The 57,671-nt window shown below is 44.0% G+C and carries 50 protein-coding genes and 4 tRNA genes (1 of these 54 running past the window's edge); 24 read left to right on the forward strand and 30 right to left on the reverse strand.

All coding sequences use genetic code 11. The features are described 5' to 3' along the window. Position 1: 1 nt before the first annotated feature. From tuf to queA, 9 genes are all read right to left on the reverse strand, one after another. Complete coding sequence (gene tuf, locus C3B73_RS12245; protein ID WP_103664402.1) at positions 2-1,189, reverse strand: elongation factor Tu; 1,188 nt, start codon at positions 1,187-1,189, stop codon at positions 2-4. A 55-nt stretch (positions 1,190-1,244) separates the two neighbouring features. After that, positions 1,245-1,316, reverse strand: a tRNA-Thr gene (locus C3B73_RS12250). A gap of 7 nt (positions 1,317-1,323) precedes the next feature. Continuing rightward, a tRNA-Gly gene (locus C3B73_RS12255) sits at positions 1,324-1,396 on the reverse strand. Positions 1,397-1,403: 7 nt separating this feature from the next. Continuing rightward, positions 1,404-1,486: transfer RNA gene (locus C3B73_RS12260), tRNA-Tyr, on the reverse strand. Between the two features lie 25 nt (positions 1,487-1,511). Beyond that, a tRNA-Thr gene (locus C3B73_RS12265) sits at positions 1,512-1,584 on the reverse strand. A gap of 66 nt (positions 1,585-1,650) precedes the next feature. After that, positions 1,651-2,298 (reverse strand): DedA family protein, encoded by a 648-nt coding sequence (locus tag C3B73_RS12270; RefSeq protein WP_103665903.1) that lies wholly within the window; start codon positions 2,296-2,298, stop codon positions 1,651-1,653. Positions 2,299-2,303: 5 nt separating this feature from the next. Beyond that, complete coding sequence (gene ispF, locus C3B73_RS12275; RefSeq protein WP_103665904.1) at positions 2,304-2,786, reverse strand: 2-C-methyl-D-erythritol 2,4-cyclodiphosphate synthase; 483 nt, start codon at positions 2,784-2,786, stop codon at positions 2,304-2,306. Continuing rightward, positions 2,783-3,475: a 2-C-methyl-D-erythritol 4-phosphate cytidylyltransferase gene (ispD, locus tag C3B73_RS12280; protein ID WP_103665905.1), complete on the reverse strand. Its 693-nt coding sequence runs from the start codon at positions 3,473-3,475 to the stop codon at positions 2,783-2,785. Before ispD ends, ispF begins: the two co-directional genes overlap by 4 nt. After that, on the reverse strand, positions 3,476-4,531 hold the full coding sequence (queA, locus tag C3B73_RS12285) for a tRNA preQ1(34) S-adenosylmethionine ribosyltransferase-isomerase QueA (protein ID WP_103665906.1): 1,056 nt from the start codon (positions 4,529-4,531) through the stop codon (positions 3,476-3,478). Between the two features lie 170 nt (positions 4,532-4,701). Here queA and C3B73_RS12295 point away from each other — a divergent pair, with 170 nt between their 5' ends. The 9 genes from C3B73_RS12295 to C3B73_RS12335 all read left to right on the forward strand — a co-directional run bounded on the left by C3B73_RS12295 (position 4,702) and on the right by C3B73_RS12335 (position 15,453). Next, positions 4,702-5,229 carry a hypothetical protein gene (locus tag C3B73_RS12295; protein ID WP_198597357.1) on the forward strand — a complete coding sequence of 176 codons (528 nt, stop codon included), beginning with the start codon at positions 4,702-4,704 and terminating at the stop codon, positions 5,227-5,229. A gap of 14 nt (positions 5,230-5,243) precedes the next feature. Continuing rightward, on the forward strand, positions 5,244-5,708 hold the full coding sequence (locus C3B73_RS12300; RefSeq protein WP_103665908.1) for a LytR C-terminal domain-containing protein: 465 nt from the start codon (positions 5,244-5,246) through the stop codon (positions 5,706-5,708). Between the two features lie 6 nt (positions 5,709-5,714). Further along, positions 5,715-6,134 (forward strand): ribosome silencing factor, encoded by a 420-nt coding sequence (gene rsfS / locus C3B73_RS12305; RefSeq protein ID WP_103665909.1) that lies wholly within the window; start codon positions 5,715-5,717, stop codon positions 6,132-6,134. 1 nt (position 6,135) lies between these two features. Then, a complete protein-coding gene (locus C3B73_RS12310) occupies positions 6,136-7,119 on the forward strand; it encodes a 2-hydroxyacid dehydrogenase (protein WP_103665910.1) in 984 nt (327 codons plus the stop codon). Between the two features lie 19 nt (positions 7,120-7,138). Then, complete coding sequence (locus tag C3B73_RS12315) at positions 7,139-11,029, forward strand: ATP-binding protein (RefSeq protein WP_103665911.1); 3,891 nt, start codon at positions 7,139-7,141, stop codon at positions 11,027-11,029. Positions 11,030-11,084: 55 nt separating this feature from the next. Then, on the forward strand, positions 11,085-12,446 hold the full coding sequence (locus C3B73_RS12320; protein WP_103665912.1) for an MATE family efflux transporter: 1,362 nt from the start codon (positions 11,085-11,087) through the stop codon (positions 12,444-12,446). A gap of 69 nt (positions 12,447-12,515) precedes the next feature. Beyond that, the gene (locus tag C3B73_RS12325; protein ID WP_103665913.1) at positions 12,516-13,616 is read left to right on the forward strand and encodes a type III polyketide synthase; all 1,101 of its coding nucleotides are present in this window, start codon (positions 12,516-12,518) and stop codon (positions 13,614-13,616) included. A gap of 6 nt (positions 13,617-13,622) precedes the next feature. Next, positions 13,623-14,309, forward strand: coding sequence for a methyltransferase domain-containing protein (locus tag C3B73_RS12330; protein WP_103665914.1), 687 nt, complete (start codon positions 13,623-13,625; stop codon positions 14,307-14,309). Beyond that, positions 14,299-15,453 (forward strand): FAD-dependent oxidoreductase, encoded by a 1,155-nt coding sequence (locus C3B73_RS12335; RefSeq protein ID WP_103665915.1) that lies wholly within the window; start codon positions 14,299-14,301, stop codon positions 15,451-15,453. Before C3B73_RS12330 ends, C3B73_RS12335 begins: the two co-directional genes overlap by 11 nt. A gap of 2 nt (positions 15,454-15,455) precedes the next feature. Here the strand turns inward: C3B73_RS12335 and C3B73_RS12340 are convergent, their stop codons facing one another. Both C3B73_RS12340 and acnA read right to left on the reverse strand, forming a co-directional pair. Next, positions 15,456-16,607: a GAF domain-containing protein gene (locus tag C3B73_RS12340; protein ID WP_103665916.1), complete on the reverse strand. Its 1,152-nt coding sequence runs from the start codon at positions 16,605-16,607 to the stop codon at positions 15,456-15,458. Positions 16,608-16,753: 146 nt separating this feature from the next. After that, positions 16,754-19,465: an aconitate hydratase AcnA gene (gene acnA / locus C3B73_RS12345; protein ID WP_103665917.1), complete on the reverse strand. Its 2,712-nt coding sequence runs from the start codon at positions 19,463-19,465 to the stop codon at positions 16,754-16,756. A 373-nt stretch (positions 19,466-19,838) separates the two neighbouring features. Between acnA and C3B73_RS12350 the strand changes: the two genes are divergently transcribed. From C3B73_RS12350 to C3B73_RS12385, 8 genes are all read left to right on the forward strand, one after another. Continuing rightward, complete coding sequence (locus C3B73_RS12350; RefSeq protein ID WP_103665918.1) at positions 19,839-20,492, forward strand: hypothetical protein; 654 nt, start codon at positions 19,839-19,841, stop codon at positions 20,490-20,492. A gap of 27 nt (positions 20,493-20,519) precedes the next feature. Next, positions 20,520-23,789: a S8 family serine peptidase gene (locus C3B73_RS12355; protein WP_103665919.1), complete on the forward strand. Its 3,270-nt coding sequence runs from the start codon at positions 20,520-20,522 to the stop codon at positions 23,787-23,789. 181 nt (positions 23,790-23,970) lie between these two features. Beyond that, entirely contained in the window at positions 23,971-24,414 is a 444-nt protein-coding gene (gene rplM, locus C3B73_RS12360) for a 50S ribosomal protein L13 (RefSeq protein WP_103665920.1), read from the forward strand. A 19-nt stretch (positions 24,415-24,433) separates the two neighbouring features. Continuing rightward, positions 24,434-24,820 carry a 30S ribosomal protein S9 gene (gene rpsI / locus C3B73_RS12365; RefSeq protein ID WP_103665921.1) on the forward strand — a complete coding sequence of 129 codons (387 nt, stop codon included), beginning with the start codon at positions 24,434-24,436 and terminating at the stop codon, positions 24,818-24,820. Positions 24,821-25,026: 206 nt separating this feature from the next. Then, positions 25,027-25,914: a 30S ribosomal protein S2 gene (rpsB, locus tag C3B73_RS12370; protein ID WP_103665922.1), complete on the forward strand. Its 888-nt coding sequence runs from the start codon at positions 25,027-25,029 to the stop codon at positions 25,912-25,914. A 27-nt stretch (positions 25,915-25,941) separates the two neighbouring features. Continuing rightward, complete coding sequence (gene tsf, locus C3B73_RS12375) at positions 25,942-26,775, forward strand: translation elongation factor Ts (protein ID WP_103665923.1); 834 nt, start codon at positions 25,942-25,944, stop codon at positions 26,773-26,775. A 30-nt stretch (positions 26,776-26,805) separates the two neighbouring features. Continuing rightward, positions 26,806-27,570, forward strand: coding sequence for a UMP kinase (gene pyrH / locus C3B73_RS12380; protein ID WP_103665924.1), 765 nt, complete (start codon positions 26,806-26,808; stop codon positions 27,568-27,570). 179 nt (positions 27,571-27,749) lie between these two features. After that, positions 27,750-29,090, forward strand: coding sequence for a cellulase family glycosylhydrolase (locus tag C3B73_RS12385; protein WP_103665925.1), 1,341 nt, complete (start codon positions 27,750-27,752; stop codon positions 29,088-29,090). Between the two features lie 6 nt (positions 29,091-29,096). Here the strand turns inward: C3B73_RS12385 and C3B73_RS12390 are convergent, their stop codons facing one another. The 6 genes from C3B73_RS12390 to C3B73_RS12415 all read right to left on the reverse strand — a co-directional run bounded on the left by C3B73_RS12390 (position 29,097) and on the right by C3B73_RS12415 (position 35,172). Continuing rightward, the gene (locus C3B73_RS12390) at positions 29,097-30,083 is read right to left on the reverse strand and encodes a formimidoylglutamase (protein ID WP_103665926.1); all 987 of its coding nucleotides are present in this window, start codon (positions 30,081-30,083) and stop codon (positions 29,097-29,099) included. Continuing rightward, positions 30,065-31,294: an imidazolonepropionase gene (gene hutI, locus C3B73_RS12395; RefSeq protein WP_103665927.1), complete on the reverse strand. Its 1,230-nt coding sequence runs from the start codon at positions 31,292-31,294 to the stop codon at positions 30,065-30,067. The genes C3B73_RS12390 and hutI overlap by 19 nt, the downstream gene beginning before the upstream one ends. Positions 31,295-31,366: 72 nt before the next feature. After that, on the reverse strand, positions 31,367-33,016 hold the full coding sequence (hutU, locus tag C3B73_RS12400; RefSeq protein ID WP_103665928.1) for a urocanate hydratase: 1,650 nt from the start codon (positions 33,014-33,016) through the stop codon (positions 31,367-31,369). Between the two features lie 76 nt (positions 33,017-33,092). Beyond that, positions 33,093-33,479, reverse strand: a complete 387-nt coding sequence (locus C3B73_RS12405) for a hypothetical protein (protein ID WP_103665929.1) — start codon at positions 33,477-33,479, stop codon at positions 33,093-33,095. Further along, positions 33,480-33,968 carry a thioredoxin family protein gene (locus C3B73_RS12410; protein ID WP_157939502.1) on the reverse strand — a complete coding sequence of 163 codons (489 nt, stop codon included), beginning with the start codon at positions 33,966-33,968 and terminating at the stop codon, positions 33,480-33,482. A gap of 82 nt (positions 33,969-34,050) precedes the next feature. Continuing rightward, complete coding sequence (locus C3B73_RS12415) at positions 34,051-35,172, reverse strand: trans-sulfuration enzyme family protein (protein WP_103665931.1); 1,122 nt, start codon at positions 35,170-35,172, stop codon at positions 34,051-34,053. A gap of 189 nt (positions 35,173-35,361) precedes the next feature. Here C3B73_RS12415 and C3B73_RS12420 point away from each other — a divergent pair, with 189 nt between their 5' ends. Next, positions 35,362-36,657, forward strand: coding sequence for a sensor histidine kinase (locus tag C3B73_RS12420; RefSeq protein WP_103665932.1), 1,296 nt, complete (start codon positions 35,362-35,364; stop codon positions 36,655-36,657). A gap of 12 nt (positions 36,658-36,669) precedes the next feature. Here C3B73_RS12420 and C3B73_RS12425 read toward each other — a convergent pair whose 3' ends face one another. Beyond that, positions 36,670-37,905 (reverse strand): M48 family metallopeptidase, encoded by a 1,236-nt coding sequence (locus C3B73_RS12425; RefSeq protein ID WP_103666195.1) that lies wholly within the window; start codon positions 37,903-37,905, stop codon positions 36,670-36,672. Between the two features lie 170 nt (positions 37,906-38,075). On the opposite strand from C3B73_RS12425, the gene C3B73_RS12430 reads away from it, so the two are divergent. Then, complete coding sequence (locus C3B73_RS12430; protein ID WP_103665933.1) at positions 38,076-39,017, forward strand: VOC family protein; 942 nt, start codon at positions 38,076-38,078, stop codon at positions 39,015-39,017. Positions 39,018-39,064: 47 nt separating this feature from the next. After that, complete coding sequence (locus tag C3B73_RS12435; protein ID WP_103665934.1) at positions 39,065-39,736, forward strand: alpha/beta hydrolase; 672 nt, start codon at positions 39,065-39,067, stop codon at positions 39,734-39,736. Between the two features lie 48 nt (positions 39,737-39,784). Here the strand turns inward: C3B73_RS12435 and C3B73_RS12440 are convergent, their stop codons facing one another. Together C3B73_RS12440 and C3B73_RS12445 are read right to left on the reverse strand one after the other, a co-directional pair. After that, positions 39,785-41,629, reverse strand: a complete 1,845-nt coding sequence (locus tag C3B73_RS12440; RefSeq protein WP_103665935.1) for a TIGR03545 family protein — start codon at positions 41,627-41,629, stop codon at positions 39,785-39,787. A gap of 4 nt (positions 41,630-41,633) precedes the next feature. Then, complete coding sequence (locus tag C3B73_RS12445; protein ID WP_103665936.1) at positions 41,634-42,158, reverse strand: DUF2062 domain-containing protein; 525 nt, start codon at positions 42,156-42,158, stop codon at positions 41,634-41,636. A 157-nt stretch (positions 42,159-42,315) separates the two neighbouring features. On the opposite strand from C3B73_RS12445, the gene C3B73_RS12450 reads away from it, so the two are divergent. Next, a complete protein-coding gene (locus C3B73_RS12450; protein ID WP_103665937.1) occupies positions 42,316-43,707 on the forward strand; it encodes a choice-of-anchor B family protein in 1,392 nt (463 codons plus the stop codon). 201 nt (positions 43,708-43,908) lie between these two features. After that, positions 43,909-45,135, forward strand: coding sequence for an aminotransferase class I/II-fold pyridoxal phosphate-dependent enzyme (locus C3B73_RS12455; RefSeq protein ID WP_103665938.1), 1,227 nt, complete (start codon positions 43,909-43,911; stop codon positions 45,133-45,135). Between the two features lie 62 nt (positions 45,136-45,197). Here C3B73_RS12455 and C3B73_RS12460 read toward each other — a convergent pair whose 3' ends face one another. Both C3B73_RS12460 and C3B73_RS12465 read right to left on the reverse strand, forming a co-directional pair. Beyond that, positions 45,198-45,980 (reverse strand): biotin--[acetyl-CoA-carboxylase] ligase, encoded by a 783-nt coding sequence (locus tag C3B73_RS12460; protein ID WP_103665939.1) that lies wholly within the window; start codon positions 45,978-45,980, stop codon positions 45,198-45,200. 82 nt (positions 45,981-46,062) lie between these two features. Then, positions 46,063-46,362, reverse strand: coding sequence for an isoamylase early set domain-containing protein (locus tag C3B73_RS12465; RefSeq protein ID WP_103665940.1), 300 nt, complete (start codon positions 46,360-46,362; stop codon positions 46,063-46,065). Positions 46,363-46,739: 377 nt separating this feature from the next. Between C3B73_RS12465 and secA the strand changes: the two genes are divergently transcribed. Both secA and ppgK read left to right on the forward strand, forming a co-directional pair. After that, a complete protein-coding gene (gene secA / locus C3B73_RS12470) occupies positions 46,740-50,114 on the forward strand; it encodes a preprotein translocase subunit SecA (RefSeq protein WP_408609862.1) in 3,375 nt (1,124 codons plus the stop codon). Positions 50,115-50,213: 99 nt separating this feature from the next. Then, positions 50,214-50,975, forward strand: a complete 762-nt coding sequence (ppgK, locus tag C3B73_RS12475) for a polyphosphate--glucose phosphotransferase (RefSeq protein WP_103665942.1) — start codon at positions 50,214-50,216, stop codon at positions 50,973-50,975. Here the strand turns inward: ppgK and C3B73_RS12480 are convergent, their stop codons facing one another. From C3B73_RS12480 to C3B73_RS12515, 8 genes are all read right to left on the reverse strand, one after another. Beyond that, positions 50,976-51,353, reverse strand: a complete 378-nt coding sequence (locus C3B73_RS12480; RefSeq protein WP_103665943.1) for a VOC family protein — start codon at positions 51,351-51,353, stop codon at positions 50,976-50,978. It lies immediately after the preceding gene. 41 nt (positions 51,354-51,394) lie between these two features. Beyond that, positions 51,395-51,838, reverse strand: coding sequence for a MarR family winged helix-turn-helix transcriptional regulator (locus C3B73_RS12485; RefSeq protein WP_103665944.1), 444 nt, complete (start codon positions 51,836-51,838; stop codon positions 51,395-51,397). Positions 51,839-51,938: 100 nt separating this feature from the next. Then, on the reverse strand, positions 51,939-52,271 hold the full coding sequence (locus C3B73_RS12490; RefSeq protein WP_103665945.1) for a TraR/DksA family transcriptional regulator: 333 nt from the start codon (positions 52,269-52,271) through the stop codon (positions 51,939-51,941). Between the two features lie 61 nt (positions 52,272-52,332). Next, positions 52,333-53,661, reverse strand: coding sequence for a glycosyltransferase family 2 protein (locus C3B73_RS12495; RefSeq protein WP_103665946.1), 1,329 nt, complete (start codon positions 53,659-53,661; stop codon positions 52,333-52,335). 5 nt (positions 53,662-53,666) lie between these two features. Further along, on the reverse strand, positions 53,667-55,118 hold the full coding sequence (locus tag C3B73_RS12500) for a TackOD1 domain-containing metal-binding protein (RefSeq protein ID WP_103665947.1): 1,452 nt from the start codon (positions 55,116-55,118) through the stop codon (positions 53,667-53,669). Between the two features lie 26 nt (positions 55,119-55,144). Then, positions 55,145-55,504, reverse strand: a complete 360-nt coding sequence (locus C3B73_RS12505) for a hypothetical protein (protein ID WP_103665948.1) — start codon at positions 55,502-55,504, stop codon at positions 55,145-55,147. Beyond that, the gene (locus C3B73_RS12510; RefSeq protein WP_103665949.1) at positions 55,504-56,550 is read right to left on the reverse strand and encodes an HlyD family secretion protein; all 1,047 of its coding nucleotides are present in this window, start codon (positions 56,548-56,550) and stop codon (positions 55,504-55,506) included. Before C3B73_RS12510 ends, C3B73_RS12505 begins: the two co-directional genes overlap by 1 nt. Before the next feature lie 17 nt (positions 56,551-56,567). Then, on the reverse strand, positions 56,568-57,671 hold the 3' portion of the coding sequence (locus tag C3B73_RS12515) for a TolC family protein (RefSeq protein WP_103665950.1). The gene runs 972 nt beyond the window's last position; 1,104 of the gene's 2,076 nt are visible here — the last part of the coding sequence; its start codon lies beyond the right edge, outside the window; the stop codon is at positions 56,568-56,570.

Genomic DNA, 57,671 nt, shown 5'->3' on the forward strand with positions numbered 1-57,671 from the left:
CTTAGTCTAAGATTTTAGTTACCACTCCGGCGCCCACTGTACGGCCACCTTCGCGTATCGCAAATCGCAATCCTTCTTCCATCGCCACCGGCTGGATCAGGGTTACGTTTAATTTCACATTGTCGCCTGGCATTACCATCTCAACGCCGTCTGGCAGCTCACAAGAGCCGGTCACATCGGTGGTTCTGAAGTAAAACTGCGGGCGATAGCCTTTGAAGAATGGCGTGTGACGACCACCCTCATCTTTACTCAATACATACACCTCACACTCAAACTTCTTATGCGGGGTGATCGAGCCCGGCTTACACAGTACCATACCGCGCTGCAGCTGCTCCTTGTTAATACCACGCAGCAGAATACCGGCGTTGTCTCCGGCCTGACCCTGGTCAAGCATACGGCGGAACATCTCAATACCGGTTACTACCGTCTTCATTGGCTCTTCAACGATACCAACGATCTCAATCTCATCATTCAGCTTCAGCACGCCACGCTCAATACGTCCGGTAGCCACGGTTCCACGACCGGTGATAGAGAATACATCCTCTACCGGCATCAGGAACGGCTTGTCTACGTCACGCTCTGGCGTTGGAATCGTCTCGTCAACGGCTTTCATCAGCTCAACGATCTTCTCTTCCCACTCAGCTTCACCGTTCAGCGCGCCAAGGGCAGATCCCTGGATCACAGGAATGTTGTCGCCATCAAATTCATACGAGGACAGAAGCTCACGCACTTCCAGCTCTACCAGCTCCAGCAGCTCTTCATCGTCTACCAGATCCACCTTGTTCATAAAGACCACGATCTGTGGCACTCCAACCTGGCGGGCAAGCAGAATGTGCTCGCGCGTCTGTGGCATCGGACCATCCGTGGCAGCTACCACCAAAATAGCTCCGTCCATCTGAGCCGCTCCCGTTACCATGTTCTTCACATAGTCGGCGTGACCCGGACAGTCAACGTGGGCATAGTGACGCTCGTCGGTTTCGTACTCTACGTGGGCCGTCGCAATCGTAATACCGCGCTCACGCTCTTCCGGCGCATTGTCAATATCCGCAAATTGCTTCGCTACTCCACCATAGGTCTTCGCCATTACCGTCGTAATCGCTGCCGTCAGTGTCGTTTTTCCGTGATCTACGTGGCCTATCGTGCCTACGTTTACGTGGGGCTTATTCCGTTGAAAGGTCTCTTTTGCCATGATTAAGCTATTTTGTTAAGTATTGTTTAAAAAATGTCCAAAAATTTATGCCCTGAGCCGATAGTCGGAATTGAACCGACGACCCCTTCCTTACCATGGAAGTGCTCTACCCCTGAGCTATATCGGCGTGGTTGAGCGAGCGACCGGAATCGAACCGGCAACATTCACCTTGGAAGGGTGACGCTCTACCAATTGAGCTACGCTCGCTTACACGTGGGGGGAGCAGGATTCGAACCTGCGAAGTCTCACGACAACAGATTTACAGTCTGCCCCAGTTGGCCGCTTTGGTATCCCCCCAGGTCAATATGTCAAAATCGCTGTGAGCCAGTGACCGGATTCGAACCGATGACCGACGGTTTACAAAACCGTTGCTCTACCAACTGAGCTACACTGGCTTTTCGCGAAAGACTTAAAAATTAAGCATGATTGAATTGATTGTCAATACAGTTTGTCAAAAACTTTTAACTCTTTTCTGAACCCTTCGTCTTTCTTTTATAGTAGAACTCAAAATAAAGCTTAACAGAAACTACAACAACAATTAAAAGCAAAATCACTTTACCATAATTGGATAAATATTCACCAATGACCTTCCAGTTATCACGGATTACCCACCCCATACCTATCAGTAACGCATTCCATAGCATGGAACTCACAAATGAACTGAGAACGGTCCTCGTAATATGAAGGTGAGACATCCCGGCAGTAAGAGAGATCACCGAACGGGTTCCGGCAAGAAATCTGTTAGCTAAAATCACACCCTGACCCCACCGACTCATCCACTTCTTACCTCGTTTAAAATATTTATAATCGATAAACCTGAGCAGCAAATGACTCTCTCTGTTTTCTTCAATTTGAACTCCCCACCTATATCCCAGCCAATACATCGTCATAAATCCTAACACTGATGCCACAACAGTCGCACTCCACAGCGGCATCAGCCCGATGATACTTTCTGCAGCAAGATACCCTCCAAAAGCAACGATCACATCACCCGGCATTGGTGGTATCAGGTTTTCGATATAGGCAATACCAAACAATATGAGGTATATACCTATTGGCGGAACCATACTGATCCATTCTACTATACTTTGTACGATCTGATCTGCCATTCTTTTTAATACATTTTAAGCAGGACAGTGCATTGCGCAATGATCCCTTCTTCCCTACCTGCAAACCCCATTTTTTCTGATGTGGTTGCCTTAACTGAGATATTACCGACCTCTGTTTCAAAGATCTTCGCGACCTGTTCCCTCATACTGTTAATATAGGGCTGAAGTTTCGGCCTTTCAGCTATCACCGTTGCATCCATGTTCCCGATCACATACCCTTTTTCTTTTACCAGTCTATAACAATGTTTGAGCAGCTCAACACTTTCGGCTCCTTCATACTTAGGGTCGTCATCAGGAAAATGAGATCCAATATCCCCTAAAGCCAATGCTCCCAAAATGGCATCCGTGATTGCATGTAACAGAACATCGGCATCGGAATGCCCCAAAAGCCCCTTTTCAAAAGGGATCTCAATCCCTCCCAATACTAATTTTCTGTCTTCAGAAAATTTATGGACATCATATCCATAGCCAATTCGGATATTATTCATAATTCCCCCCCCACCTTTAGTTCAGCAAGTTTAAGGTCGATGGGGTAGGTGATCTTAAAATTTTCATAACTGCTTTTAACCACATGAACCTTTATACCAAGATTCTCAACTAATGAACTGTCATCAGTTCCTGTAAAGCCTGCGTTTTTTGCATGATCATAAGCATCAAACAAAATTTGTCTTTTGAAAATCTGTGGAGTCTGAATTTGCCAAAGAGAAGATCGATCAGGCGTGGACTCTACGAGTTGCTCATCATTAAGCACTTTTACAGTATCCTTAACGGGAATACCCGGAATAGCCGCACCATATTTCATCGCTTTACTAATACACTCCTCTACCACGTTCTTTTCAATAAAAGGTCTTACAGCATCATGAATGGCAACAAGGTCACACCTCTTATCTACAAATTTCAGAGCGTTGCTGATGGAATCCTGCCTCTCATCACCACCTTCAACGACTGAAATATCTACATCAGATCGATCATGATCTGAGACCAGGCTTTTTACCCGATCTATATTCTGAGCTGAGGCTACGATCAACAATTGCCCCAACTCAGGTATATCAATGAACTTGTCAATGGTATGCTGTAAAATCGTTCTGCCACCTAACTCAATAAATGGCTTAGGGGTTTTCATCCCCAGGCGCACACCCGAGCCTGCCGCCGGTATTATGAGCGACAGCCTGATCATTTACAGGATCAGCATAGCGTCACCGAACGCAAACATTCGGTAGTTCTCTTTCTTAGCCTCTTCGTAAGCCTCCATCAGAAAATCGTAGCCCGCGAAGGCCGCTGCCAGCATTAACCGCGTGGATTCCGGCTGATGAAAGTTGATGATCAAGCCTTCTGTGATCTTAAAGTTATAAGGTGGATAGATAAACTTATCCGTCCAACCGGTTCCCGGTTTAGACATTCCGCTCGCCATCACGCTTGTTTCGATCGTTCTACAAGAGCTTGAACCGATCGCGATCACACGATTCTTTTTCTTTTTAAGCGTCTCGTTGATCTTATCGGATGTTTCTTTGGATATAAAATAGTTGTCGGAATCCATTCTGTGCTTGGTAAGATCCTCAACCTCTACATTGCGGAAAATACCCCAACCGATGTGCAAGGTGGTTGGCAGGAATTCCACCCCTTTCTTTTTGATCTTTTCTACCAGCTCCGGGGTAAAGTGCATGCCGGCAGCAGGGGCTGCAACAGCTCCGCGCTCTGTAGCAAAAATGGTTTGATATCTTTCCTTATCTGCTTCTACAGGCTCTCTCTCGATATACGGAGGAAGCGGCATCTTGCCAAGTTCATCCAGCCGATCATACAGCTCCTGATTTGGCCCTTCGTATAAGAAACGTATGGTTCGGCCACGAGAAGTGGTATTATCTACCACTTCGGCCATCAATTCTTCGTCTTCCTCACCGAAATAAAGTTTATTACCGATACGGATCTTACGCGCCGGCTCAACCAGAACATCCCAAAGCATATTTTCCGGCATTAATTCTCTTAAAAGGAAGACCTCTATATCTGCTTCTGTCTTTTCCTTTTTACCGTGCAGTCTGGCCGGAAATACCTTGGTATTGTTATACACCATCACATCATCTTTATTGATGTGCTTATGGATCTCCGAAAAGGTGGTGTGTTCTATGGTTTTTTCCTCTCTGTTCAGAACCATCAGTCGGGCTGAGTCTCTTTTCTCAAGTGGTTCTTCAGGAATATTTAAATCGTCAGTCTCAAATTTAAAATCGGTGAGCTTCATCTAGATTTTTATCTGTTTTCAGTACTGTTGCAAAGTTAGATAAGATATACTTTTTTTCAGGCGATTTCAATTCATGAGCTTTTACGGGAATGTTTATTATTAAAACCCAATTCGTTATACTTATACAATAAACATCTGCTCTAACGTTGATCATTAAATTTGTGAGCATTATGAAGAAATTATTATTGGCATCCTTTGTTTTTGGAATACTATTCAGCACCCAATTGTCGGCACAATTACGACAGGACCTTTCGCGGTCTTATGAGTTTTCAGGGCCGATCATCAACTCAAAAGCCCCTACTGTTCAGACCTGGCTGAACAACTTTTTTCAGAACAAAGTGAGTATGAGCCACTCTTACTCCATGAATTTTGGATCAGTAGGTGGTAGTTATCAGAACGTGAACTCTTACACCAATACTGTGAACATCATGTTCTCTGACAACCTCACCGGCCGGGTTGATGTTTCATTTTTACACTCTCCGTTTGGCGGATCAAACCTTGTGAATACCAACAACAATTTAAACGGAGAGATCCTGATCCGAAATGCGGAACTCAATTACAAGATCAGTGATAACGCGCACGTCAGATTACAATATCAGCAACTTCCACGAGGATACGGTTATTTCAATAGCGGGTACGGAATGTTCAACAGAGGTTTCGGCATGTATGGCTACGACCGTTATAATCCATGGTATTAGTACTGCTCTAATTAATGGCTGAACCTGACGAGAAGCGAACAAACGGACCTAACGACCTTTATCTGAATGCTGCAATAGGATTTCTAAGTATCCTGCTGTTGGTATTGGTAATTTCCTTATTTTCACGGATCATTTATCCACGGATCTTTAATGAAAGGTCGGAAGCCGGAGCCGAACTCATTAGTGAGATCATTCAGATGGAAGTTTTGAATGGCTGTGGTGTTCCCGGTATCGCCAATGCTTACACCAGTTTATTACGTTCAAATGGTTTCGATGTGGTTGAAACCGGAAATTTTGAGACTTTCGACTTACCGGAAACGATCGTGATTTCGAGAAGCGGTGTAATGGATAATGCCTATCGCGTTGCTAACGCCCTGGGGATCTCAGAGGAAAATGTGATCAGAGAATCATCTCCTGATTTCTACCTGGATGTAACAGTTGTAATTGGCCACGACTACGAAAAATTAAATACCGAATAAATCTATATGACAGATATCAAACAACAAAGTAAACAACAATTTGAAAACGCTTATACGGATGAGGTTCCTGATTCACAGGAGATGGTTGAGATCATCACAGAAGCCTTACTGAGCCGTAAAGGGAAAGACATTACTCTGCTCGATGTTTCTGAACTAACCACACTGACCGATTATTTTGTAGTTTGCCATGGTACCTCAGACGTGCAGATCAAAGCATTAGCTGATGCCGTCGAAGAGGATATGCGTGAAAAAACAGGTGAAAAAGCCTGGAAAAAAGAAGGGCTGCAGGGGCGTTCGTGGGTGATCCTGGATTTTGTGAATATTGTGGTCCACATTATGAGTAAAGAGAAGAGAGATTTTTATGGTATTGAGCGCATGTGGAATGACGCCAAAGTAACGCACATCAAAGATACCGACGAGCAATAATTTGAATTCCGGCAAGCCTAACATACTGATCACTGAACCCATCCCAGCTAAAGTGATCGATCATTTAAGAGACTTTGCCAACGTCACGGTTGGCGAAAAAGGGTACTTCCAGTCTGAGGAAAACCTGATCAATGAGATACAACCCTATGACGCTCTCCTTTGTATGTTATCGGTACCGGTGACTGAGGCTGTGATGAAGGCCGGTTCAAACCTGAAGATTGTGGCTAACTTTGCCGTCGGGTACGATAATATTGATGTTGAGACAGCCGGCTCTTTAGGAATTCGTGTTGCCAATACTCCGGATGTGCTTACCGAGGCTTGTGGCGATTATGCCATGGGACTATTGCTCGCCCTATCACGAAAACTAAAGGAAGCTGAACAATACCTCAGAGACGGAAATTTTAAAGGATGGGAACCGCTCGGTTTTCTGGGCATGGAATTGCGCAATAGAAATTTGGGGATCATTGGCATGGGGCGTATCGGACAAGCCTTTGCTCATCGTGCCAGGGCCTTTGGAATGAATATCTTATATCACAATAGAAGCAAATTAGACCCTGACTCAGAAAAAGCACTGGATGCTACTTACATAGAAGATTCCGGTGAACTCGCTGAAAAGAGTGACGTGGTCAGCCTCAATTGCCCTTTAACGGATAACACCCATCATCTTGTGGATTCCGATTTCCTAAACCGTATGCCGGTTCACGCTTTATTGATCAATATTTCGAGAGGTGCCGTTATTGATGAAGTGGCACTTGCAGAGGCATTGCACAATAAGGCCATTGCCGGAGCCGCACTGGATGTTTTTGAGAAAGAACCGGAAGTCCACCCAAAATTACTGACGGCTCCAAACACCTTACTCCTTCCTCATATTGCCAGTGCCACTCATCGCACCCGCCAAGATATTGGTATGCTGGCGGCCGATGCCATCATTTCTGTATTGAATGGCAAAGATGACCGTGAGATCCCTAACTTGATTACACCTTAATTTACGCTCATATTGATTTATGGGCATCAAGCGATTCACATATTCACCGGCTCAAAAGGTAAAGATCCTGTCAATACTGCTGATCCTTACCACGATAGCATATGGACTGTTTGAGTTTTGGGCACAACCAGAAACTGACCGTGAAACTAACGACAGGCTGACCCGGCAATCCATTGAGGAAGTCGCAAACAACTTCAATGCCTTTGAAAATCAATTCAAAGCCGAAAGCCAACAGTTCACTCAAAAAGTCGTTAATGCACTTAGCACTTCGGGCCTTACAGAACTTTTTGCAGGGTTTGAGGAAGATGACCCTTTTTGGGGCATTTCTGTTTTCAGGGATACCACCCTGGTTGCGTGGACTGAGTTTGGCGCTGAGGAATTCTCTTCAGTTTTCGCCCAGAATTCAACCTTTCCCCACGTACGGTTAAACCGAGACAATAACGTAACCTACCTTGAATTTTTTAATAGAATCCCAATAACTGAGCAGGATACTGTAGTCCGCTACCACCTTGTCACAAGAAGTAAGATCCAGCAATCAAATCTGTTATCTATTGGCAACAGTTCTGAAGTTGATCCTTACGATCTTTTTGGACCAAAAAACGGCTACCCGGTTCGTATCAATTTTTTTGAATCCCCTCCTTCAAATATCAGCTACAGTCAGCCCCTTGTACTCGCTAATTCTGATTCGGTTGGATTGGCATACACCCTACCCAACGACAACACGACATTTGCTGCCGATCAAGATCAAGGGCATTTTTTATACAGGGTTGGTTTCTGGACCCTTATCATTTTGTTGACCGCGTTATTCCTGACGGCAATTTCTGAAAATCTCAGTTTCTGGCGCTCTTTCTTCCTCAAGCTGTTAGCCGTGGTTATTGCCTGGTTGTTTTTCATCAATTTAGATGTAGAAGCCAGCTGGGTAGAGTTACTAACCCGATCACCCGGCCTGGAAAGTGACAGTATCATACGGCTTTTTCAGTATTCCATACACTCCATCTTTCTGTTACTGTTATCCGTTGTTACTTTTAAGGCCTTGGCCATAGGCTCAACAGAAGTACATCTTTCTTCTTCGATCCTGCATATTTTCACCGGTATTCTAACCGGTTTGATCACCGTTATTCTTCTCGCCTTCAGTTATAACGAAGTTTATGAGGTCATTCTGTTCACAAATATACCTGTGTTAGACCTTGAGGTGTTCCCGGAAGTCTCAACCATGATCTTTTACCTGGCCACCGGGTTACTTGGCTTTTCATCCATCATACTTACGGGTTTAATGGGTTGGTTTGTCTTCAGGTTAAATTCAACACGATTGCCCCTTGTTTTACTATCACTGGCAGCCGGGTATGCAGCCGGTACTTTGATAATTTCATTCTATCCATTTTTTATTCTGGATGAACAAGCCCTGATCATTATTCTGGTTTTTATTTTAGGAACGGTTCTCGCCTTCTTGTATCAAGCATCAAAAGAACCGCTTTTACTGATCCGATCATCCCATCTCAGACTTTATCTTCTCATTAGTTTTATTGTGGTTGGGGTCAGCTACATTGCCGTTTACCGGGGTTATGCAGAGAGATTGATCCGAGAAATGGAAACGGCCGCTGAACAATTTATTACTGAAGAGGCCACAGAGGCTGAACGCATTGCAAGCACTTTACTTATAGACCTTCAACAACAGCTTGCCACACTCGATGCCGAAGACCTGCGAACCGATCAACCGCTGGTTGATAATATATTCAGGCAAAATACCGAAAATCTTATTCAGGATGACTGGGAGACATTTTCCATTTCAACACAACTGATCAATAATGCTGGGGAGATCATCAGTGATTATTCTTCAGACTTGAATTCACCTGCATGGACCCGGGCATTCAATATGTTCTCACTTATTGTTCCTTTTGAAGCAGAACAGATCCGGTTTGAAAATTTGAGACCTATTATCCGGGAAACACCCCTCAATGAAGTCGCTTCACAGTATTCCTCCTTCCGTAGAGCCTGGATACCTATTTACGATACCGATAGCACCGAAACCCGTATTGGATGGATCTTATGTTCGGTTTACAGAGAACGTCCCCAATTTGAAAAACCATTGCGTGCGGTCATGGCTATGCAAAATAACGCGAAGTGGAGTTCTACCATAAACGTTACAGAGTACCTTAATGGAGTCAGTGCCCGTAAAAATATTCTGGGTCCCCCCCTTGAACTGCCAGGATACCTGAGTTTACCGGATGAGCTCAACAATAGGATCCGGGAGTCCAAGGTTTTGTACAGAGATCAGATGCTGGCAGGGCAAAATATTCAGGAATACTTCATAGCCAATTCCTCCGATCAGATCATTCGTTCTGCCACTAAAAAAGCAGGCTTTAATAATCATTTCTTCTCCATACTCAGATTCTATTTCGTCGTATTAAGTGCCGGATCGGTCATCATTGGCTTCATCTATTTAAAGAATGATTCCATATTCATTTCAGCTAACAAAAGATTCAGGGATCGCCTGATCGATCGGTTCATTCTGGCTTCTCTGGCCTGTTTGCTGGCGCTGATCATCACCACCTATTACACGGTGAAAAATCAAAATCAATCATCAGTTCAAAACGAACTCCTTTTAAAGATTGAGAACCTGACTGAAGCGATCTCCAACTCAGAACTTGAGAACAGCGACCAACCCATTCCACTATTTACACTTGCTTCAACACTGGATGCCGACGCCTCCCTTTACAGAAACAAGGTGATAGATATTTCCACAACCGGTCAGATCTATAATCAGCATCTTTTACCGAATCTGTTACCCTGGGATGTTTATGATTCCATTTATAACCGTGGGAACAGTCAGGTCACGCGGCGCTTGACCCTTGGTGATCAGGAATTATTGATCGGCTATCAGCCCTGGCTGGATGAATCCGGAAACATTGCGGGCGTTGTTTCAATCCCAACATTCCTGGAAGCCCCGATCTTCAACGAGCAACTGCTAACCACCACCAGCTATCTGATCGGGTTATTCGTACTTATCTTTAGTTTTTTCATATTAGGTGCTTCCCTGATCTCCACACAACTGACCTCCCCGCTCGAAGCATTAAGAAAAGGACTGAAAAAGATCTCCGGGGGTGACCTTGAAACTACCCTGCCTGTTAAAAGTCAGGATGAGATCGGTGCTCTGATCAACGCCTACAACATTATGGTTTATCGCCTTAAGGATCTACAAACCGATCTGGCTGAGGCCGAGAGAGAAGCCGCATGGAAAGAAATGGCCCAACAGGTGGCTCATGAGATCAAAAATCCTTTGACTCCGATGAAGCTCAACCTTCAGCATCTTGAACGTCAGATCAGTCACTCAAACGGTGACCTTTCAGAGATACAACCCAAGATCAAAGCATTGACCAACAATATCATTGAGCAAATTGAATCCTTGAATAAGATCGCGTCAGATTTTTCTAAATTCGCCAAGCCTGTGGAGCAGGGTTTTGAACCGGTGGAGGTGAACAAGCTGGTGGCTCAGGTGGCCGATCTATATGGAACTGAGAGCGATATTCAGGTTCAAACCGAATTACATGCAAATGATCTTTTGGTTAGCGGGGTTAAAGATGAGCTTCGAAGGGTACTCATCAACCTGGTAAAGAATGGACTGGAGGCTATGCCAAATGGAGGTCGCATCCAGTTAAGCACCCTGCATGATACGAAACAAGGTATGGTTACGATCTCCGTAACAGATTCGGGTGAAGGCATAGCTGAAGAAAGTCGGGATAAGATCTTTGTTCCAAATTTCTCAACCAAATCAAGTGGCACCGGATTGGGGCTGGCGATCGCCAAGAAAATCATAGCCGAACATGGCGGGCAAATTACCTTTCAAAGCACCGTAAGCGAAGGCTCCACATTTTCAATTATTCTTCCGGTAATAAATCATTCTGATAGATAATTACTTTGCTTTTTTGATCTCATTAGTCCTTACCTTTGTGGCCTTCCGATAGATTATGAGATACTCCAAAAAAGACATAAAAAAAGAAGGCAAAAAACTCCTTCAGATAGGCAGCCCCATCATAGCCACACAATTGATCAGCATGGGACTGAATTTCACCGATACCGTAATGGCAGGGAATCTCTCTGCCCTGGATCTGGCGGCTGTAGCCATTGGAAATGCCATTTTTATGCCTGTCGGAATATTTTGCATGGCTACTTTGATCGCTATCAATCCTGTGGTATCCCAATTTCTGGGAGCCCGAAAATTCGAGGAGATCGGCAAAAGTGCCCGTCAGCTTTTTTGGTTGATCCTGATGCTATCAATTCCCGCTTTTTTCCTCATCCGTAATATGGATATCGTGATGTATTGGATCAATGTGACCCCTGAGATCATCCCCATTGCCGATGGTTATCTTAAGGCGGTTTCATGGGGCATCCCTCCATTACTTGTTTATGCGGGCATCAGATATTTCAGCGAAGGATTATCAGTCACCAAACCCGCCATGTACATTGCGATCGGGGCACTTTTTGTGAATGTAGGAGCCAATTATGTTTTAATGTATGGTAAGCTTGGATTTCCTGAACTGGGAGCTGTTGGCACCGGTTATGCCACCGCTATAGTTTGCCTGTTTGAAGCCATTATTTTTGTCGCCTTTACTGCATCATTCAAACCTTTTAAGCGCTTCAATATATTTGCACGAACCAAAGGACCGGAATGGAAATACATCAGTGAACTGATCAAGATCGGTATTCCAAATGGTGTAAGTTCTTCCATGGAAGTCCTACTGTTTGCCACCGTTAGTTTATTGATGGGTTCATTAAGTGTAAAAGCTGCGGCAGCTCACCAGATAGCGATCAATGTGGCATCAGCTATGTTCATGATCCCATTTGGCCTGTCTATGGCAATATCGCAACGGGTTGGTTTTTCGATCGGACAGGGCTCCGTTGAAAAGGCCCGGTTCAGAGGATTTGTCGGTATCGTAATTTGCGCCGGAGTGATGACCCTCACCGCCATCCTTCTGTTTTTAGCTCCGGATCTTATCATCAGTATTTACACCCGGGACCCTGAAGTTGCTACTGTTGCAGTATCCTTACTTTTTATGGCTGCAGTTTTTCAGATCTCTGATGGTCTTCAAGTCGGTGGATTTGGAGCCTTAAGAGGACTTAAAGATACCCGCATCCCCATGGTAGTAAACTTCTTTTCCTACTGGCTGATCGGCTTCCCTGTTGGATACTACCTGGGGATCATCAAAAATATTGGCCCTGAAGGCCTTTGGATCGGGTTGATCAGTGGACTGACTGTTGCGGCGGTTCTCCATAATTACCGGTTTAATAAACTCACCAAGCAAAACCTGAAAGATCTGGGGTCTTTTTAAAGATCGCTTTTGAATGAACCTGACAGCGTAAGGGTTTTTTAATCAAACCATAAACTCTTATTCTGATCAATGGCCGTATTTATTCACGATATTGCAACTTCAGTACCGTCTTTCTGCAGTGACCAACAGCACATCCGGGAAGTCATGAAGAAATATGTTGGCACTGATCGTAAGACCGAAGCCATTATTCATCGTATTTACACCCAATCAGGCATTGAAAAGCGCCATTCGGTCATAGAGGATTTCACGCCCGATGAAAAAGGTGAGCTGTTTTTTAATGGTGCCCCAAAAACTGAGCCGGGAACAGCCGCTCGTAATGAGATCTATGCAAGAGAATCCAGGAAATTATTTGTTGATGTTGGCCGAAAACTACTTGCCGATAACCCGGACATTTCATCCGATGACATAACCCATGTCATCACCGTTTCATGTACGGGTTTTTACGCCCCCGGGCCCGATTATGAGATCGTAAAAGCACTAAACCTTAAGCCTTCCACTGAGCGTTTTCATGTTGGCTTCATGGGCTGTTTTGGAGCTTTTCCGGCTATGAAGATGGCCAAATCATTTTGTGAATCAGATCCAAATGCTACCGTACTAATGGTAAGTGCTGAGTTGTGCACTCTTCACTTTCAGATGAAGAATGATATCGACAGTTTACTATCGGGGAGTGTTTTTGGGGACGGAGCTGCCGGCATGCTGATCTCATCAAAAGAACCGGACAAAAACGCGTTTAAAATAACAGGATTTGCATCTGCCCTGGCCACCGAGGGTGAACAGGATATGGCCTGGACGATAGGAGATACAGGCTTTGATATGGTGTTGTCAAAATACGTCCCTGATATCATCAAAAGTAACCTGAAAAACGCACTTTCACCTATTTACGACCAATATCAATTGAGTGAAAAAAATATTGACCGCTGGGCTATCCATCCGGGCGGAAGATCGATCGTGGATAAAATACAGGAGAGTCTTCAACTCAGGGAAGAACAGATACATTCATCCCGAAAAGTACTGGCGAAATACGGTAATATGAGTAGTGCAACTGTGCTTTTTGTATTGAAGGATATTTTAAATTCTGTTCTTAAACCGGACGAGAACATTCTGTCTATGGCATTTGGTCCCGGCCTCACCATTGAAAGTGGTTTATTTAAAACCCATCATCCCGATTAAAAAATTATGTTTTTAGCAGAAAGAGAACCGGGGTTGATCGAAGAAATGGACAAGGAGGATTGCAACCTTCAAAAACTTCATAATACCTATCGGCAATTTCGCTACATCAACAGACTGATCTCTAAATGGAGACACCTGTATAAAAATGAAATTCGACCTATGCTGACCAAACAGACCTCAACCACTTTGCTCGATATCGGTTCAGGAGGAGGAGATATTACATGCAGCATTGAAAATTGGGCTCTAAAAGATGGATACGATCTGAAAATTACGGCAGCGGATCCGGATGACAGAGCTTTTCACTACTGCCGGGAAAATCACTCTGATTGTGATATTGAATGGGTAAAAAACACCTCCACAGAACTTTTAGCAAACGGATCAAAGTTCGATATTGTGATCTCCAATCACCTCCTCCATCACCTTACCGATGATGAAATACAGAACCTATTAAGTGAATGTGAACAGCTCGCAACACAAAAGGTCCTGTTTAATGACATTGAGAGAAGTGCCATTGGATACTCCTTCTTTAACGTTATATCAAGACTATTTTTCAGAAACTCTTTTATCACAAAAGACGGGTTGACTTCTATCCGGCGAAGTTTCAAAAAAAGTGAACTTGAAAAGATCATTCCTGATACCTGGGTTGTCAGAAGATCATTCCCTTTCAGACTTATTCTGATCCATGAAAAATAGCACCACTGACATACCGGTCGTTATTGTAGGAGGTGGTCCTGTGGGGCTCTTCCTTGCTATCTGCCTGCTAAAAAAAGGAATTCATTGTAAAATACTAGAAAAGAGAGATGAACCGGTTCCTGACTCACGTTCCCTTGGTATTCATCCGGTATCACTTGAGCTGTTTGATAAGATAGATCTCACACAACCTTTTCTGGATCAGGGACTGAAGATCCAAAAAGGATTTGCCTTAAGTTCTGACAAGGTTTTAGGTGAGATCAATTTTGAGGGCTGCCCGAAACCGCATAACTACATTTTGGCTTGTCCACAGTTTACAACCGAAGCGATCCTGAGGAAGGAACTGAACCGGTTGGATGATTCGGTCCTGGTCACAAAAGCTGAATTCAAAGATCTGAAACAGAAAGAAGATCAGGTTGAAATTTACTTCACGGATGAACAAGGTAATAATAGATCCATAACGGCTGATTTTGTTATCGGATGTGATGGGAAGAACAGCCCGGTTCGTCAGCGTTCATACATTCATTATTCCGGTAAGCGGTATGATGATACCTATATCATGGGAGATTTTGGGGATAACACAGATTTCGGTTCAGATGCCGCTGTTTACTTACTGCCGGATGGACTGATCGAATGCTTCCCTCTGCCAAATGGCAGGAGGCGATGGGTCGTTAAAACGGATTCTTACGTTGAGAAACCTGACAGTACCATCATTGTTGAGTTGGTCAGAAAACGGATCAACCATGATCTAAAGGACATCCAGAACGTTATGATCAGTAGTTTTGGCGGTCAGCATTTTATAGCAGAAACGTTTGCCAAAGGCCGTGTGATATTGGCCGGTGATGCAGCTCATGTTGTCAGCCCCATTGGCGGTCAGGGGATGAACCTCGGATGGCTTGATGCCTGGCGTGTGGCTGAGGTTTTTGCAGGTGATGATATCGAGCTCAATTTAAAAGAGTACTCTGAGTCCCAAAAAAAGATCACCCGAAAAGTAGCAAGGCGAGCTGAGTTAAATATGGCTTTAGGCAGAAAAACCGCGATTCCCTCGATCAGAAATCTTCTCATTAAATCCTTTTTGAAAAAACCCCTGAAAAATAAGATCGCCCAATTGTTTACTATGCGTGGACTTGAAAGCTGGTGGATCTGATCTTATAACGTGAAGCTGATCTCGGTTTTACTTCCCTGCCCCGGTACTGAATGCTCAATATTACCATCCAATTTATTGATCAGCGATTTCACAATGAACCGGCTGTTTGGTTTTCCATTCTTAACTCCGGGCATTTCTTCATCAGATGATCCGGATGATTCGATCACAAGCGAAACCTTGTTTTCATCTGACAAACTAAGTGAAACCTTTATCTCAGACACGGTATCGCCTTCCAGCAACCGAGACAGCTCATTCAACAATAATTCGTTCACACTTAACCCGCAAAGTATTGACCGGTTCAGATCCAAATTCAGAGGTTGCAGATCTGAGGATATGGTGATCTGCTGATCGAAATCACCGAAGGTCTTTCCGGCATTTTTTACGATATCCCTGATATACTCATCCAGCTGAATGTGGTCTTCTGTCTTTCCATCAGATTGTGCAGAATGAGCCTTTGCCAGTGTCCTGATCCGACTATTCGTGAAGGTTAGTAAGTAGCGTGCTTTTTCATCCTGAACATCATCAATTTCAAACTCGATCAATCCACTGATCACTGAAAGGCTATTTTTTAATCGATGATGAAGTTCCGATATGTATTCTCTTTTGCGGTCTAACTGCTTCTCTTGCTCCTCATAGATCTTGGAACGCTCAATAGCAGTCGACACCTGCATTGACAGCGATTGAAATATCTTCAACTCCTCCTTTTTGAAAGACAGTCCTTCATTTTTATTGATGGCCTGTAATACACCAAATGGATCACCGGTAGCATCTTTTAATGGTACACAAATGATATTTCGTGTGGTAAAAGAAGGACTCAGGTCCTTATAGAAAAGTTCATCCTCCTTTACATCATTAGAGATATAAGGCTCATTATTATCCAGTACCCAACCCGCAATACCCATGCCTTTTGGTATGGTTGCTCCAAGAATCTCATCCTTCACAGGACCGGTGGCCATACTGACCTTTAGGTTTTTCTTCTCATTATCAAGCAACATGAGTGAGCTTGCTTCCGAATCTAACCCGATCTTAACGGCTTCCAGACATTTTAAAAGTACCTCGTTAAGATCCAAGGTACGGTTAAGGCTTGCTATAACTTTGGAAAGAGCCTCGTTGCCAACTATGAACTGGTCTTCCCTGACATCTTTAGTGTTCACGTTCTACCCTATGTTATTCCCGATTTCTAATTCCTTTCACAGAATATATAGAAATCTTTCAGAAAAGTTGATGAACACTTTTTAATATAAAAAAGCGCAGCCTTTGTCAGACTGCGCTTTTCAAATTCGGGCAAAATTTAAGAGATCTAGTTCTCAGTTTTGCTCTTCTTCAGGTAATCAAGCAGTACCGTGTGCAGAATACCTCCATTTCTGTAGTAATCTACCTCAACGGGAGTATCGATTCGGCAATCAGTCATAAACTCGACAACCTCTCCATTATCTTTGGTTGCTGTCACTTTGATCTCATCCTGAGCCTGTACTGAATCATCAACATGAATGTCGAAAGTTTCAGAACCGTCAAGACCAAGACTGTCTGCTGTGTCACCTTCCTTGAACTGCAATGGAAGTACACCCATCTGTATTAGGTTTGAACGGTGAATACGCTCATACGATGTCGCGATCACGCATTTAACACCCAACAGGTTGGTTCCTTTGGCCGCCCAGTCACGGGATGAACCGGTTCCGTATTGCGTACCGGCCAGCGCAACCAATGGGGTTCCTGATTCTTTGTATTTCAGAGAAGCCTCATAAATGGTTGTGATCTCATCTTCAGGGAAGTACTTGGTGTAACCACCTTCCTTACCCGGTGCCAGCTGATTCTTGAATCTCACATTCGCGAAAGTACCACGGGTCATAACGCGGTCATTACCACGGCGTGAACCGTAAGAGTTAAAGTCTTCTTTTTTGACTCCACGCTCTTTCAGGTATTTACCGGCCGGTGAATCTTCTGCAATATTACCGGCAGGAGAGATGTGGTCTGTTGTGATAGAATCACCTACTTTAACCAGTGCTCTCGCCCCTTTGATCGGTTTGATCGGCTCAGGCTCCTCGCTCATTCCCATAAAGAATGGTGGCTCCTGAATGTATGTAGATTCATCGCTCCAGTTAAATAGCTCTCCGCCTGAAACCGGAATTTCTTCCCAGGTTGGAGATTCAAAGATATCACTGTACATCTTGTCAAACAGTTCCGGACGAATTGCAGCATCTAAATGCTCGGCAATTTCCTCGGTAGTTGGCCAGATCTCTTTCAGATATACATCGTTTCCGTCCGCATCTTTTCCGATCGGCTCTTTAGCCAGATCTATATCAACGGTTCCGGCCAATGCATAAGCAACAACCAGTGGCGGTGAAGCCAGATAGTTCGCTTTCACCCAAGGGTGAATTCGGCCTTCAAAGTTACGGTTACCGGAAAGTACACCAGCAGCGATCAGGTCGCCTTCTTTAATAGCACGCTCAACTTCTTCAGGCAGCGGACCGGAGTTACCGATACAAGTGGTACATCCGTAACCTACCAGGTTGAAACCAAGCTTGTCCATATATTCGGTCAGACCGGCTTCCTTCAGGTACTCAGTCACCACACGTGAACCCGGTGCAAGGGAAGTCTTCACGTAAGCAGGAACTTTAAGTCCCTTCTCTACGGCTTTCTTCGCGACAATACCGGCACCCAGCATTACGCTTGGGTTCGAGGTGTTGGTACACGAGGTGATGGCGGCAATTACCACATCACCGTGCTTCATTTCAATTTCCTGACCGTTCTTGTAAATACCTTTGTTGGCCAGTTTTTCCTGTGCCAGGTTGAAACCCATGGTTGGGTTATCGCTGGTCAGTGATTGCTCAAAAGCTTCCTTCATGTGATCAAGCTTGATGCGATCGTGAGGGAGTTTTGGTCCGGCAAGGGAGGTTTCAACCGTACTCAAGTCCAGCTCAAGCGTTGATGAGAATTCAGGATCAGGCGTATCATCCGTTCTGAATAAGCCCTGCTTTTTGGTGTAAGCTTCAACCAGATTCACCAGCTCTTCGGAACGACCGGTTCTTCTCATGTAACGAAGCGATTCATCATCAATGGGGAAGAAACCCATGGTTGCTCCATATTCAGGAGACATATTGGCGATGGTTGCACGATCAGGCAGACTCATATTGCTGAGTCCGTCACCATAAAATTCTACGAATTTACCAACCACACCATGCTGACGAAGCATTTGGGTTACGGTCAGAGTCAAGTCAGTAGCGGTGATACCTTCTCGAAGCTTTCCAGTCAGTTTCATGCCAACCACTTCAGGAACGAGCATAGAAATAGGCTGCCCCAGCATAGCGGCTTCCGCTTCAATACCGCCAACACCCCAACCAAGAATACCAAGTCCGTTGATCATGGTTGTGTGTGAATCGGTTCCCACCAGTGTATCCGGATAGGCCGTTGTGGTTCCATCTTCTTCCTCTCGGGTAAAGACTCCACGACCCAAATACTCAAGGTTTACCTGGTGAACGATTCCACGACCCGGAGGTACCACACGGAAGTTATCAAAAGCTTCCTTACCCCATTTCAGGAACTCGTAACGCTCACGGTTACGCTCCATTTCTTTTTCTACGTTAAACATGAGCGCGTAATCCTGACCGAACATATCCACCTGTACGGAGTGGTCAATAACCAGATCAACAGGAACCTGTGGATTGATATCCGTTGCTTTACCGCCCATGCGTTTCATCGCTGAGCGAAGAGCTGCGAGGTCAACCACAGCAGGTACGCCGGTAAAATCCTGCAATACTACCCGTGATGGTTTGAATGGGATCTCGCCCTGCGGGTCTTTGGCATTATAGTTAGCAATTGCTTCAATGTCTTTTTCGGTTACCGTGTATCCGTCAAATTCCCTGAGAACAGCCTCAAGCAAGATCTTAATGGAAAAAGGAAGCTTGGCAACGTTTTCGTAGCCTTGCTCTTTAAGTTTCTGAAGGCTGTACAAAAACGCCTTTCCTGAACCTGTTTCGAATTCAACTCTGGTGTTTTTCAGTTTGTCGCTCATTTTATGATGTGTTTACATTTACTTTTATATGCAAGCTAAAGGTACAAATCTTTTAGCGCATTGTCTTTAACTAGTCCCTATTTACAACATCAATTTACGTGATGTCATTCAGCCACACTATTACTTGCCCCTTCAATCATCTATGATTTCATGAAATAAGTGTTATACCTTTATCCGGTTTGCGTCGATCAAAGCTCATGCCCTTTGACCTATCCCCTTTAGTATGAAAACTCACCTCCCTCTTTAACCTCCTCGCTGATGGTCACAAGTACTAAAACCAATAATTCATTATACTTATTGAAATTATATTTGTAACAAATATCGGCGGGCTTACTCTTTACTATGTCGGGCAGTAAAACAGAGAGATTTTATTATGAAATTAACCATACAACAAGGGATTTTTTTTCTATTTGCTTTTCTTTTGAGCGGGTGTGGTTTGTTTGAGAATGAGCATGAACCGGAAGATTTTGGGTTTGAAGAGGGGTATTTCATCTATAATTCAAATGGGGATAAAATACCGTGGACACGTAACCGCAATTACGTGTCGATTGAGTTTTACGAGGAAGTTGAAGAAGAAAAATTGCAAGATATCTTTCAAGAATATGATTTAAGATATGAGGGTCAGGTATTCCCCGTAAAGCATATTTACGCACGGGTTATCAATAAACCAGCCGAAAAATACTATACAACGTATGGAGATAGCACTCAACCTGTTTTGGGCAACAGGCCGGAGGTGAGATATACACTTCCGGTTTTTATGAATGAATTTTGGGAGCCTATTATGATTACCAATATGATTACCATCCGATTTGATAGCCTCAATGCTGAGCAAGAGTTACACATTATAGACAGCCTTATTGCTACTGATAATTTAACCCGAATCGAAGATGGCCCCGGAACCCCAACCAGATACAGAGTTTTGGTTAATAAAAACTCTCCTGAAGATCCTCTTGCGCTTATAAATAGGTACTATTTGATTGATAATATTAGGTATGCTTCTTTGAATTTTGCTTTTAGAATCAACTGATCAATTATTTAACCAAAGGTGGTTATTATGTGCAAATTACAAAAGTCTTTTCCCCTGATTCTCTTTTCATTTTTATTTATTTACGGGAGCATAGCCTATGCTCAGCAGCCGGAATATTACCGGTATGTACATGGAGAAAAAGTGGCCATGCAAGCCATCGAGAATGAATATATGGTTACATACGAAGATGAACCGGGCCGTCCGGCAGAATTGACAGTACAGGCTACATATGCTGATCGGAAAAGCCGGTTTACAATGAAAGAAAAACAACATGAACGTTATACCTTACGTTCTCAAAATTTTATCGAAGCCATAAAGCAAGAGTACCCGTTTGCTCATATCAGCCCGGTGTTTTTAAATGAGGATAACCGGGAGCAATTTGCTAGTAATGAAATTATGGTAGTCTGGCCTAAAAACATGATACATCAGGAAATTAAAAAATTTGAACAAGAGTTTAATCTTGAACGTATTGAAAACAAAAATACCCGCTGGCTTGGTGATCGTGTATTATACCAGCTGCTTCCTCCTTTTGAGTTTACCAGTATAGAAACAGCCAATCGTCTATATGAACTTGGGGTAGTTGAACGAGCAAGCGTGAATTGGGTATTTGATATTGAATTCCATACTGTCTCAACCAATGATGAACATTTTGGCGATCAATGGAATATTGGAAAAACTTCTCTTAACAAAACATGGGAAATTGTAACCGGATCTACAGATGTGGTAATAGCTGTAGCTGATGAAGGAGTCGATTTAACGCATGATGATCTGACACCCAATTTGTTTTTAGATCCAGTGGGGAATGTTATCGGGATAAACACAACAGATACCGGTGCTCAAAATGATCCCACCCCAAATGGAGATGATGCGCATGGTACAGCTTCTTCAGGAATAATAGCCGGAGTTGCCAATAATACGGATGGAATTGCAGGTGCATGCTGGAATTGTAGGATCATGCCAATACAAATAGCAAGAAATAATCCTCAGGATCCGAATTGGACATATAGTGATTGGATTATAGATGGAATTAACTTTGCCTGGACTAATGGAGCAGATATTATTTCGAATAGCTGGGGCGGTACAGGTCATGACCAAGATGTTGAAGATGAATTCAATGATGCTGCAAATAGTGGGGCAATTATTGTTGCATCTTCAGGGAACTATTATCCTAGAAACCCCGGCCAAACCCAAATCAGATATCCGGCAGCTTTTAATTCTGTAATAGCAGTAGGAGCTACTCGTGAAAATGATGAGCGGAAAGAATTGAATGATGGTTCCGGAGAAGATTGGGGAAGTGCTTTTGGTTCGGAATTAGATATTGTAGCACCGGGTATCCACATTCCTACTACGGATATAAGCGGTGGAGCCGGATATCAGAACGGAGATTATGAACTTAATTTCAATGGAACATCCTCTGCTGCACCTCTGGTTTCTGGAATCATTTCCCTTATGCTCTCCGTCAACCCAAACCTTACACCTGCCCAAATTCAAACCATACTTCAAAACACCGCAGATCAAGTCTCTGGTATGGGCGGTCAAGGATTTACCAACGAATATGGCCACGGCCGCCTCAACGCCTACAAAGCCGTAAAAGAAGCGATGCCCAATCAGTATTCCGGTCAAAGTTTCACTTCGTCCACAACCCTGCCAGATTTGAGTAGAATAAAAGATTTTACCAGTGTATCCTCAGGGATAACCCTAACAATATCTTCAGGAGATGTGACCATTATAGATGGAAATATGAGTGGCTCGAACAGCACCATAGCTGTCAATGGCCGGCTCATCATCGAAGAGGCCGCCGACCTGAATAATATTCACCTCGATGTGGGTTCCGGCGGGGAACTCACTATCCGCGAAGGTGCATCACTATCTTTTGACAGCGGACAGGGAATTGTGGGCAACGGGATAGTAACCATTGAAGGCACCAACGCCAACAGAATTTCCCTGCAGGCCTCCGGTAGTTCTAATTGGGATGGTGTGGAAGTTAATGAAGACAATTCCTCAATAAAATATGTGGATATTCAAGACGCTGTCAATGGCATTACCTCCTATAATGTATCGGGACTGGAAGTACAAAATGTAGAAGTATTTAACAGCACCTGGGATGGGTTCCGGTTCATTAATACGTCTACCTCGTCCCCTGTAGGTGGGTTTGGGTATTTCCGGGCAGATGGGAATGGAACCTATGGAGTGTATTACGATGGGGGTTTGAATGACGAGCTTAGAAATAGTATAATGGTCGATAATCCTGCCGCAGGTTTATATATCACCGGAGGGGCTTCCCTGGAAGGAGTAATTAATTCCCGTATTTATAATGGAGGCACCAACGGCCTGCGTGCCGATAATACTTCCTTTCTGGAAATAACTTCCTCCAGCATTCATGATAATGCCTACCGGGACGCCTTCGCCTATAACAATTCTACCATAAACGCCACCAGCAACTGGTGGGGGTCCTCATTCCCTTCTTCCAGCCAGTTTGAAGAAGTTTCGGGTGGATCTATTGATTATTCTAATCACCTTTTCTTTGACCCGCTGCCAAGCAGCTTTCAGAAGCAAGCTAATTCCACCGATAATGCGCCGAAAGCAAAAACTAGTGAGCATTCTGTTACTACTATCAGCAGTGTGGCTAATCTGCGAAAAGCTCTGAGTGGATTTAAAGGTGAAGAAGCGCTTACGGAGTTAAACCGGATATCAGGGCAGGAACTCAGCCCTGCATTAAATCAATGGGCAAAAATTATTCAGGTAGAACTCCATCAGCGACTGGATAATCACCAACTGGCCATTGAAACCGGTAATGCTCTTCTGGCATCGCAAGTAACATCGCAGAAAATTCGCACGACCATGGGGCGGCGTCTGTTCTACAGCTACCTGTTAGGCACCAAAGATGTTCAGGCTGCTGAAACTATGCTGTTAAACCTGGAACATTGGGAAGAAGACGAAATAGAATTGAAACAATTGGCCTGGTTGCTGGAACGCCATAAGGAAGATGCCCCATCCGGAGGTGGCAAAGAGCTTACACAAAGTATTGCCCAAGAAACCGATATCCAGCTCAGTAACTACCCTAACCCGTTTAACCCCTCCACGGTAATCAAATACGAACTGACCCAAAATACCACGGTCAGATTACAGGTATTTGACATGTTAGGCCGGGAAGTGGTGACCTTAGTGGATGAGCAGCAGTCAGCCGGAGAATACTCCGCTACTTTTGACGCAAGTATGCTTTCATCGGGTAATTATATTTACCGCTTGCAAGTTGGTTCTCAAGTTGTCACCAAGCAAATGACGCTTATAAAGTAGACAGTTCATCTTTTCAATTCAAAGCCATCCTATGCTCTAAGTGTATGATGGCTTTTATTTTTATACCTTCTATACATGTCATTAGAAGAACGGAACTTTATACACATCTGCTATTGAAATCATCAAGAATTACTTCTATCTTGTTCGACTTTCCAATAAGACAAAATAAACGAGTTGAATCGTGGACACATTAAGTTTTAAGACATACTCAGCAAAACCCAAAGACATTGAGAAAAAATGGGTTCTTTTTGATGCTGAAGATCAGCCCTTAGGGAGACTGAGTAGCGAGATCGCAAAAATTTTGAGAGGTAAGAACAAACCAACCTTCACTCCGCATATGGATACCGGCGACAATGTGATCGTCATTAACGCGGATAAAGTGAAACTGACCGGCAAGAAAATGACGGATAAAACCTATTTCCGTCACACTTTTTACCCAGGCGGAGAGCGTTACACAACAGCTGCTGAGATGCTTGAGAAGGATCCTACTTCTTTGGTGACCACAGCTGTTAAAGGAATGCTTCCTAAAACAAAATTAGGAAACAAGATCGCTACCAACCTGAGAGTTTATGCAGGTCCGGTACATCCGCATACTGCACAAGAACCAGAAATCATCGAGCTTTAATCCATCCAGAATTAATTAAATGGCACAAGCGAATTACATAGGACGACGCAAGACAGCAACTGCCCGCTTATACATACAGCCGGGCAAAGGCGAGATCTTGGTCAACCACAAACCAATTGAAGAATATTTTCCAGTAAAAGCACGACGCAATATTGCATTGCACCCGATCACTGTTACTGAAACAGAAGGGCAATATGATATTAAGATCACTGTTCGTGGCGGCGGAAGCACCGGTCAGGCCGGCGCTATCTCTCACGCTCTTGCTCGTGCGCTTGATGGAGAGAACGAAGAATTACACAGTATCCTTAAAGGACACGGACTCCTTACTCGTGATGACAGAATGGTAGAGCGTAAGAAATACGGTCAGCCTAAAGCGCGTAAGAAGTTCCAGTTCTCTAAGAGATAAAATTCGTTATTCGTTATTTGTTAATGGTTATTCGAAAAAGAGAACTTTCTCTCGAATAACCATTTCACTTTTAACCAATAACCACCTAATAATACAATCACGCATATGTGACGACCCGGCGTTTGGTGTCCTGAACATTGATTCAGGATTTACGTTCGGGAATGACCCGCATAGAGGATTAACCTAAACACACATACTTATATATCATGCCAAAAGCTGCATCTATACAAGACCTGCTTAAGTCAGGCGCACACTTCGGTCACCTTACCCGCCGATGGAATCCTAAAATGAAAGACTTCATCTTTATGGAGCGAAACGGGATTCACATCATTGACCTGAAAAAAACCAGAACTTACATGCAAGAAGCCCTCGATGAGGTTCAAAAGCTTGCACGTGCCGGTAAAACCATTCTTTTTGTTGGAACCAAGAAGCAATCGACAGAGATCATCAAAACTGAAGCTCTGAGATGTGGAATGCCACACATTACTCACCGCTGGATGGGTGGAATGTTGACTAACTTCAGTACCGTTCGCAAGAGTATTTCCCGTATGGAGGAGATCGAAAAGATGAAAACCGACGGTACCTTTGATGAGCTGACCAAGAAAGAGGGTCTGATGCTTCAAAGAGAGCAGGATAAACTGAATGATGCCCTGGGTGGTATCAAAAATATGGGTCGCCTGCCGGGTGCCATCTTTGTGGTAGATATCATTAAAGAACACCTTGCCGTGAATGAGGCCATTAAGCTTCATATCCCGATCATTGCTATGGTAGATACCAACAGTGACCCGGATGTACCTGATTACATCATTCCATGTAATGATGACTCTGCAAGAACTATTCAGCTTGTGACGACTCAGATCGCAGATGCCATTATTGAAGGTAATGCTGAGAGAGAAGCACAACAGGAAGAAGATGTTATGGAACAGGCAGCTGCTGACGCCAAAGGCGATAGCGATGACGAAGTGGATGTCAAAGATGCTGCCAAAGGAACCAAATTACGTTCTCGTCGCAAGCCAAAAGGCGACAAGAAGAAAGACAAAGCTGACAACGCAGATGCCAAGGCAGATGCAGACAGCAATGACGAAGAAGAATAATCTCAACTTTTAAATACTATTCAGAAAATGAGTATTTCTGCTGCTGACGTAAAAAAACTTAGAGACATGACCGGGGCGGGCATGATGGATTGTAAGAAAGCCCTCGCCGAAGCAGATGGTGATTTCGACCAGGCGGTTGAATATCTGCGCAAAAAAGGACAGCAAGTTTCCGAGAAAAGAGCTGACCGTGAAGCCAATCAGGGATTGATCCTGAGCCGCATCAGCGACGACAAGAAAAAAGCTGCTCTAATCGAGATCAACTGTGAAACGGATTTCGTAGCCAGAAACGAAGAGTTTCAGGAAGATGCTGAAACCTTCCTTAACGCTGCGTTTGATAACGACATCGACAACGCTGACGATCTGCTTAAAGTAGAAGTTGACGGCCTTACCATCGAAAAACATCTCGAAGAGATGGTTGGTAAGATCGGTGAGAAGATCGAGATCAATAATGTGGTATTAATGACTACTGACGGAACTCTGATCTCTTACATTCACCCTGGTAACCAATTAGGTGTACTGGCTGAATTTGACGGCGACCTTACTGACGATGAGATCGGAAAAGACGTGGCTATGCAGGTTGCGGCTATGAAGCCTCTTTCTGTTACCCGCGATGGTGTTGACTCATCTCTGGTTGAAAAAGAGCTTGAGATCGCTAAAGATCAGTTATTGAACGAAGGAAAACCTGAACACATCGCTGAGCAGGCTGCCAAAGGTAAACTGCGTCGTTTCTACGAAGAACGCGTACTGCTAGAGCAAAAATTCGTGAAGGATAACAGCGTTTCTGTGAAAGAATATCTGGAACAGAACGATGCGCCTCTCGTTAAAGCGTTCAGCCGACTTCAACTTGGCGAAAACGCTTAAATAATTTTTTTTACCTTAAGGCTGTCAGAAATGGCAGCCTTTTTTTTGTCTTATAATTTCAAATTCGAGAATAACGTGGGAAATAAATACAACCGAGTACTTCTTAAACTCAGCGGTGAAGCTTTATTAGGTGAACAGGGGCATGGTATTGATGCCGATATCCTGAGCACATACGCTAAAGAGATCCAATCCATTCAGGAAGCCGGAGTTCAGGTTTCTATCGTGATTGGGGGTGGAAACATTTTTCGTGGAGTTAAAGGAGCTACCCAAGGTATGGATCGCGTTCAGGGTGATTATATGGGCATGCTTGCCACTATGATCAACAGTATGGCCCTGCAAGATGCCCTCGAACAGATCGGCGTTCAGACCCGCCTTATGAGTGCCATTCGAATGGAAGCGATCGCCGAACCCTACATTCGCCGACGAGCGGTTCGACACCTCGAAAAAGGCCGTGTGGTTATATTTGGAGCCGGAACCGGGAATCCTTATTTCACTACAGATACAGCCGGCTCCCTCCGTGCCATCGAGATCGAAGCCGATGTGATCCTGAAAGGCACCCGCGTTGATGGGATCTTTGATTCTGATCCTGAGAAAAACGGGGATGCTACTAAATTTGATCAAATTACCGGTGATGAAGTTCTTAAACGACGCCTTTCTGTTATGGACCTGACGGCATTTACTTTATGCCGCGAAAATAAGACTCCTATCATCGTGTTCAATATGAACAAAAACGGCAATCTTAAGAAGATCGTTGTTGACGGAGAAGATGTAGGTACTACCGTTAACTGGGATTAAACCTTAATTCGTTTTTTGACCTATTCTGAAACTGCCTCTTTCTTTTTCTAACATTAGAAAGAGGAACTTTCACCTCTCGATGTTATTTAATGCTTTGCAGTTTGGTGTGCATTTGAGCCCCTGCTTAACAACGTGGCCACTGCACTCCCCTGTCTCCCAAAATCTGTAAAGCAAAAATTATGTCTTATTTAAGAGAGATATTTATTCTGTTCAGGTTCTTTCTTGTTACTGCCCTGATCACCCTGACTTTAGTAAACGATGTACAAGCCCAGAAAACTGAATTTCTTAAAGGAGTAAATCTGGCCGGGGCTGAATTTGGTGAGGGAAATTTACCCGGAAATTATGGATCTGATTACATCTATCCCAACGAGGAAGAGATAGATTACTTCACGGATAAAGGCATGAATGTTTTCAGAATTGGTTTCAGATGGGAGCGATTACAACGGGAACAATTTGCTGAACTTCATCAAACAGAACTTTCCCGGATGAACAGTATTGTTAATTATGCTACCGCTAAAGGAGCTTATGTACTGCTTAACCCTCATAATTACTCAAGATATTACGGTGAGGTTGTTGGTCAGGGCGGGGTTCCAAGAGAGGCCTTTGCTGACTTTTGGGCTAAAGTAGCTGAAGTGTACAAAGATAATCCTTATGTAATGTTCGGTCTGGTGAATGAGCCGCATGATATGTCGACCGAGGTATGGAGAGATAATGCCAATGCTGCGATCGCTGCAATTCGGGAGACAGGTGCCGAAAACCTGATCACCGTACCCGGTAACGGGTGGACCGGCGCTCATTCATGGAACGATAACTGGTACGGCACCCCAAATACTGAGGCCATGCTCGAGATCACTGATCCTATAGATAACATAGCATTTGAAGTTCATCAATACCTGGATAGCAACTCTTCAGGAGCTTCACAAACCTGTGTGAATTCAACCATTGGTGCTCAGCGTCTTGAGGGATTCACAGAATGGCTGAGGGAACATGACAAGGTTGGTTTCCTGGCTGAATTTGGTGCAGCCTCCAATTCTACCTGTAATGCAGCCATTACAGACATGCTGGAATATCTGGAAGACAATAAGGATGTTTATATGGCCTGGACCTGGTGGGCAGCCGGCCCGTGGTGGGGTAACAGCTATTTTCTCTCTATAGAACCTTACAGTAATGGTGATGATAAGCCACAAATGGCGCTTTTAGAACCTTATCTGGATGGCGCTGTTTCCACAAGTTTGGGCAATGATGAAACCCTTCCAACAGAGATCTCACTAAAACAAAATTATCCCAATCCTTTTAACCCCACCACACAGATAACTTACTCATTGACAGAACCTGCAGAGGTCACACTAACCATATTCAATAGTTTGGGGCAGGAAGTTGCTCAGATAATAAACAGTCGTCAGGCTGCCGGAACATATACGGTTCCATTTAATGGAGATAACCTCACCAGTGGGCTGTATATGTACCGATTACAAACTAATGCGCAGACCATCACCAGGAAGATGATGCTTATCAAATAGCAAAGCTTACCCCAGCAGATAACCGTAAATGATCTGAGCCACCAGCTTTACCGTTCGGTTGTCAATATCGTAAGTGGGATTTGTTTCGGTGACCTCAAGGATCCTCATATTTTCCTTTTGCCGAGCCTGATACACCATATCAATCACTTCCCTGCCTGAAAGTCCCATGGGTGAAGATGCACTGGTTCCCGGGGCATCAGCAGCTTGAATCACATCCATATCTAACCCAAAAAAGAACGGACTATCACCGATACTGCTTAATACTTTCTTAAAAGACGCAGAGGCACCTTCCTTTAGAATATCCGGAAGATAGTACGTATGGGTTCCCTGCTTTTCGGCATCTTCAAGATATTGTTTAGAATTGCTCTCCCTACGGATACCAAATTCATAAAAATTACCAGGTTTAAGATAATTGCCCTCAACCAGTTTTCTGTATGGAGTACCACTCGTCATCTCATCGGCTATTCGCATATCAAGGTGGGCATCCACATTAATAACCGAACATTCACTAACGGTATTCGACAGAGCACGTACGTCGGCAAATGAAATATCATTTCCACCACCTAATACGATCACATTCTTACCATCTCTGAGAAAGGTCTCTACTGCTTGGGTGAGGGCATCATGAATCCGATCCAGGGCGTCAGAAGACTCTTCATCATCAAGGATATCATCCTCGGCAATGTTATTAAAGATATCTGTTTTGATATTACCCGCATCAAAGATCCGAATACCGGAATTTTCCGGCATCTGTAATTTATAGAGTTGTTCCCTGATCTTATCCGGAGCCTCCGCCGCACCAATTCTTCCATTATTGCGCTGCACACCTTCATGTTGAGGGCATCCTACCAGTATGTGGTCAGCCTTTTGGTAATCTGCATCCTCAAAACCAATTTCATTCACCACCCAATGGTCGCGCTCATCATGCGAACGCATATTTTTCAGTTTATCCTTTACCGGTTGCAAATGCTCTTTTATCCTCTCGATGCCCATTCCACTTTCCCTTTTTTAATAACTGTATGCACGTGATTTTCTCCAAAAAAGTAGGCAAGATCGTTATAGTTGTCTGTATCCAGCAACAAAATATCTGCCTGATAACCCCGGCTTATGCAACCGATCTTTTCTTTTTCCAATGCCTTTGCTCCATTTTGAGTGGCACAGCTTAACGCTTCTTCCACCGACATCCCCATTTTTGTACAAGCCATACTCATCAGTAACTGCATCGAAATGGTCATGGATGAACCGGGATTGAAATCCGTTGCCAAAGCGACCAAGGCTCCGGCATCCAATAATTTTCGCGCCGGGGAATAGGGAATATTTAGGAAATAAGATACCCCCGGTAATACCGTGGCAACGGTTTCAGTAGCTGCGATCTTATTGATATCCTTATCAGACAATACCTCAAGATGATCCACAGAAACTGCCCCTAGTTCCAATGCCATTTCCACCCCGCCAATATCATTGAACTGATTGGTGTGTAGTTTTGGTTTCAGTCCATATTCAAGGCCTTTTTCAAATACTTTCCGGGTTTCATCAACCGTGAAATATCCTTTTTCACAAAACACATCACAATACTCTGCAAGCTCTGCAACTTCAGGGATCATCTCCAGAACCTGATCCAGATATTCCTCCTTGCTGAGATCTTTTGGAACGGCATGAGCTCCCAGAAAGGTAGCTGTTAGTTCAATCGGCTGTTCCTGCTTCAACTCATTTATCACTTCCAGCATCTTGCGTTCTGTTTCCAGATCCAGGCCATATCCACTTTTGACCTCCATGGTGGTAATTCCCTGCTTCAGGGCTTTTTGCAAACGAATTCGGCCCAGATTCTTCAATTCCTCATTTGAAGCTTTTCGGGTAGACTCCACAGTGGATACAATACCTCCACCCCGTTCTGCAATTTCCTCATAACTCATCCCGGCCGAACGCATAGCAAATTCATCCGCGCGATTCCCTCCAAAAACCAGGTGTGAATGTGAGTCAACAAAACCGGGAACCGCAGCTTTACCCTCGGCATCCAGAATGTCAGGGTGCCCTTCTACTTTTTCCAAAACATCATGAAGCGAACCAACAGCCACAATGAAACCATCTACAATGTAGATGGCAGCATTTTTGTGAATAGTAAGATCTCTGAGACCTTTACCCCGTACCACTCCAGGTTTAGGCGTGGCAATTTGTGATATGTTTTGAATAAGAAGGTTAGACATGCTCAATTCGATTTATGTGACCAGATTTTCACATTGGGGCGTGTCGCGATACACCCCAACATGGCAATGTATTTATTTCAAAAACGGGAGTTTTAACTGATACTCCTTCGCACAATCCACCGCAATGTCGTACCCGGCATCTGCATGCCGCATGACTCCGGTAGCCGGATCATTCCAAAGAACGCGCTCCAGTCTGCGATCCGCATCTTCGGTTCCATCACAGACAATCACGAGACCGGCGTGCTGAGAGAAGCCCATCCCCACTCCGCCTCCGTGGTGGAAGGAAACCCATGTTGCTCCTGAAGAAGTATTCAGTAATGCATTCAAGATCGGCCAGTCAGATACCGCATCCGATCCGTCTTTCATCCCCTCTGTTTCACGGTTGGGGCTGGCTACAGAACCGGAATCCAAATGGTCACGACCTATGACCACCGGTGCTTTCAGTTCGCCGTTTCGAACCATTTCGTTGAAAGCCAGGCCTAATTTATGACGCTGACCTAAGCCTACCCAGCATATTCTTGAAGGTAATCCCTGAAAATGAATTTGCTCTTTGGCCATATCCAGCCAGTTGTGCAGATGAGGATCATCGGGGATCAGTTCTTTTACTTTTGCATCCGTTTTATAAATATCCTCAGGATCTCCTGATAGTGCAGCCCAACGGAATGGCCCAATGCCCCTGCAGAAAAGCGGACGAATATACTCCGGAACAAAACCCGGAATATTGAACGCATCCTTAACCCCTACGTCAAAAGCTTCCTGCCGGATATTATTTCCATAATCAAAGACCGGTAAACCCTTTTTCTGAAATTCAAGCATAGCCCTGACTTGTACCGCAATAGACTTTCTGGCTTGCTCCATCACTTCTTTAGGGTGAGATTTCTGCTTCTCTTCCCACTCTTCAACCGACATCCCCAATGGCAGGTATCCATTCAACGGATCGTGGGCGCTGGTTTGGTCCGTCACTGCATCCGGCATGATATTTCGTTCAAGTAACTTTGGGTAGATATCGGCCGCGTTACCATGCAAGCCTACGGTTACCGGTTTTTTATCCTGAACCGATTGCTGAATGATCTCCAAGGCCTCATCAAGAGAGTTCGCCTTTTTATCCACATATCCTGTGCGCAACCGAAAGTCAATGCGGGATTCCCGGCATTCAACAGCCAGCATGCTGGCACCCGCCATTTTAGCAGCTAAAGGTTGAGCCCCTCCCATTCCACCAAGTCCTGCTGTTAGCACCCACTTTCCTGAAAGGTCTCCACCAAAATGTTTCTTAGCCATGGAGACAAAGGTCTCGTAAGTTCCCTGTACAATACCCTGACTGCCAATGTAGATCCAGGAACCTGCCGTCATTTGTCCGTACATCATCAGGCCTTTCTTATCGAGTTCGTTGAAATGATCCCAGTTGGCCCACTTGGGTACCAGATTTGAATTGGCGATCAATACTCGTGGTGCATCTTTGTGAGTTTTGAAGATCCCCACCGGTTTTCCTGATTGAACCAACAAAGTTTCCTCATCACTCATATTCTTTAGTGATTGAAGAATACCTTCAAAACTTTCCCAATTCCTTGCGGCTTTTCCGATCCCGCCATATACCACCAACTCATCAGGTTTTTCTGCTACATCCGGATCAAGATTATTCTGGATCATTCTGAATGGAGCTTCCGTTAGCCAGCTTTTGCAGTGTAACTCGGTTCCGGTTGGTGCTTTAATCGTTCTTGGCATGGTTCATTATTTATATTCCTGTAACATTAACTACAGCAGGAATATACACTAAGAGAAGCGAAAGCTCATCCCAAAATTATGGCGACGTGGAAGAGGTAAAGAATGTGTAGATGAACCCAATTGTGAATAAAGAAAAGATCGAAGTCACAACCCAGAAATGACCGCCAACACCATCCTGTGACAGTATGAATTTCAGAAATTGTCCGCTTATAATGAGGGCCATCATGGCATTTCCCAACGTGATCGCTTTTGAAGCAGATCCGGCTCGCCATACCATTATATTTGTGACTCCAAAGGCGAAGATGAGTGCCCCAACTACTTTCATAAGCAATAGATCTACACCATACTGTGAGGCTGTCCCAAAGATCCTGCCGGTTTCCTGAGGGTAGAAACTAATACTCAGACCGATCAGGATATATAACAAGCCACTTACTGCATAAAGATATTTAGCCGGACCCTTCATTTATTCTTTTTCAATGAATTCTGTGAAGGACTGTTGTTCGTAGGCACTGGTACCAATAAATTTTAATATGGTAGAATAGATATCCTCTTCCAGGAACCCGGGCTGACCAGCAATGATATCCTCATTTGCTTCAAAGAAAATAAACGTAGGCGTACTGTAAGCTCCCAATTTTTGAGCAAAAGCTCTGTGGCTGAGCCGGCTGTCAGCAAAGGTCAGGTACTCATCTTCCACATCCAGATCTAACCATACCGGATAAAAGTAATCGGCCGTGAGTTCCTGTATGCTTTCCTTTACGAACACCTCATTTTCCATTTTTTTGCAATAGCCACACCAGCGTGCATTCACATAAACAAGGATCTTTTTACCATCCTCTGCCGCCATTTCTTTTGCTTCATCAAAGCTAACCCAGTCAAACATTTCCTGGGCGGACCTATCTTCGCTCTGTGCATCTTCTGTTTGAGCCTTCCCAACCGTGCTGAAAGCAACCATTAATATTATTGTACACGCAATTATCTTATTATGAATCATAAAATTATCTAACAATTTATTCTTTCTTATTTTGAACAGACCCTTAAGCTAACGCTTGTTCAATATCTGCTATTATATCATCCGGGTGTTCCAATCCTACACTCAATCGGATCAGGTTTTCAGGGGATGGCGAATCGGGTCCTTCCGAAGACTTCCTATGCTCCCAAATACTCTCGATCCCACCCAGGCTGGTTGCAGCAATGATCAGTTTAGAACGCCCTACGATCTCTACGGCATTTTTAGCTCCACCGTCGATCAGAAAGGATATCATCCCTCCAAAATCATCCATCTGGGATTTGGCGATCTCATGGCCTTTATGAGATTCAAGTCCCGGATAGAACACATCTTTTACCTTGGAATGGTTGCTTAAAAATTCAGCCACTTTTCGGGCATTCTCGTTATGTGCCCGCATTCTGTAAGGAAACGAACGGATGCTTCGGCTTAACAGCCAGGCGTCCCGGGGTGATGGCACAGCGCCCTGAACCCGCTGTATCAATCGTACTTTTTCAAACAGTGTTGTATCATTTGTGATGACGGCTCCTCCAAGAATATCGCTGTGTCCACCTAAATATTTTGTGGTTGAGTGAACCGAAATATCCGCTCCAAGTTCAAGCGGACGCATATTGTATGGCGTAGGCCAGGTGTTATCCACGGCTACCACTGCTCCTTTTGATTTTACCAGCTTACTGACAGCTTTCACATCAGTGATCAGTAATCGTGGGTTGGAGGGCGTTTCCAGCCACACAAAATTAGTATTGTCTTTAAGGGATCCTTCCACTGCATCCAGATCCGTCATGTCAACGAATTCAACCTCAAGGCCCCATTTTTCACCAAACTCCCACATCAGTTTTCGGGTACCGAAATACACATCTTTAGCTACCATCACATGCGAACCGGGCTCGATGGTTTGAAAAACAGATGAAATAGCCGCCATTCCTGAGGCAAAAACAGCACAATGACTTCCATGTTCCAGTTCAGCGATCACATTTTCAAGCTGCTGCCGGTTTGGGTTAGACAAACGTATGTATTTATCGTCCCCTTCCTGGTAGCTGCCATTACGGTGCTCATAGATCGTGGATACTTCAATGCCCGGCACAACCGTGTCATTTGGTTTGTCGTGGGCTTTCATGCTCCCGTGTATGGCAATGGTCTCAATGTGTTTCATAATCGGTGTATTCCTGAATTTTGGTTAGCCTAAAATAAACAATTTAGCTCACATACATTTTCATTTGTTACTACAAGTAAGTGCCCCCTTAGTTTTCTTGCACTACTGACAATTTCCTGTATATTTGAGCTCAAATTCACTTTGGTTTACAGATAAACTGATATAACCGGCAAAACAGATCCTTTCTTTGTGATCAAATCCTGGGAATCATACAAAATAAGGGTACGCAGCAATATAATAGGAGATACATCCAAAACTGATGGTATCGACTACTGGAGAAATAAACTGTTTGCGACTATTCTAATTTACCTGTTTCCTTTTGGTTTGCTAACTCTGATTCCCTCCGCGATCGTTGTTTATACACTGGGGATCAAAACACTTGCTATCTCATACGTTTTGTTTGGTATCGCGATCACTGTCATCACCCTATACCAGCGACTAAACATTGATCTCAGGAAGTTTCTTTTCCTTACCCTGCTTTACTCCGTCTCTTTTATTCTGATCTTTTTTATGGGACATCACGGAGCAGGACTTACCTACCTGTTTGGGGTTACCGTTTTTTCATTATTGATCCTGCCAACTTATGCCGGTGTCTTGACCATATTCATCAACATACTGATCTGTTTGTTGCAGGCGTACTTTATTTATGCCGGGATGGTGGACTATCCACTCAGGGAAAACTATCAGGTAGCTTCGTGGTTATCCATTTCTGCCAACTCCGTGTTGCTTAGTACGGTTGCTGTCATCTTCATGCCTATGCTCTTCAGCGGTCTGCAGGAAACGATAGAGTCACAATATCGTCTCAAGAAGAATCTGGTGACCCATAAAGATGAATTAGAATCGTCCTTATCTGAAAAAGAGACCCTGCTCGCAGAAATTCATCACCGTGTCAAAAATAATCTGGCCGTGGTGTCGGGTATGCTTCAAATTCAGTCGTTTAAAGAAACGGATGAAGAATTTCAGAAGAAATTGATGGACAGCACCATGCGCATCAAATCGATGGCGAGTATTCACGAGCAACTTTATCAGTCCCGAAGCTTTTCCAAAATGGACTTTAAAACGGGACTCAAAAATCTGATCCGAACTATCATTGAATCAATGAGTGATGGGCATTCGGTTCGAACCGAGTTCGATCTTGATTCTGTAAAGTTAAATATAAACCAGGCGGTACCCTGCAGCCTGATCGTCAACGAAGTAGTTACCAATTCGCTTAAGCATGCTTTCAGTGAACAGTATGAAGGATTGATCTCCGTATCACTCAAAAAGAACGGCCCAAAATTGAATCTAAGGATCTCAGATAATGGCTCTGGGTTTAACCACCGTGCCGACTCCGGATCTGAAAGTTCGCTTGGATTTGAACTCATCCAAACCTTGTCTCACCAGCTTGATGGTGATTATGAATACAAAAACCGGGATGATACTTCCGGTGTTTACTTTGAATTGATATTCAATATCACAGATTCATCCGGAAGTAGCAGCGGATGACCTGACCTGGCCTTATCGATCGTTTCTGATCGCTCTGATTCTTTCCAGCACCGGTGGATGCGAATAATTGAGCCAAACATAGAACCAATGCGGAGTCAGATTAGAGAGATTATCTTTAGATAATTTTTTCAGCGTTGACACCATATCTTCAGGCCTGCCGGTGGTATCTGCCGCAAAAGAATCCGCTTCAAATTCATGCTTTCTGGAAAGGATCTGCATAAATACAGATAATATCATATCTATGGGTGCATACAGCATTCCAAAAAAGATCAGTCCGGCATACACGGACATCTGTTCCATGTAGAATGCGTCAAACAGTCCCTCCGCATTCAGGAATATGGAAAGCAAAAAGAACATGACTCCGGTCTGAATGATACTGGTCACCATGCCTTTAATGATATGCTTTTTCTTATAGTGACCGATCTCGTGAGCCAGCACGGCCACCAATTCATCATTGGTATGATTTTCAATGAGGGTGTCATATAAAGCAACCCGCTTGTTCTTACCAAATCCCGTGAAAAAAGCGTTTGATTTACTCGATCGTTTTGAACCATCTATGACAAACAATCCCTGCAGTGGAAAGTCCACTTTTTCCGTGTAGTCTTCGATCGCGGTTCGCAATTCTCCTTCTTCGAGCGGGGTGAATTTATTAAATAATGGCATGATCCAGGTTGGAGCCACATACTGCATGATCAGTGTAAATGCGGTCACCGCACCCCAGGCATATAACCAGGCAAGTTCACCGGCATACATAAAGAACCAAAGGATACCTGCCAGTAATGGAGCTCCGATCACTAAGCTAAGCCCGAGCCCTTTCACCAGATCCATGACAAAAGTTTTGGGTGTCGTCTTATTGAAGCCAAACTTCGCTTCGATCACAAATGTTGAATAAATACTGATAGGCAAATTGATGATCATCTTAGCCACGATAAGAATTCCAATGTAGATCAAACCGGTCAGCAGCTCCCCAAAACCCCAGGCTCTGACGATCTGATCCAGCCAGTTGAAGCCTCCCGAAAACCAGAATCCAAGGACCAATGCCAGGTCGAACCCACCGGTGATAAATCCAAAACGGGTTCTAACTTTGGTGTACTCCTGAGATTTTGCGTAGGTATCTTCATCATACACTCCCTCAAACTCATCCGGCAGTTCTTTGGATAGAGACCTCAGGTTGAGATAATTTGAAACCAGATCAAGAATAAAATCTAAGGCAATGGTAGCCAGAATGATGATCGCGTAGATATTCATAAATTTACAAGAGTTTTTAAATTCACTCAAAGGTACAAATAAAGCACTGAAATATGACTCGGTGAATCTGATCAGCCTCATAAATAAAACAAATTAGTTTAATGTTAAACTATTGAATGATACTTCGTACCTTATCGTTGTGATAGCAAAACAAACTAATACCAAACGTCATGAAACATCACAAAGGCATACATCACATAACCGTACTGGCCGGAGAGGCACAGCTAAATGTCGAATTTTATACCAACAAGCTGGGTATGAGGCTGGTCAAGAAATCAGTCAATCAGGATGATCCGGGTACGTATCATCTTTTCTATGGAAATCAGGCAGCCGAACCCGGTTCAAGCCTAACCTTCTTTCCTTGGCCGATGGCACAAAAAGGTAAAGCCGGCGTTGGGGAAGTCACCAATGTAGGACTTCAGGTCCCTCAAAACTCGAGATCATATTGGGAGCAACGGCTTAAGGATCATGAGGTTCCTTTTGAATCTGTGGAGGTATTTGGCCGGGAAGCCTTGCGATTTGAAGACCCTGATGGCCTGGAACTGGATCTGGTTTTTGAAGGAGAAGCCAAGCCTGAGGTAAAGAATGTGGACTATATAGTGCCGGCTCAATACACCATTCAGGGTTTCTGGGGAGCACGCATGTTACTCACCGAAAAACAGCAGACCGAAATGTTACTTGGTGACTTATTTGGTTTTAAGGAAGCGGCTACCGAAGGTAACCAAACCCTGTATCAGACAGATGCTCCTATCGGACGTAACGTTATCATTGAAGTAGCTGAAAAGGCTGAATATGGAACCAATGGAAGAGGCATTGTCCATCATATTGCGTTCCGTGCAGAAGATCAGGAAGAGCTTGATGAACTTCGCCAAAAAGTTGGCAAAAAGGGATTAAGTCCAACACAGATCATCGACCGCCATTGGTTCAAGTCGGTTTATTACCGCATTCCGGCCGGAGTCTTGTTTGAAATGGCTTCTGATGATCCCGGATACACCGTGGATGAGGAGTTTGAACACCTTGGCGAAAAACTCATTCTGCCACCATGGCTGGAATCCAAAAGAGACCGTATCGAACAGATCTTACCTGAGATAAGTGTAGCCGCAAAAGCCTGAGATAAGATCCACTAAATAGAATAGAAATTTGTACAGCACATAATTCAATGAGTTTATTCAAAGCAACCGATAACAACCAATTCACAGGCCCACATCAATCCACACCTACCCTGAAAGGTGGCGTGAATGCGTCTGAGGCAGATGCTGCTATGATCCTTATTCATGGGCGTGGAGCCACTGTAGAAAGTATCCTCACCCTTACTGATGAGTTTGATACAGATAAAAAATTAACCCTCAGGGCTCCACAAGCATCCCAAAATACCTGGTATCCGTACTCTTTTATGGCACCTTCCGAAAACAATGAACCCAATCTTTCCTCAGCCCTGAAAAAGATCTATGACATAGTGCAGGAACTGAAGGAGGAGGGAATCAGCGAGGAAAACATTTACTTACTAGGGTTCTCACAAGGTGCTTGCCTGATCTCTGAGTTCGTAGCACGGCATCCAAATAAATATGGTGGTCTTGTTGCTCTAAGTGGCGGACTGATCGGAACCGGTAACTCCGTTGACCCAAAGGATTATGAGGGAGACCTTAAAGGTACACCTATTTTTATGGGTTGCAGCGATGTTGATCCTCACATTCCAAAAGAACGCGTGAATGAGTCGGAAGAGATCTTTTCACTGTTGAATGCCAATGTAACCAAAAAGCTATATCCGGGTATGGGGCATACTGTAAATCGTGATGAGATCGATCACATCAATCACATCCTCAATTCCTGAATTCAGGGAACCTGAGCTTCTGACCAAATCGATGATCAAGTGACTGAATTAGTAATCAATACCAATTCGGTCCTTGATCTTATTCTTGAGAGCGTCTTCCAGTTCTTTTTTCTTCTCTTCAAGCTCCTTTTGCTTCTGCTCAACCTTCTCAACCTGCTCGCGGATCTTTTCCTGAATAGCATTGTAGCGCTCCATGATCTCAGCTTCCTTCTCGCTTTTAAATGCTGCCAGTTCTTCTTTCTTACCGGCTACCTGTCGCTGAACCTCAGCTTCTATCTTACGGCGGGCTTCAGCAACTTCTTCACTTACTGTTTGCCGTAAAGCGTTCATGAAAAGATCATCAATATTAGATCTGAGCCTAATCCGCAGAGGGCCTTCCACATTATCAACCAATGCTGTTACATCAATTTCATCTGTAGATGAGATGGACCTTCTGATCAATGATTCTAACTGATTTTTAGGTTCACCGGCTGATGCAAAGTCAAAACTGAGCTCGTTCGCTATATAATCGATCCGGCTGTCAATACGCTTGTCGATAAGATCCAGTGAGACGTTCACATTTCCTTTTCCTGTCTGCAGATCATAGGGTAACAGGTCTGAGCCGGATAGTTTGGTATTCGCGAGGGTAAAGCCTGAGTAATTCATCTCGAAGCTTTCCCGGGGTTTATCTTCCAGATAATTGAATTCACCGTTCAAACTAAGGTTTACCTGATTTTCATCCTGTCCCCCAATATTAAACCGGATCGGTTCACCCGCTTTTTCTTGATCATTACTGATATCTGTGACCTGTCCGCTTATAGCGATCCCCGTTAGTGTTTTTCCGGACAGTTCAATATTTCTGAACCAAAGATCGGGGAGATCATACTTGTCTGTGAAGTGATAATCCACACCTTCGTATCTTGGAATTTTCTCCGTCTCTTCATCACTTCCTACAAACCGACTACCGTACTCTCTGGCTAAGGCCACATATTCAAGGTACACCGCATAATCACCCAGCAGGTTCTCACCGAATAATGCTTTCCCTATGTTCTGCACATCAAGGTCCGGCAGCTGAGCCACATTCACCGCCCGCTGAAAGTCATCCTGTATCCAGTTATCGATCTGAGAGATCTCATCGCGCGTGGTGCCATAATCATTTTGAAAATTCTGCTTTAGTGTTTCGGCTCGATTTCGCAGTGAATCAACCTGACCTTTCAGCTTTTTTACCTGCTCGATCGAACTCACTACATTCTTGGGATCTTTGAATTCCTGAACCTTGATGCCATCTATGGTTTGATTGATCTGAGCGATCTCATCACTGATGTTGGTATTATTAAAGGTGCTGTCCCATTTGGTATAGGTTTGCTGAATTCCGTTTCTGAGGGAATCCACTTTGTCATCGGTCCGAATATCCACTTTAGCCATCAGGCTGTCTACGTTAAGGTCGCTTCGTATTTCTGTGAACTTAACCTGTGCATTTTTCTGTGCCTGTCCGGCCACCTGATCTACCACCGAGTAAATAAACCCCGGCTCTTCATCCACCTCCGTTTCAGGGACTTCAAAATATCCATCTGTTTCTCGTTCTGTGGCTAACTCAAATCCCGTCAGTTTCACGTTATCAACTACCACCTTATTAGCCAGAATTAGGGGCCAGAATTGCATACTGAATTCGGTTTCACCGGTCTCAAAAGTGTTTTCCATGGTGTTGTTCTTATTTGCCACCTGAAGCCGATCCCATTTTAGTTTCAGGTTCAACAAACTGAACTCAAATCCATCAAACTCGACCTTGGCTTCGTTCATCACACTGGCCTGATATTCCACGTTGCTTTCTATCCAGTCGTCCGTGATAAAATATGCAGCGGCAAAACCGAGACCGATCAATACTAATATGGTAACTACTCCTCCTAATCTCATAATACTATCCTCTCACCCGGCTTACTGTTTTATAAATTGAATACAGGTTCGTTGATTTAAATGCCTGAACCACTTTCCATTTCTGTACTTTTGCATGGATCTTCTCCCGGTACTGAAGTACCAGTATTCTGAAAACGGGAAAGGCCGGAACTGAAAGTACTGCAGCCGTAACAAAGCTCCCTATCACCACGGTATTATAGAACTTAGTAAGAGCCCACCATTCGTTGTTGTACATGCTCACATAGGTTTCCTGCATCCCCTCAAGTTCCAGTAACCACACGCCAAAACTGTGAAACAGCGGATCTGCCAGATAAGCCACTCCACTAAAGATCATAAAGGAAAGTAGCGCCATACCTATATTTACCCTAAGCACAAGGATGAGTACAACAATAAAAAGATTATGGAGTGACATGAACGGTGTAAGCCCAATGATCATCCCCAGGATCATCCCTCCCGCAATTTGCGATGGTGAGGCTTCTGAGGCTAATGCTTTCATCAGCTTTGCAAGATATTTTAAAATCAGGAACATAGTACCCTTTTCGTTTTAATCTGAACTTCGATCTAAAATAACCAAAATGCTATTAACTTCTCATTCTACAATAAAAAGACGTTACCTATCTCTTTATTGGGAACAATGCTGAATTAGTTATATTAAATACCCTAATCAAAGCCACTCCATTCAACTTATGTCATCTTTATCCCGCATTTCAGTATTTCTCGGCGTACCGGTAGCCTTAGTGCTTCTTACGGCTTGTGAAACCTCATCAACCAACGAAGATCCAAATGCATTCTCTGATGGTACTAAAGATCAGATCGAAGCTCCTTTTCCCTGCGAGGATGGTAAGGCCTTGAATTATGATTGCAGCAATGTTGATCTCTTTGCTCACCTGAACATTTATGAACTAACCGAGGCTCAGGGTGGTGTTTATTTGAACGATATCTGGGGCTGGACAGATCCTGAAACAGAAAAAGAGTATGCCCTGGTTGGTTTAACCAATGGTGTTGTTTTTGTTGACATCAGTGAACCTGCAGAACCGGTAGTAGTGGCACGGCTGCCGGAATCAAATCTCAGAAGCAAGTATAAAACCATTCTCCCAACTGAATACCCGGCCTGTAATTTAGGGTTGGGAGCGACTGAACGGTCAAAGGCCATCAGTCAGGGGTCATCCTGGCGAGACATAAAGGTCTATAACGATCACGCATTTGTGGTCAGTGACGCCCAGCCACATGGCATGCAAGTTCTTGATCTAACCAAACTCAGAGAATACAGCGACGAGGTCATGACACTGGAGCATGATGCCTTGTATGATCGCCTTGCATCGGCTCACAATATTGTGATAAACGAAGCAAGTGGATTTGCCTATGCCACCGGTGTTACACAGGCTGAGGTTTGTGGTAGCAGTGATGAGTCCGGCTTACATATAATCAATGTTCAGGATCCAAAAAAACCAAGCTTCGCCGGATGTTATATTGAACCTGCCACCAGTTATGCCATTGCCCCCGGTTACGTGCACGATGCACAGTGCATCATCTACGACGGGCCGGATAGTGACCACACCGGAAAAGAAGTCTGTTTCAACTCAGCCGAGGGTGATGTTCTTATTTCTGATGTAAGCGATAAAGAGAATCCTATTACGATCAGCCTGAAGGGTCAGGCTAATATGCAGTACTCTCATCAGGGGTGGCTAACCGAAGACCGCTCTTACTTTCTTATGAACGATGAACTGGATGAACGCAACCTGATGCGCAATACCAAGACCTATATCTGGGATGTACGGAATCTGGATGAACCACAGTTTATCGGTTATTACGAGCACGAGACATTCTCAATTGATCACAACCTTTATATAAAAGGAGAGTACGTGTATCAGGCGAATTACAACGCCGGATTACAGATCATGGATATTTCCAACGTGGCAAACGGAGACCTTGAACGGGTGGCTTATTTTGATACTCAGCCAACCTCCGATGGTTCGACATTCGACGGCACCTGGAGTAACTACCCTTACTTTGAAAGTGGAATGGTGGTACTCAGCGACATTGAAACCGGGCTTTTTATAGTCAGACCAAGACTCTGACCTGACCAATTAACAGGGTCAAAGTGTTCATTATCCTCAAATTCATGGTATTCAATCAGCATATTTCCCAAATATTAAGAAGTGGCCGAAAGCCCCTCCTTTCTTTGAGGTACCACTATATTTGCTTACCTTTTGCACGATTTTTAAAACGGTGAAACGTACCGAAAAAAATAGTAATACAGCGAAAAACAGCGCAACTTTATGGATCTATTTGACAAATTAGAAACCCGCCCAAGTCCATTGGGGCCGTTTACTTCCGAAGGTTACGGTTATTACACATTCCCAAAATTAGAAGGACCTTTAGGCCCGGAAATGCAATTCAACGGCAAAGATATGGTCGTGTGGAGTATCAACGACTACCTGGGCATTGGGAGTAATGAAGAGATCAAAAAAACGGACACAGAAGCAACTGAAAGGTACAGCCTCAGTGCTCCTATGGGTGCCCGCCTTATGACCGGTAATTCTACTGAACATGAGTTACTGGAAGAAGAACTGGCAGCCTTTGTTCATAAAGAAAAAGCGCAGTTACTGAACTTTGGGTATCAGGGAATCATGAGTGCCATTCATGCCCTGGTCGATCGTAATGATATTCTGATCTATGACGAATTGAGTCATGCCTGTATTGTTGATGGTAAGCAGCTGTCAATGGCCGAAAAATTCGTTTTCAAGCACAACGATATCGAGAGCTTCAAAAAGCAGCTGTTTCGTGCCAAAAAGAAAATGAAAGAAAACACCTCCATTCTGGTTGTTACTGAAGGGGTGTTTGGCATGACCGGTGACCTCGGTATTTTAAAAGAGATCATTGAACTCAAAAAAGAAGTACCATTCAGATTAATGGTAGATGATGCCCACGGTGTAGGAACCATGGGAGAAGACGGTTCCGGAACCGGAACTCACCTCGGTGTTCAGGACGGGATTGACGTCTATTTTGGAACCTTTGCCAAATCCTTTGCACTGATCGGAGCGTTTATTGCTTCCGAGCCAAGAGTGATCGAATTCCTGAAAGCCAATTCCAGAAGTCAGGTATTCGCTAAATCACTGCCACTGCCAATAGTTGTGACAGCTCGCAAACGGTTGCAGATGATCAAAGACAATCCACAGTGGAGAGAAAAACTTTGGAATAATACCCTGAAACTTAGGGAAGGCCTTATGGAGATCGGTTATACCGTTCTGCCATCTGAAAGTCCGGTTACACCTGTATTGACCAAAGGAAGTACGGACCTTTGCCAGGATATTATGCGCAAACTTAGAGAAGAACATGGCGTATTCGTAAGCGGTGTGGCCTACCCGGTTGTACCAAAAGGGACCGTACTGATCCGCCTCATTCCGACAGCCGCTCACAACGATGCCCACATCGAGAAAACACTGAAGGCTTTTGAAGCCATCAAAGATTATGTGTTTGAAGCCGCTGAAAAACTGAGTGCTTAATAGCGATTGCACTTAATTAAAGTGATATTGAAACCCGTTTAGTGAAAGCTGAACGGGTTTTTTTATAGAGGAACTACGCGCACTTGCTCAAACGCGAAGGATTTCACATCCAAATCAGAATTCAAGGCGATCAGCTCTCCGTTAGTATTGGCCCCCAAAAACTTAAATTTACCCGGCAGCTGCTTTCCATCAACTTTGAGGCTGACCCATTTACCATAACCCGTCAGTGACCTATTGATATTTTTAAGTAATTCAGCATCCTGCTGACTCCACAGCCGGTATTTATATTCAATATCCTGAACCAGGTGAGCCAGCAACGATTCTCTGTTGAGATCATCTCCGGTTTCAATTTTTAGAGAAGTCGCCCCTTTAAGTGCTTCCCCGGAAAACTTCTGCTGATTGACGTTCAACCCTATTCCTACCACCACGCGATCCAGTTTATTTCCTATAAATACCGTTTCGGTCAAAATTCCGCAGAGTTTTTTTCCCTTAACCAACACATCATTAGGCCACTTGATCTGGGCATCGACCCCGGTAAGGTTTTCTATGGTATCTTTCACCGACAACGCACAAGTCAGGGTTAACAGGTTAAGCCTGTTAGCATTACCCGGCTGAAAAACCAGACTGAAGGTAAGGTTTTGTCCCGGCTCAACGATCCACTCATGTTCATGCTGCCCGCGCCCCCTGCTCTGAACATCAGTTAGCACTAAGGTGCCATGCAGAACCCCATCTTCCTTTAACTTTTTGGCAAAGGTATTCGTAGAGGGTAGTTCCTCAAAAAAATAAAGGCTACGCCCCAACCAGGAGGTAGCCAGTTTATTCTCAAATGTATCTTTATTAAACACGAGGCTTAAGGAATTCCGGTTTACTATTACTTTAAATCTGAATGTAACAGAATTCCGGGACTCTTCCCTAAAGTCTTATGTGTTATTCTCCGATCTTGACAACCGAGTCTTCCGTGCCAAATTCGTTAGGCACATACTCATCAGCAGCATCGTCATTTTCCCACCGCTCTCCGTCTATCAAATACTTGAACCGGTACTCATTTTCAGGCTTCAGGCGAAGTGTAGTTGTCCATTTACCTTTTTTCTTTTCAAGCTTTTCTGATCGGGTGTCCCAATCGTTAAAACTGCCGGCAACAACTACCTCTTTTTCTGCCCAATTTTCAGGCAGGGTCAAAGTTACTTTACACACTGTACGTTTTGGCGTGAATTCTTTTGAGATCATAACAATAAATTTTCTTCAATGAGTGAGTGAGTCCTTAAAATATTTGTATTATTTAAATATTTCAATGGTTTTGCATAATTTAAATTAGATGTGAAAAGATTTATCTTAATTTAATTAAATTTTAACCCATATTTAATAATTAATTAATTCTTGGAAGCGATTCCTGCTATAATTACCCTCTCTCTTTCCACTTATCCATTAATAAAATAAAACCCAATTTACGCCCTCAGATCTGGCAGATATTCTGACATCTTACAAAAGTGGCAGGATATTTGATGGATAAGAACTAAACAGTTGAACGGCCTTGTTTATAAGGTTAACTTTCAGAGTTAAGCAATTAATTAGCAGATCATCAATCCCCTATTATGTTAGATAAAATCGGTAAAGTTATTACCAAGATATTTGGCTCAAAGAGCGAAAAGGATATCAAAAAAATTCAGCCCATCGTAGATCAGATCAAGTCCTATGAAGATCAGATCAAACAACTTTCTGATGATGAATTAAAGGGTAAAACAGAGGAATTCAAGCAAAAGATACAGAATGCCACCGCCGAGACCGTGGCTGAAATTGAGGAGATCAAATCCCAACTTGATGATCTTGAAAATCTCTCCCCGACGGAGCACCGCGAAATGGCGGAATACCTGGATGAACTTGAAGAGAAAGAGCTCGAAATTATTGAGGAGGTATTGGATGAGATCCTCCCGGAAGCCTTTGCCGTTTTAAAGGATACCTGCCGTCGATTTGTCGGAAAATCCTGGAAAGTAGGTGGAAATGAGATCACCTGGGAAATGGTTCCCTACGATGTGCAGCTTATTGGTGCCATCGTTCTCCATCAGGGACGTATTGCTGAGATGAAAACCGGTGAGGGTAAAACGCTGGTTGCTATCTTCCCGGCCTACCTGAATGCCCTGGCCGGAAAAGGCGTACACGTTGTGACGGTAAATAACTACCTGGCGATGCGTGATGCCGAATGGAATGAACCGATCTTTAATTTCCATGGCCTGCATGTAGATTGTATCGACCGTTACCAGCCAAGCTCTGATCAGCGCCGGGAAGCTTACAAAGCCGATATTACATATGGAACCAACAACGAATTTGGTTTCGATTATCTGCGTGATAACATGGTGATCGAGGAAGAGCAGCTTGTGCAGCGCGAACACCATTATACCATCATTGATGAGGTTGACTCTATTCTGATCGATGAGGCCCGAACCCCGCTTATTATTTCAGGTCCGGTTCCACAGGGAAATAAATCAGACAAATATGTGGAGATGAAACCCCGGGTAGAATCTCTGGTTCAGGCTCAGAAGAAGCTGGTTGCCAATCTTGTGAAGGAAGGGAAGGAATTACTGGAGAAAGGAGACGAGGAAAAAGCAGGTCTTGCCCTGTTCAGAGCGGTTCGCGGGTTTCCGAAGAACACACAGCTCCGAAAAATGCAGCAGGACCCCAAGATCCAGAAGCTGATACAGAGAACAGAGTCATTTTATCTGCAGGATAATGCCAAGAATATGCCGGTGGTGGATGAGTACCTGTACTACGCGGTAGACCCTAAAATGAATTCCATTGAGATGACTGAACAGGGTCGTGAGTTCATTACCAAAAAAGGTGAGGATGAAGACTTTTTCATTATTCCGGATCTGGGTGAGGAAACAGCGATCATTGAAAAAGAGATCGATAAGCTTGAAGAAGAAAAGCTTGAAGAGATCAAAAATAACGATGAATTCAGCGATGAGTATAAAGAGAAGAAAGTTGAGGAAGCTAAGCAGGAGATCCGGCAGGAGCGTGAACGCCGTTTCAATGAACTGCACCGGAAATTTGCTGAGAAAGGTGACCGTATTCACACCGTCAATCAGCTGCTGAAAGCGTATACCAATTTTGAGCGGGAAGAGGAATACATTGTTCAGGATGGCAAAGTTCAGATCGTTGATGAGCACACCGGCCGTGTACTTTCCGGCCGCCGTTACTCCGATGGCTTACATCAGGCTATAGAAGCTAAAGAGCAGGTAAAAGTTGAGGCTTCAACTCAGACCTATGCTACCATCACCCTGCAGAATTATTTCAGGATGTACCACAAACTTGCCGGTATGACGGGTACTGCTGAAACTGAAGAAGGAGAATTCAACGAGATCTATGAACTCGATGTGGTGGTGATCCCAACTAACAAACCTATTGCCCGGGATGACAAAGAGGATCTTGTATTCAAGACCAAGCGTGAGAAATTTAACGCGGCAATTCAAAAGATCGAGGAATATCACAAAAAAGGACAGCCCGTACTGGTAGGTACCACAAGCGTGGATGTGTCTGAAACGATGAGCCGAATGCTGAAACGTGCCGGCATCCCTCACAATGTGTTGAACGCCAAACAACACGCCCGTGAAAGTGAGATCGTTAAACAAGCCGGTGAAAAAGGAGCTGTTACCGTTGCCACCAACATGGCGGGCCGTGGTACGGATATCAAACTGGCAAAAGGGGTGAAAGAAATCGGTGGGCTGGCCATTCTTGGTACTGAACGACACGAATCTCGCCGTATTGACCTTCAGTTGCGAGGACGTGCCGGACGTCAGGGTGACCCGGGTGAGACCCAATTCTACGTGTCTCTCGAAGATGACCTTATGGCCCTGTTCATGTCAGACCGTGTGGCTAATGTGATGGATAAACTGAGCTTTGAAGAAGGTGAGGTGATCACCCATCCATGGATCACCAAATCACTCGAACGGGCACAGTCGAAAGTTGAGCAAAATAACTTTAGCATCAGGAAACGTCAGCTGGAATATGATGATGTACTGAACAATCAGCGTAATGTGATCTATGCTCGCCGTAAACATGCCCTTTCCGGAGATCAGCTGAGAACTGACATCCTCGATATGCTTGATGACCTGATCGAAAACCTGGTTGAGGAGCACGTAGCTGCCGGTGATTATGATGGGTTGCACGAAAATATCCTTCGCAATCTCGCAGTAGATGTCGATTACGATCGTGAGGAATGGGCTAAAATGAACGAAGTGGAATTAAAAGACCACATCGTTAACAAAGCCCTTGAAAACTATCGCAAGAAGGAAGAGCGAATTGCAAGGCCATTGTACGAGGTCATGAAACGCATCAATGAAGCAAATCCTGAAAACAGACCCGACAAAGTTCAGGTGGTTTTCACGGATGGAATTCGTCGCATGCGCATAGTGGTGGATGTGGAAAATGCTCTTAAAAATGAAGGACGTGAAGTTGCACGTTCACTCGAAAAAAGCTCTATCCTTTCCATTATTGATCAGAAATGGATGGAACATCTGCGTGAACTTGACTCTGTTAAAGAAGGTATCGGACTTCGTTCATTTGCACAGAAAGATCCACTGCTTGAGTATAAACGAGAAGCTTTTGATATGTTCAAAATGCTGCTTGATGAGATCAACAAAGAAGCTATTTCCGTTATCTGGAAATCGGTGCCGGAAGTGCAAGCGGAAGAAAAGGGACTACAGCAGGCTCAGAAACAGAAGTCGAGGTACGATACATCGGCCATGGAGACACAACACTCAGACTCAACGGGCATGGGACTCAAAGCCCCCGCTCAGCAGTCGGGTGGTGGACAGCAGCCACAAGGTGGCAATGCCAAGCGCCAACCGGTTGAAGTGGAAGATGAACCCGGCCGTAACGATTATGTAACTGTTCAGAATATCAACACCAACGAAACCAAAAAAGTGAAATGGAAATATGCCAAACGCATGGTGGATGAAGAAGGCTGGGTAGTGGTTGAAAAATAAATATGACCACACCCTTTATCTCTGAATGCGCTATTGGCAGTACGCTATGTACCTAATTAATTTTTCACTATGTTTGGTGCGAATTAAATTCATACTTACGTGGAAGTTTTAGGAATAGACATTGGCAGTTACGGCATCAAAGGAGCGATCGTTGACACCGAAAAAGGTGAGATCGTTTCAAAGAAGAGAACCACTGACAAAATTGAGGATACGCGTCCCCATAAACTGATCTCCAAACTCCACAAGGTCGTCAAAAAGTTTGATTGGAACGGCCCGATAGGATGTGCATTTCCGGCTGCCACCAGCCGTGGCATTGTACTTTCAACCACAAGAATGGATCAGGGTTGGGTTGATGCCGATGCCGATCACCTCTTTTCCGAGATAACCGGCTGTAACGTCAGTGTAATAAACGATACGGATGCCACCGGTCTTGCTGAAATGAAGTTTGGCGTCGGGAAAGGCCAGCGAGGCACCGTCATTGTGTTATCTGTTGGAACCGGTATTGGATCGTCCATTTTTGTAGATGGCATTCTGGTTCCCAATACCGAACTCGGTCAGATCGAGATCAAGGGCATCAGCATTGAAGAACGGGCATCCAATAAGGTCAGAAAAGAAGAAGGTATCCGAAAAAAGACCTGGGGAAAGAGACTGCAGCTGGTACTGGAACATTATGAACACCTGTTCCATCCCGACCTGTTCATACTTGGCGGGCAACTGAGTAAGAAAGCTGACAAGACCTTTCCTTACATCAAGATCAAAACGAAATTCAAGGCCGCCAGCCTTCTCAATAATGCCAGTATTGTGGGCGCGGCCTACTATGCAGCCTCGGTTCAAATTAAGAACAAGGAATTTTACCGCTGATCAGTTGTTTGAGTGCAACGCGATCCGGTTCCCCTCACTATCTATGATAACCGCCATATAGCCGTTATCCTCTGTGATCAATCTTTTAGGAATCAAGATCTTACCTCCTGCCTCTTCCACTCTATCTAAAACGGTTTGAACGTCAGGGTTTGCATTCAGGTACAACAGTGGGCCCATACTGTCGCTGGGTTTGTACATGTCTTCATATTGGATCAATGCCCCATTTACCGTCCCACTTACTGCCGGGAAGAGCACCATACTCAAACCATCTCCGATATTGAGATCAAACATTTCGAAATCGAAGATCCCCTCGTAAAACTTCCTTGCTCGATCGATATCGCTGGCAGGAATCTCAAACCAGTTTATTGCATTTTTCATAAGACCTTAAATTATGTTGAGGTATTCTAACTGCTTTACAGTTAGTCTCTTAGTTTACTCAAAAGTCGGTTTAATTCCTCAGCCTCATCTGCATTAAGCTTTTCGAACCGTTCATCCAGGCTTGACATTCTATCCTCGATCTGTGCCAACAAACGGAGTCCCTCATACTTAATGTAAACCTGAACTAATCTACCATCATCCGGATCCTTTCTCTTCCTGACTAGATCTTTCTCGATCAACCTGTCAACCAAACGAGAGGTATCCGATCGTTTATCAACCATCAATGTTTGGATCTCTTTTGTGGAAAGCGGTTCGTTATTTGCTGCTTTAAGGATCTGGAGAATTGAAAGCTGCTGTCGGGTGATCTCAAATTCATCCAGAAAATCTTTTACCTGATTTCGCATCCAAACTTCGGTTTCCCGGATGTTATTTCGTAGTTCTTGCCAAACAGAAAGGTCTGTTGCCTGAAGGGTATTAGTACTCATGATCGCTTATTTTGCAGATGATATAATTTGTCAGCAAATATAATGTACCAACATCAATGTTCAAACTAATATAAGAAATGAAGTTTTTCTCAAACCCGGATCAGCCAACACAGTTTACGCATCGCGTAGTATGAGGCATGTATTCAAGCCTCCCAAAAGGGATCTCATTTCCGCACCTGGTGCAAATACCAAAATTTTCTTTTTCTGAGTTTTCAAGGGCCCTTTTGAGTTTCTTTAACTCTTGTTCTTTCTCCCTCAATGCAGATTCATTGATGGATCTGTTATTAATGGCATCCATCCTTGATACTCTGCCTATGGAAGCATCCAAAGGAATGGGTTTAACAAGCTCTTTGAGCTCTTTGATCTCTCCTTTTGTTTCTTGAATTCGGGAAACAATGATCTCTTTCAGTTTTTTCTTTTCTTCAGCTTTCATAGGTAAAAGGTAAAAATGGTCTGGCCTACTGCCAAATCTTTACAAAAGGCTTCAAATTGACCTAACTACCCGTTTTACTGAAAACCCGTTCAATATTCTTTTCAAGTATCTTAGCCTGTGCAGATGTTTTGAGAGGATTCCAGTTATCGCTAAAGGAGTCCTTAAAGAATAATTCTTTCAGATAAGCTGCTGTTCGGATAAAACGCATATAATAGCCGGTATAAAAAACCATGCCCGGTAAATATGCCAGATATTTCAGTTTTCGTTTCCAATCTCTTGAAAGGATCAATACCACTACGTATTGCAGAAATTTTGAGGTACTGTACAGCATGATACCTGCCACCAACACATAGAGGATCTCCTGATTAAAGTTTACGATGATATCGATCATGTAGATGTACCAGAAGAAATTGAGGATGAAATTGAAAAAGATATTCTCAGCTACCGTTAAAAAATTTCTTAGGTCGAAGGTCTCAAATGGCATAAAAAGATTGTTGTGCTTTCTGAGCCTGAAACGTACCAACGACCGGCTCCAGCGCATGCGTTGCTTAGCCAATGAAATGAATGACTCCGGTACCGTGGTAAAAATAGTAGCTTTAGGCTCAAAGTGAACCCTGTAGCCCAGTTTTCTGATCTTGATCGTGATGTCGCCATCCAGACCGGGACCAATATCCCAGCCATGCACCTTATCAAGGGCTTCTTTACGGAATGCCCCGAATGCGCCGGAAACGATCCTTAAAATTCCCAGAGATGAGGTCACCATACGCCCTACCATGATGAATATATTGTACTCGATCTGCTGAAAGGTAGTACTCAAATTCACGTCCGGATTTCGCACTTCCAGATTACCTCCAACTGCTCCGATCTTCGAATCCATATAAAATGGGATCATGATCTCTTCGATCGCATCATACCGCAAACTGCTGTCAGCATCCAGGTGAACTATGAACTCTCCCGTGGCATAACGAAGTGCTGTGTTTGCAGCTGACGCTTTACCTCCCCGTACCGTATTCGATATGAACTTATCAATGCGCCCCTGTTTTTCAAGATGACGGCCGATCACTGTCGAATGATCATCAGATCCATCATCCACAATTATGATCTCAAAATTACGGTAGGTCTGCTCTTCAAGGGATTCCACCAGTCGCTCAAAATTCTCTCCTTCATTCTTACCCGGCACGATCACCGAGATAAAAGGCTTGGCGGAAAGAAAATCTTCCCGGGCTTCCTGATAATCTTTTTCAGCAAACTTTCCCTTGATCCAATAAACCAACAGCATAGAGTAATCCATCACAATAAAGCGGGGAAATTCAAACAGAATAAAGAACCAGAAGACCCTGAAAAATCCGCTGACTCCCTCCATACTCCAATATGTGACAAAATCTACCATGCGGGTTATTCTACATTGTTAAATGAAGACATTAACTGCTTCAGGTGAAACTGGGGTTCTTTTTGTTCTTCGATCAGCATCAGGGCTTCCTCAAAGGTCACTTCAAAGTCATCAAAGTTGTCCCTGATCAATTCTGCCAACCGATCTTTATACTTTGTCAGCAATGCCTGTGATTCTTCCACACCTTTTTCTGTAAAAAGAAACAGAGTTGTGATCCGGTCTTTAAAGATCACCGCATCTGAAGAATGAAGTTCACGGTTCAGCATTTCAAATAATTCTATGATCAGATCCTTTTGTCCTTTTTCACCGATTCCCTGATACAGATCAGTCAAATTCGAGAATTGCAGTGCCGCAACAGTGCTGTCGAAATTAGCCACCTTCTTACGTCCGATCTCATTTTTAAGCAACCTGATAAAATATTCGTCATTGATGATGTCATTGAGCTCATCAAAACCCTTCAGGTTTATGTTATACTTACCGGTTGCGGCATCCCGGCCCAACTTGGTCAGTTTATACTTTTTGACTTTACGCTTCACCAGCCGTTCCACCCTTGTATCCGCACCACAATCGTGGCATTTGGCTTTAATGTGCGGATCCTGAAATTCGTGATCGCACTGCTGACAACTGTACATGACCGATGGTTTATCGTAATCTACCCCGATGTGCTTCAAAATGCGTTTACACTTTGGGCACTCCATGATATCCGAAGATTCTGATTTCACAAAATCTGATACCGGTCCCACATAGGCGCACGGAAAATGATGCACCAGGTCTTCGATATGCAGATGGGAGGACTGACATTTGGGGCATGCTTCCCTGAAATGCAGTAACCCGTTATAACAGCTGTTGCATGAATAGATGTAATCGACAAATTCACCCGTTAACAGCCCTTCCTTTTCAGCAGAATCCAGAATATCCAGAGCTATGAACTCATTCTCATAATCCAGATTGATCGTCAAAAGGGGATAGGTATATCCCAGTTTGGAAGTTCGGCTTGGCACCGGTACAAGATCCTTATTTCGGCTATGGGCAAGCTGCAGTGCCTTACGCAATAACACATTCTCAGTCGAAGAAGACTGGCCTTCACTTTTTAATCGCTCAATGGCTCTTGACACTGATTTTCTGAACCGAATGGCTGAAAATGGCTTAAGCAGGTAATCCGTGATCCCGTACTCAAATGCCTGAAGAGCATAATCCTCATCCCCGGTCATGAGAATGATCTGCATGTCTTCCTTAATTTCAATTTCATCCAGGAATTCAAAGCCGCTCATGTCAGGCATGTGTATATCGAGGAACAGAATGTCGATATCATAACGATTATACATTTCAATGGCTTCTGCACCGTTACTCGCCATACCCACCGGATTCAGGCGGCGATCCGCTTTCTGCACCATGTGAAATGCTACTGTTTGAAAAGCGGCATCGTCCTCAACGATCAAACAATTAATTTTCTTCATATAAAACCTGCCTGAAACTACTTCGCTTAAATTCTTTTTCGGATGATATCGGTGGTCTCAGCAATGCCACTCAAATTGTTGAGCCTTTCAAGGGTTCCATCCACCATTTCTGATAGATCTTTAGAGTAATCCCCATAACTTTTGTATAAAAAGAGAGGCATCAGATATACCTGTTCCTCATCATGAGAACGGATGGTCTTGATCATTTCAAAAGTGAAGGTTTGCCGGGTGTACTCGATAATGAGACCCGAATAATCCTTGATCAACTCAGCCCTCACCGGTTCCTGATCACTGATCTTAAGAAACTTAAAATCACCGACCTCAAACACTCTTTTGTCTTCAAGTCCTTCGTTATCTTCGTCTATAAAAAAATCGTCGATTGCCATTAGAAAATTGTTTTCTTTACGGTTACACCCATTTTATTGTATGATTTCCACCGATCCAGTTCCAAAGGATCTTCCGGTTTTAATTCGGCTACGATCTGTACACTGAATTCGAGCTCGCTCTGGCTTCCGGTGGGCCGGTCAATAAGCGCTTCTGCTGCATATATGTCAGTAACCACGCCTTTGCTTTTATCCCCATTATCGAAAGTGACGTTCATCTCATCCCCGATACTCAAATACTTCCCACTGTTTTGCTGGAATATGGCTTTTATCCTCAACTGTGACTGTTCGGATAAAATAGATAGAACCCGCTCTGATTTGAGCCCGATCTCTGACGGACTTTTATACACCATGGTCACAATTCCGGGTACCGGAGCCGTATAAATATGCTGCATGCTTGCAGCATCCCTGGGAATCCCTGAACCGTCATTTCCGTAAGGATTAGCGATCATAGCCTGAAGGTTATTCCTTCTGCCTTCCAAAAGATCGATTTGCTCGTTGATCAATGACAGATCACCCCTTTCGTTCATGATCTTGTCTTCAACCGATTTCATTTCCGATACGGTTGATACACCCAGCCTGACCTCTTTCTTGATCTGAGTTAGCCGGTCATCAAAATATTGCAGTTGCTCAGTGGCCCGTTCAGCTTCAATATTCTTGATACGTAATTCACTGAGAACATCTTCCAGTTCATTGCTCGCATCATTCAGTCTCTTTTTCAGGGTTTCGAGACTATCCATGGATTGTTGCCACTCAATAAAGGTGAACCGAAACAGCGTGTCCGATTTTTCAACTGTATCACCGGGTTCCACATAAAATTCCTGAAAGCGGATATCGCTGGGAGAAACCACCTGAAGTTCATTCGTCACAACCCGTCCATCACCTACCACAAAGAAATTTCTGTTGATCAGGTAGTAGCTGATAAATATGATTGCCACCGAAAGAAGAGTAAGGTATATGATCCGGTCCCAGTTTGTTTTCTGAGGCGTATCTTTTTCCCGGTTCCCCCTAATGGTTGCCTTATTAGTATTGAATTGTCCGCTTTGCATACTGCCTGATTGTTGGTCTATTTATTTTTCAATTGTTGCCATCCGCCAAAATCCTGAATGAAGAACTCAACGCCACCATATCCATCATTTATGGATTGCATGAGAGATTTCATCTCTGTCATTGACTGAAAATCACTCGTTCTTAAAGCAACAGCCGTGCCCAAAGGGGCTTCCATGATCAGAGAGCCAAACCGCTGACTGTATCCCTCAAATTGACTCTGTCCGTAGGTCATCAACACCAGCTGATCGGACCGGCGGTCAAGTTCACTGAAAATTGATTCGTAATGTTCTGTGATGGAAAGGGTCAGGGTCAGTCCTTTATCATTTGTCCAGCTCCGTACCTGATCTACCATATTCATGTAGGCTTCCAGATATTCTTCGTTATTTTCTTCCCATCCATCCAGCGTGTGGGGTTCCACATCCAGATGCACACCGGCCGCGCCTATAGAATCGGCCACCTCAATATGTTCTTGCAGCTTCTCGAACCGATCTTCAAAGATCAGGTTTGGATCCCCGATCATTAACTCAACCCTTAGATCTTTGGAAGCTGTTTCGATCAGTGTTTGTACATCATTAAGTTCTTCTTTTTCTGCTCCCGCAGATATAAATACGGTATTGATCCCTTCATTCTTCAGATCGTTTATGAGAGACTCTGTGGAGTAATTGGTCAAACTTTCAGACCAGACATACAGTCCATACTCCGGAGTGTTTTGGATCACAGGTTCCTGCACCTCAAAAGGAGTGAGGTACGTAGAAAGCGAATGATCCGGTATCAGGGCCTGCATTTCAAAAAGCCTTAAGTAGAGATCTTCCTTGACATCAAGAATCTGAAGGGACAGCTGATACAGGTTTGATACAGCCGTCAGGAGTTCACTTGGGCTGTACATGTCTGAGCCTATGGAACGCCTTACATTTTGCACCCTGATCTTATCCTGATGAAGTAACACATTTTGAGATAGGGTTATGTAATTCTGCAGAGCCTCCTGATAGGCCTGATATCTTTCGAATAACCGATCGCTAATCTCATTTTTTTCTGACTGCAGGTTCAGTTTCCGGATCTTTTGCTCTTGATCGTGCACATTTTTCTTGCCTTTCAGACTTAATGGAATGGGTAAGGATAG

The organism is Gracilimonas amylolytica (assembly GCF_002911695.1).
Classification (GTDB): Bacteria; Bacteroidota; Rhodothermia; order Balneolales; family Balneolaceae; genus Gracilimonas; species Gracilimonas amylolytica.

What these genes read in the sequence shown, in the direction of transcription:
- tuf (WP_103664402.1), bottom strand. Translation starts at nt 1,189, where the DNA reads ATGGCAAAAGAGACCTTTCAACGGAATAAGCCCCACGTAAACGTAGGC.
- C3B73_RS12270 (WP_103665903.1), bottom strand. Translation starts at nt 2,298, where the DNA reads ATGGCAGATCAGATCGTACAAAGTATAGTAGAATGGATCAGTATGGTT.
- ispF (WP_103665904.1), bottom strand. Translation starts at nt 2,786, where the DNA reads ATGAATAATATCCGAATTGGCTATGGATATGATGTCCATAAATTTTCT.
- ispD (WP_103665905.1), bottom strand. Translation starts at nt 3,475, where the DNA reads ATGATCAGGCTGTCGCTCATAATACCGGCGGCAGGCTCGGGTGTGCGC.
- queA (WP_103665906.1), bottom strand. Translation starts at nt 4,531, where the DNA reads ATGAAGCTCACCGATTTTAAATTTGAGACTGACGATTTAAATATTCCT.
- C3B73_RS12295 (WP_198597357.1), top strand. Translation starts at nt 4,702, where the DNA reads ATGAAGAAATTATTATTGGCATCCTTTGTTTTTGGAATACTATTCAGC.
- C3B73_RS12300 (WP_103665908.1), top strand. Translation starts at nt 5,244, where the DNA reads ATGGCTGAACCTGACGAGAAGCGAACAAACGGACCTAACGACCTTTAT.
- rsfS (WP_103665909.1), top strand. Translation starts at nt 5,715, where the DNA reads ATGACAGATATCAAACAACAAAGTAAACAACAATTTGAAAACGCTTAT.
- C3B73_RS12315 (WP_103665911.1), top strand. Translation starts at nt 7,139, where the DNA reads ATGGGCATCAAGCGATTCACATATTCACCGGCTCAAAAGGTAAAGATC.
- C3B73_RS12320 (WP_103665912.1), top strand. Translation starts at nt 11,085, where the DNA reads ATGAGATACTCCAAAAAAGACATAAAAAAAGAAGGCAAAAAACTCCTT.
- C3B73_RS12325 (WP_103665913.1), top strand. Translation starts at nt 12,516, where the DNA reads ATGGCCGTATTTATTCACGATATTGCAACTTCAGTACCGTCTTTCTGC.
- C3B73_RS12330 (WP_103665914.1), top strand. Translation starts at nt 13,623, where the DNA reads ATGTTTTTAGCAGAAAGAGAACCGGGGTTGATCGAAGAAATGGACAAG.
- C3B73_RS12335 (WP_103665915.1), top strand. Translation starts at nt 14,299, where the DNA reads ATGAAAAATAGCACCACTGACATACCGGTCGTTATTGTAGGAGGTGGT.
- acnA (WP_103665917.1), bottom strand. Translation starts at nt 19,465, where the DNA reads ATGAGCGACAAACTGAAAAACACCAGAGTTGAATTCGAAACAGGTTCA.
- C3B73_RS12350 (WP_103665918.1), top strand. Translation starts at nt 19,839, where the DNA reads ATGAAATTAACCATACAACAAGGGATTTTTTTTCTATTTGCTTTTCTT.
- C3B73_RS12355 (WP_103665919.1), top strand. Translation starts at nt 20,520, where the DNA reads ATGTGCAAATTACAAAAGTCTTTTCCCCTGATTCTCTTTTCATTTTTA.
- rpsI (WP_103665921.1), top strand. Translation starts at nt 24,434, where the DNA reads ATGGCACAAGCGAATTACATAGGACGACGCAAGACAGCAACTGCCCGC.
- rpsB (WP_103665922.1), top strand. Translation starts at nt 25,027, where the DNA reads ATGCCAAAAGCTGCATCTATACAAGACCTGCTTAAGTCAGGCGCACAC.
- tsf (WP_103665923.1), top strand. Translation starts at nt 25,942, where the DNA reads ATGAGTATTTCTGCTGCTGACGTAAAAAAACTTAGAGACATGACCGGG.
- pyrH (WP_103665924.1), top strand. Translation starts at nt 26,806, where the DNA reads ATGGCAGCCTTTTTTTTGTCTTATAATTTCAAATTCGAGAATAACGTG.
- C3B73_RS12385 (WP_103665925.1), top strand. Translation starts at nt 27,750, where the DNA reads ATGTCTTATTTAAGAGAGATATTTATTCTGTTCAGGTTCTTTCTTGTT.
- C3B73_RS12390 (WP_103665926.1), bottom strand. Translation starts at nt 30,083, where the DNA reads ATGGGCATCGAGAGGATAAAAGAGCATTTGCAACCGGTAAAGGATAAA.
- hutI (WP_103665927.1), bottom strand. Translation starts at nt 31,294, where the DNA reads ATGTCTAACCTTCTTATTCAAAACATATCACAAATTGCCACGCCTAAA.
- hutU (WP_103665928.1), bottom strand. Translation starts at nt 33,016, where the DNA reads ATGCCAAGAACGATTAAAGCACCAACCGGAACCGAGTTACACTGCAAA.
- C3B73_RS12405 (WP_103665929.1), bottom strand. Translation starts at nt 33,479, where the DNA reads ATGAAGGGTCCGGCTAAATATCTTTATGCAGTAAGTGGCTTGTTATAT.
- C3B73_RS12410 (WP_157939502.1), bottom strand. Translation starts at nt 33,968, where the DNA reads ATGGTTGCTTTCAGCACGGTTGGGAAGGCTCAAACAGAAGATGCACAG.
- C3B73_RS12415 (WP_103665931.1), bottom strand. Translation starts at nt 35,172, where the DNA reads ATGAAACACATTGAGACCATTGCCATACACGGGAGCATGAAAGCCCAC.
- C3B73_RS12425 (WP_103666195.1), bottom strand. Translation starts at nt 37,905, where the DNA reads ATGAATATCTACGCGATCATCATTCTGGCTACCATTGCCTTAGATTTT.
- C3B73_RS12430 (WP_103665933.1), top strand. Translation starts at nt 38,076, where the DNA reads ATGAAACATCACAAAGGCATACATCACATAACCGTACTGGCCGGAGAG.
- C3B73_RS12435 (WP_103665934.1), top strand. Translation starts at nt 39,065, where the DNA reads ATGAGTTTATTCAAAGCAACCGATAACAACCAATTCACAGGCCCACAT.
- C3B73_RS12440 (WP_103665935.1), bottom strand. Translation starts at nt 41,629, where the DNA reads ATGAGATTAGGAGGAGTAGTTACCATATTAGTATTGATCGGTCTCGGT.
- C3B73_RS12445 (WP_103665936.1), bottom strand. Translation starts at nt 42,158, where the DNA reads ATGTTCCTGATTTTAAAATATCTTGCAAAGCTGATGAAAGCATTAGCC.
- C3B73_RS12450 (WP_103665937.1), top strand. Translation starts at nt 42,316, where the DNA reads ATGTCATCTTTATCCCGCATTTCAGTATTTCTCGGCGTACCGGTAGCC.
- C3B73_RS12455 (WP_103665938.1), top strand. Translation starts at nt 43,909, where the DNA reads ATGGATCTATTTGACAAATTAGAAACCCGCCCAAGTCCATTGGGGCCG.
- C3B73_RS12465 (WP_103665940.1), bottom strand. Translation starts at nt 46,362, where the DNA reads ATGATCTCAAAAGAATTCACGCCAAAACGTACAGTGTGTAAAGTAACT.
- C3B73_RS12480 (WP_103665943.1), bottom strand. Translation starts at nt 51,353, where the DNA reads ATGAAAAATGCAATAAACTGGTTTGAGATTCCTGCCAGCGATATCGAT.
- C3B73_RS12485 (WP_103665944.1), bottom strand. Translation starts at nt 51,838, where the DNA reads ATGAGTACTAATACCCTTCAGGCAACAGACCTTTCTGTTTGGCAAGAA.
- C3B73_RS12490 (WP_103665945.1), bottom strand. Translation starts at nt 52,271, where the DNA reads ATGAAAGCTGAAGAAAAGAAAAAACTGAAAGAGATCATTGTTTCCCGA.
- C3B73_RS12495 (WP_103665946.1), bottom strand. Translation starts at nt 53,661, where the DNA reads ATGGTAGATTTTGTCACATATTGGAGTATGGAGGGAGTCAGCGGATTT.
- C3B73_RS12500 (WP_103665947.1), bottom strand. Translation starts at nt 55,118, where the DNA reads ATGAAGAAAATTAATTGTTTGATCGTTGAGGACGATGCCGCTTTTCAA.
- C3B73_RS12505 (WP_103665948.1), bottom strand. Translation starts at nt 55,504, where the DNA reads ATGGCAATCGACGATTTTTTTATAGACGAAGATAACGAAGGACTTGAA.
- C3B73_RS12510 (WP_103665949.1), bottom strand. Translation starts at nt 56,550, where the DNA reads ATGCAAAGCGGACAATTCAATACTAATAAGGCAACCATTAGGGGGAAC.